45 protein-coding genes are annotated in these 52,432 nt (G+C 69.4%); 26 read left to right on the forward strand and 19 right to left on the reverse strand.

The features are described from left to right. From AC1DGE_RS16080 to AC1DGE_RS16100, 5 genes are all read right to left on the reverse strand, one after another. On the reverse strand, positions 1-270 hold a 270-nt coding region (locus AC1DGE_RS16080), incomplete at its 3' end, for a hypothetical protein (protein WP_476917791.1). A 145-nt stretch (positions 271-415) separates the two neighbouring features. Then, positions 416-1,774 carry an adenylate/guanylate cyclase domain-containing protein gene (locus tag AC1DGE_RS16085; RefSeq protein ID WP_441418400.1) on the reverse strand — a complete coding sequence of 453 codons (1,359 nt, stop codon included), beginning with the start codon at positions 1,772-1,774 and terminating at the stop codon, positions 416-418. Further along, complete coding sequence (locus AC1DGE_RS16090) at positions 1,764-2,360, reverse strand: PH domain-containing protein (protein WP_441418401.1); 597 nt, start codon at positions 2,358-2,360, stop codon at positions 1,764-1,766. Before AC1DGE_RS16090 ends, AC1DGE_RS16085 begins: the two co-directional genes overlap by 11 nt. Further along, on the reverse strand, positions 2,353-3,270 hold the full coding sequence (locus AC1DGE_RS16095) for a biotin--[acetyl-CoA-carboxylase] ligase (RefSeq protein ID WP_476893200.1): 918 nt from the start codon (positions 3,268-3,270) through the stop codon (positions 2,353-2,355). Before AC1DGE_RS16095 ends, AC1DGE_RS16090 begins: the two co-directional genes overlap by 8 nt. A gap of 184 nt (positions 3,271-3,454) precedes the next feature. After that, complete coding sequence (locus AC1DGE_RS16100) at positions 3,455-4,360, reverse strand: SDR family oxidoreductase (protein ID WP_476917792.1); 906 nt, start codon at positions 4,358-4,360, stop codon at positions 3,455-3,457. 346 nt (positions 4,361-4,706) lie between these two features. Between AC1DGE_RS16100 and AC1DGE_RS16105 the strand changes: the two genes are divergently transcribed. The 4 genes from AC1DGE_RS16105 to AC1DGE_RS16120 all read left to right on the forward strand — a co-directional run bounded on the left by AC1DGE_RS16105 (position 4,707) and on the right by AC1DGE_RS16120 (position 10,023). Beyond that, positions 4,707-6,290 carry an acyl-CoA carboxylase subunit beta gene (locus AC1DGE_RS16105; protein WP_476917793.1) on the forward strand — a complete coding sequence of 528 codons (1,584 nt, stop codon included), beginning with the start codon at positions 4,707-4,709 and terminating at the stop codon, positions 6,288-6,290. Then, positions 6,287-6,535 (forward strand): acyl-CoA carboxylase subunit epsilon, encoded by a 249-nt coding sequence (locus AC1DGE_RS16110; RefSeq protein WP_441418405.1) that lies wholly within the window; start codon positions 6,287-6,289, stop codon positions 6,533-6,535. The genes AC1DGE_RS16105 and AC1DGE_RS16110 overlap by 4 nt, the downstream gene beginning before the upstream one ends. A gap of 53 nt (positions 6,536-6,588) precedes the next feature. Beyond that, complete coding sequence (locus tag AC1DGE_RS16115; RefSeq protein WP_476917794.1) at positions 6,589-8,298, forward strand: DUF885 domain-containing protein; 1,710 nt, start codon at positions 6,589-6,591, stop codon at positions 8,296-8,298. 273 nt (positions 8,299-8,571) lie between these two features. Beyond that, positions 8,572-10,023, forward strand: coding sequence for a dicarboxylate/amino acid:cation symporter (locus tag AC1DGE_RS16120; protein WP_441418407.1), 1,452 nt, complete (start codon positions 8,572-8,574; stop codon positions 10,021-10,023). A 78-nt stretch (positions 10,024-10,101) separates the two neighbouring features. Here AC1DGE_RS16120 and AC1DGE_RS16125 read toward each other — a convergent pair whose 3' ends face one another. Further along, a complete protein-coding gene (locus AC1DGE_RS16125; RefSeq protein WP_476917795.1) occupies positions 10,102-10,680 on the reverse strand; it encodes a hypothetical protein in 579 nt (192 codons plus the stop codon). Positions 10,681-10,874: 194 nt separating this feature from the next. On the opposite strand from AC1DGE_RS16125, the gene AC1DGE_RS16130 reads away from it, so the two are divergent. The 6 genes from AC1DGE_RS16130 to AC1DGE_RS16155 all read left to right on the forward strand — a co-directional run bounded on the left by AC1DGE_RS16130 (position 10,875) and on the right by AC1DGE_RS16155 (position 18,053). Continuing rightward, positions 10,875-11,243 carry a YbjQ family protein gene (locus tag AC1DGE_RS16130; RefSeq protein ID WP_441418409.1) on the forward strand — a complete coding sequence of 123 codons (369 nt, stop codon included), beginning with the start codon at positions 10,875-10,877 and terminating at the stop codon, positions 11,241-11,243. Positions 11,244-11,289: 46 nt separating this feature from the next. Then, positions 11,290-11,997, forward strand: coding sequence for a TetR/AcrR family transcriptional regulator (locus AC1DGE_RS16135; protein ID WP_441418410.1), 708 nt, complete (start codon positions 11,290-11,292; stop codon positions 11,995-11,997). A 1-nt stretch (position 11,998) separates the two neighbouring features. Continuing rightward, positions 11,999-14,554, forward strand: coding sequence for an MMPL family transporter (locus AC1DGE_RS16140; protein WP_476917796.1), 2,556 nt, complete (start codon positions 11,999-12,001; stop codon positions 14,552-14,554). Positions 14,555-14,597: 43 nt separating this feature from the next. Then, entirely contained in the window at positions 14,598-15,284 is a 687-nt protein-coding gene (locus AC1DGE_RS16145; RefSeq protein WP_476917814.1) for a Maf family protein, read from the forward strand. Positions 15,285-15,475: 191 nt separating this feature from the next. Continuing rightward, on the forward strand, positions 15,476-17,287 hold the full coding sequence (locus AC1DGE_RS16150) for an acetyl/propionyl/methylcrotonyl-CoA carboxylase subunit alpha (protein WP_476917815.1): 1,812 nt from the start codon (positions 15,476-15,478) through the stop codon (positions 17,285-17,287). A 34-nt stretch (positions 17,288-17,321) separates the two neighbouring features. Next, positions 17,322-18,053 carry a glutamine amidotransferase gene (locus AC1DGE_RS16155; protein WP_441418413.1) on the forward strand — a complete coding sequence of 244 codons (732 nt, stop codon included), beginning with the start codon at positions 17,322-17,324 and terminating at the stop codon, positions 18,051-18,053. A gap of 141 nt (positions 18,054-18,194) precedes the next feature. On the opposite strand, the gene AC1DGE_RS16160 is transcribed toward AC1DGE_RS16155, so the two are convergent. Beyond that, entirely contained in the window at positions 18,195-19,607 is a 1,413-nt protein-coding gene (locus AC1DGE_RS16160) for an MFS transporter (protein ID WP_441418414.1), read from the reverse strand. Between the two features lie 286 nt (positions 19,608-19,893). On the opposite strand from AC1DGE_RS16160, the gene AC1DGE_RS16165 reads away from it, so the two are divergent. From AC1DGE_RS16165 to AC1DGE_RS16175, 3 genes are read left to right on the forward strand one after another with little or no spacing between them, the layout of a single operon-like run. Then, positions 19,894-21,339 (forward strand): MFS transporter, encoded by a 1,446-nt coding sequence (locus AC1DGE_RS16165; RefSeq protein ID WP_476917797.1) that lies wholly within the window; start codon positions 19,894-19,896, stop codon positions 21,337-21,339. Then, entirely contained in the window at positions 21,340-23,550 is a 2,211-nt protein-coding gene (locus AC1DGE_RS16170; protein WP_476917798.1) for a molybdopterin oxidoreductase family protein, read from the forward strand. It abuts the gene before it with no gap. Further along, complete coding sequence (locus AC1DGE_RS16175) at positions 23,547-25,103, forward strand: FAD-dependent oxidoreductase (protein ID WP_476917799.1); 1,557 nt, start codon at positions 23,547-23,549, stop codon at positions 25,101-25,103. The genes AC1DGE_RS16170 and AC1DGE_RS16175 overlap by 4 nt, the downstream gene beginning before the upstream one ends. A gap of 9 nt (positions 25,104-25,112) precedes the next feature. Here AC1DGE_RS16175 and AC1DGE_RS16180 read toward each other — a convergent pair whose 3' ends face one another. Genes AC1DGE_RS16180 through AC1DGE_RS16190 form a run of 3 tightly spaced genes read right to left on the reverse strand, consistent with a single transcriptional unit; the run spans position 25,113 to position 27,450 of the window. Beyond that, positions 25,113-25,940 (reverse strand): amino acid ABC transporter ATP-binding protein, encoded by an 828-nt coding sequence (locus AC1DGE_RS16180; RefSeq protein ID WP_476917800.1) that lies wholly within the window; start codon positions 25,938-25,940, stop codon positions 25,113-25,115. Next, positions 25,927-26,592 (reverse strand): amino acid ABC transporter permease, encoded by a 666-nt coding sequence (locus tag AC1DGE_RS16185; protein ID WP_476917801.1) that lies wholly within the window; start codon positions 26,590-26,592, stop codon positions 25,927-25,929. Before AC1DGE_RS16185 ends, AC1DGE_RS16180 begins: the two co-directional genes overlap by 14 nt. Positions 26,593-26,628: 36 nt before the next feature. Then, positions 26,629-27,450 carry an amino acid ABC transporter substrate-binding protein gene (locus tag AC1DGE_RS16190; protein ID WP_441418419.1) on the reverse strand — a complete coding sequence of 274 codons (822 nt, stop codon included), beginning with the start codon at positions 27,448-27,450 and terminating at the stop codon, positions 26,629-26,631. 242 nt (positions 27,451-27,692) lie between these two features. Here AC1DGE_RS16190 and AC1DGE_RS16195 point away from each other — a divergent pair, with 242 nt between their 5' ends. Further along, complete coding sequence (locus AC1DGE_RS16195) at positions 27,693-28,331, forward strand: hypothetical protein (RefSeq protein WP_476917802.1); 639 nt, start codon at positions 27,693-27,695, stop codon at positions 28,329-28,331. Here AC1DGE_RS16195 and AC1DGE_RS16200 read toward each other — a convergent pair. Next, positions 28,328-28,867: a flavodoxin domain-containing protein gene (locus AC1DGE_RS16200; protein WP_476917803.1), complete on the reverse strand. Its 540-nt coding sequence runs from the start codon at positions 28,865-28,867 to the stop codon at positions 28,328-28,330. The two genes, AC1DGE_RS16195 and AC1DGE_RS16200, sit on opposite strands and share 4 nt — an antisense overlap. Positions 28,868-29,036: 169 nt before the next feature. On the opposite strand from AC1DGE_RS16200, the gene AC1DGE_RS16205 reads away from it, so the two are divergent. Next, on the forward strand, positions 29,037-30,494 hold the full coding sequence (locus tag AC1DGE_RS16205; protein ID WP_476917804.1) for a benzaldehyde dehydrogenase: 1,458 nt from the start codon (positions 29,037-29,039) through the stop codon (positions 30,492-30,494). 112 nt (positions 30,495-30,606) lie between these two features. Here AC1DGE_RS16205 and AC1DGE_RS16210 read toward each other — a convergent pair whose 3' ends face one another. The 4 genes from AC1DGE_RS16210 to AC1DGE_RS16225 form a co-directional block, all read right to left on the reverse strand. Continuing rightward, positions 30,607-31,092, reverse strand: a complete 486-nt coding sequence (locus tag AC1DGE_RS16210) for an SRPBCC domain-containing protein (RefSeq protein ID WP_476917805.1) — start codon at positions 31,090-31,092, stop codon at positions 30,607-30,609. Further along, positions 31,089-31,925, reverse strand: a complete 837-nt coding sequence (locus AC1DGE_RS16215) for an oxidoreductase (RefSeq protein WP_476917806.1) — start codon at positions 31,923-31,925, stop codon at positions 31,089-31,091. The genes AC1DGE_RS16210 and AC1DGE_RS16215 overlap by 4 nt, the downstream gene beginning before the upstream one ends. Further along, the gene (locus tag AC1DGE_RS16220; protein ID WP_476917807.1) at positions 31,922-32,494 is read right to left on the reverse strand and encodes a helix-turn-helix domain-containing protein; all 573 of its coding nucleotides are present in this window, start codon (positions 32,492-32,494) and stop codon (positions 31,922-31,924) included. The genes AC1DGE_RS16215 and AC1DGE_RS16220 overlap by 4 nt, the downstream gene beginning before the upstream one ends. Before the next feature lie 150 nt (positions 32,495-32,644). Continuing rightward, entirely contained in the window at positions 32,645-34,060 is a 1,416-nt protein-coding gene (locus AC1DGE_RS16225) for an NAD(P)H-quinone dehydrogenase (protein ID WP_441418426.1), read from the reverse strand. Positions 34,061-34,142: 82 nt separating this feature from the next. On the opposite strand from AC1DGE_RS16225, the gene AC1DGE_RS16230 reads away from it, so the two are divergent. Further along, positions 34,143-34,961, forward strand: coding sequence for a purine-nucleoside phosphorylase (locus AC1DGE_RS16230; RefSeq protein WP_476893217.1), 819 nt, complete (start codon positions 34,143-34,145; stop codon positions 34,959-34,961). Positions 34,962-35,014: 53 nt separating this feature from the next. Here AC1DGE_RS16230 and AC1DGE_RS16235 read toward each other — a convergent pair whose 3' ends face one another. After that, positions 35,015-35,500, reverse strand: coding sequence for an RrF2 family transcriptional regulator (locus AC1DGE_RS16235; protein ID WP_441418428.1), 486 nt, complete (start codon positions 35,498-35,500; stop codon positions 35,015-35,017). A gap of 243 nt (positions 35,501-35,743) precedes the next feature. Here AC1DGE_RS16235 and AC1DGE_RS16240 point away from each other — a divergent pair, with 243 nt between their 5' ends. Further along, entirely contained in the window at positions 35,744-37,507 is a 1,764-nt protein-coding gene (locus tag AC1DGE_RS16240; protein ID WP_476917808.1) for a phospho-sugar mutase, read from the forward strand. Here AC1DGE_RS16240 and nirD read toward each other — a convergent pair. Continuing rightward, a complete protein-coding gene (gene nirD, locus AC1DGE_RS16245) occupies positions 37,504-37,881 on the reverse strand; it encodes a nitrite reductase small subunit NirD (RefSeq protein ID WP_476917809.1) in 378 nt (125 codons plus the stop codon). The genes AC1DGE_RS16240 and nirD overlap by 4 nt on opposite strands. Before the next feature lie 296 nt (positions 37,882-38,177). Here nirD and nirB point away from each other — a divergent pair, with 296 nt between their 5' ends. From nirB to AC1DGE_RS16275, 6 genes are all read left to right on the forward strand, one after another. Continuing rightward, the gene (gene nirB / locus AC1DGE_RS16250; protein WP_476917810.1) at positions 38,178-40,901 is read left to right on the forward strand and encodes a nitrite reductase large subunit NirB; all 2,724 of its coding nucleotides are present in this window, start codon (positions 38,178-38,180) and stop codon (positions 40,899-40,901) included. A gap of 1 nt (position 40,902) precedes the next feature. Next, complete coding sequence (cobA, locus tag AC1DGE_RS16255) at positions 40,903-41,937, forward strand: uroporphyrinogen-III C-methyltransferase (protein ID WP_476917811.1); 1,035 nt, start codon at positions 40,903-40,905, stop codon at positions 41,935-41,937. Between the two features lie 110 nt (positions 41,938-42,047). Next, the gene (locus AC1DGE_RS16260) at positions 42,048-43,136 is read left to right on the forward strand and encodes a uroporphyrinogen-III synthase (RefSeq protein WP_441418562.1); all 1,089 of its coding nucleotides are present in this window, start codon (positions 42,048-42,050) and stop codon (positions 43,134-43,136) included. A gap of 148 nt (positions 43,137-43,284) precedes the next feature. Then, the gene (locus AC1DGE_RS16265; protein WP_441418433.1) at positions 43,285-44,160 is read left to right on the forward strand and encodes an FAD-dependent oxidoreductase; all 876 of its coding nucleotides are present in this window, start codon (positions 43,285-43,287) and stop codon (positions 44,158-44,160) included. Between the two features lie 115 nt (positions 44,161-44,275). Beyond that, complete coding sequence (deoC, locus tag AC1DGE_RS16270; RefSeq protein WP_441418434.1) at positions 44,276-45,004, forward strand: deoxyribose-phosphate aldolase; 729 nt, start codon at positions 44,276-44,278, stop codon at positions 45,002-45,004. 64 nt (positions 45,005-45,068) lie between these two features. After that, positions 45,069-45,293: a hypothetical protein gene (locus AC1DGE_RS16275; RefSeq protein WP_175322755.1), complete on the forward strand. Its 225-nt coding sequence runs from the start codon at positions 45,069-45,071 to the stop codon at positions 45,291-45,293. Positions 45,294-45,435: 142 nt separating this feature from the next. Here AC1DGE_RS16275 and AC1DGE_RS16280 read toward each other — a convergent pair whose 3' ends face one another. Both AC1DGE_RS16280 and mfd read right to left on the reverse strand, forming a co-directional pair. Beyond that, complete coding sequence (locus AC1DGE_RS16280; RefSeq protein WP_441418563.1) at positions 45,436-46,263, reverse strand: metal-dependent hydrolase; 828 nt, start codon at positions 46,261-46,263, stop codon at positions 45,436-45,438. Between the two features lie 6 nt (positions 46,264-46,269). Beyond that, the gene (gene mfd / locus AC1DGE_RS16285) at positions 46,270-49,908 is read right to left on the reverse strand and encodes a transcription-repair coupling factor (protein WP_476917812.1); all 3,639 of its coding nucleotides are present in this window, start codon (positions 49,906-49,908) and stop codon (positions 46,270-46,272) included. Positions 49,909-50,118: 210 nt separating this feature from the next. Here mfd and AC1DGE_RS16290 point away from each other — a divergent pair, with 210 nt between their 5' ends. The 3 genes from AC1DGE_RS16290 to AC1DGE_RS16300 are packed head-to-tail and all read left to right on the forward strand — an operon-like array spanning position 50,119 to position 52,413. After that, positions 50,119-51,642 carry an SDR family oxidoreductase gene (locus tag AC1DGE_RS16290; protein ID WP_476893222.1) on the forward strand — a complete coding sequence of 508 codons (1,524 nt, stop codon included), beginning with the start codon at positions 50,119-50,121 and terminating at the stop codon, positions 51,640-51,642. A 48-nt stretch (positions 51,643-51,690) separates the two neighbouring features. After that, the gene (locus AC1DGE_RS16295) at positions 51,691-52,188 is read left to right on the forward strand and encodes a DUF2505 domain-containing protein (RefSeq protein ID WP_476917813.1); all 498 of its coding nucleotides are present in this window, start codon (positions 51,691-51,693) and stop codon (positions 52,186-52,188) included. 3 nt (positions 52,189-52,191) lie between these two features. Further along, complete coding sequence (locus AC1DGE_RS16300) at positions 52,192-52,413, forward strand: SCO4848 family membrane protein (RefSeq protein WP_441418438.1); 222 nt, start codon at positions 52,192-52,194, stop codon at positions 52,411-52,413. The last annotated feature ends 19 nt before the right edge of the window (positions 52,414-52,432 follow it).

Consider the following 52,432-nt stretch of genomic DNA (forward strand, 5'->3'; position numbering starts at 1 on the left):
CAACACCCGCGACGGATAATTCAACCGCCCCACCGCATTCTTCGCCTTCGACACCACCCACACACCACCATCGTTCAACTCCACCTCAGCAGTCTTAAACCCCGGATAGATGATGGCCCCCGTCACCAACACCGCAGCAGCAGCCACAAGGCCGGTTGCGGTCAGGTAATTTTTGCGGTGTTTTGTCCGGGCTGCGGATGCGGTTTTGGTTCGGGCAGGGCGGACGCCGGGGCGTGTTTTTGCCCGCACGGTATCGAGGATGTTTTTCATTTCCTGCTGTCCCCCAGTGTCACGCCCGCTGGACGCAGTGAAGTGCCTTGGCGTGGTCGGATATCCACGACTATGACATATTGACCATCGAATAGAGAAACCTGCGCGCCGCTATTGCGGGCGTTCAGGGTCTTTGCCTGGCCGCCTAATCCAGGACCAGGCCCCTCCCGCTGCCCCGTTGCAGCTCCACGGGGTGGATTTCGCCGAAGCCGCGCACGTTCTCGGCGTCGCGGGGAAGCAGTACGAAGCGTTCGTCGTGTTCCAGCGCCGCCGCGGTCATGGAGTCCACCAGCACGGTGCCCGGATCGGCCAGCGCCGTGAGGCGGGCGGCCAGGTTCACGGTGGGCCCGTAGATGTCACCCAGCCGGGAGAGGATGCGGCCCCACACCATGGCCACGCGCGCCTGCGGCAGGATCTCGTCCTCGTTGAAGGCCTGCGAGAGGGCCAGCGAGATCTCGGCCCCGGCAGCAGGGGTTTCGGCAATGTAGAGGACTTCATCGCCGACCGTCTTCACGAGGCGTCCGCCGCCGACGGAAATGATTTCCGCGCACTTGTTCTCAAAGCGCTGCACCAGCTGGGCAAGGGTCTTTTCGTTCATCCGGCGGGACAGGCTGGTATAGGAGACCAGGTCCGCGAAGCCGACGGCCCGGGCGAGCGGCAGCGGGGCGTCGTCCTCGTCCCCTTCGCGGCCTTCCTCGCTTGAGGCCAGGCCGGCCTCGGCGCGCACGGCCAGGCGCTGCACCCCGGCGTTGAGCTGGCGGCGCCAGGAGTAGACCAGCATTTCCTCGAGTGCGTCCACGAGCGAGGGCAGTTCGCTGACCAACCGCTTGCGGGCCACGGCGTCGGTGACCCCCTGCTGGTGGACCATGTCCTCCACCAGGGCCTCGATCTGCCAGACCACCATGCGGTCCGTCATCTGGCCGATGGCGCGGGTGACGGAGATGGCCGCTTCCTCGGTGAGCTTGCCGGCGCGGACCAGGTCCACAATTGTGCTCAGCGCGGACTGGTCCCGTTCCGTGAACGCCACGTCGTCGTCGCCGAGGTTGGGGAACCCGAGGGCGCGCCAGAGTTTCCGGGCGGACAGCAGGGACAGCCCTGCACCGGCAGCCACCTCGCGGCGGCGCAGCTTGCGTTCGCCGCCCAGCAGCCGCTGCTCGAGGGCCTTGGTGGCGAGGCGTTCCGCGGACATGGTGCCGGTGGGAGGGGTGGCAGGCGGCTCTTCGGCGGCAGCCGGGCCGGCGGCGGCGGCGTCGTCGTCGGTATCAGCGTTGTCGTCGGTGGCGGGGTCAGCAGCACCGGTGGCGGGGTCAGCAGCACCGTCGGCGGGGTCAGTGGCGTCGGAGCCGGCGTCGGTGTCGAAGTCGGCCGGGTCATCGGCGTCGGAAGTTGCGAGGGAGTCCAGCACGGCGGCTTCGAGGGAGGACGCTTCGAGTACCGCTTCGGGCACGTCCGAGGGTTCGGCGGCCAGGAGTCCGGTGTCGGGGTGCACGTTCTCAGCGTTCATCTCTTCCACCTTCTCTCAAGTCCATGGGCCATTCGCCGGGATCGTGCATCGTGTCGTCGGCCTCAAGCAGTTCGTCCTCCGGAAGTTCGTCTAACGCGTCGAGAATGAAGTTCCGGAACGTCATGACTTCGGGGACGTCCGGAATCACCGTGCTGGAGGGGTACCCGGTATCCAAGGATATATTCCCCGAGCGCAGGGTCCGTTGGAGCAGCGTCTGTTCGATGAACACATTACGGACCGCGGCCAGCGGAACCTGCTGGTCGCGCCGCCGCAACATGCCGTATCGGGCAACCAGGCGCCGGCTGGTCAGGGTGTAGCGGCTGGCGTGCCAGGTCACCACCCTGGGGAGGCAGTAGCCCACCAGCACCCAGGCCGCCAGCGCCAGGCAGCCGCCGATCAGCCACGGCGTCCAGTCGGGAGTGACGAGCGGGACGAGTTTGGCCGGCCCGCCCTTCACAATCCAGGCGCAGGCATAGGCGGTGAGGGCGGAGACCAGGATGAACAGCAGGCCCGGGACGATCAGTGTCCGCGGCTGGGGGCGGGTAACGACAATCACTTGCTCGCCCGGGAGGAGCTCCTTACGCATAGCCGCTTTCGCCGCCGGCCTCGCCGGGAGGGGTCCAGGGACGCAGGTGCACGACGTCGCCGGCGGTCACCACGTGCTCGTGCCCGGCCGCATCGACCACCAGCAGGGATCCGTAGTCGTCCAGCCTGGTGGCGTGGCCGATGATCTCGTGGTCGCCGGGAAGCTGGGCCCGGACCTGCTTGCCGAGGGTGGTCAGCACGTGCTCCACCCGCTTGTGCAGCGAAGGACCGCCAGCCATTCCCGCGGCGGGGTCGCCGTCGGCGTTGCAGAAGCTGCGGTAGAGCGTGGCGAAGCGGGAGAGGTAGCTTTTCAGCAGTGCCGTCCGGTCCACCGTCGTCGGGTGTTCCAACAGCACCGAGGTGGCCGTGGGCACCGGAAGTTCGGCCTCGGTGAGAGTGACGTTCAGCCCGGTCCCGAGCACCACGGGGGGAACGGCGCCGTCGCCCATGGGGCCCAGCTGTGCGAGGATGCCGGCGATCTTCTGGCCGCGGACCAGGACGTCGTTGGGCCATTTGAGTTCGGCCGGGATGCCGGCGGTTTCCAGCAGGGCCTCCCGCAGCGCGAGCGCGGCAAGCAGCGAAAGCCAGGAGTAGCTCTGGGTGGGCAGCGGGCGGCCCTCGGCGTTGACCGGCCGGAGCACGATCGAGACCGAAACGGAACTGCGGGCCGGGGCTTCCCAGTGCCGGTCCAGGCGGCCGCGGGCGGCGCTCTGGTACTCAGCAGTGAGCACGGACAGGTCCGGCCAGGCACCGGGATCCACGCTCACGCCGCGCAGCAGGTCCGCGTTGGTGGAGCCGGTGGACTCCACTACGGTCAGTTGCGGGATGCCGTTGGCCGAGAGGAACGCGGCGTCGCTGAGGGCGCCCTGGTCCAGGGGTGGACGGTCCGGTGTCTCCTGCGCGGCTTGCATGCTTGAATCCTACCGAGTTACCGTTCCGCCGGCTGCGGCCCGGTCACCGCGGAACGTCCCCACGTTTGGACGCCGCCGCCGGCGCGTTGCACTGACACGCCGCGGCATTCCGGCGTCGAACCCGCAAAGGTGGGGAGTTTCGGCGGCCCGCACCGCCCCGGAACGGCGAAAAGCGGCCGGAAACTCAGAGGAAAATGTCAGGAACCAGCCGGTCTTCCGGCGCGCCCAGGCTGTACGGCGCGAAGTCCGTGACGCCGGCTGCGGCCAGCACCTCTTCGTCGGTGTAGAAATTTCCGCTCCAGCTGCCGGATGCCGGGATGGCATTGCTGGCGGTCAGCACGGCGTGGGCGGCGTCGGCCATGATCTGCGGGCCGCGCGCACCGCGGACGATCTGCTCGCCGCCGGGCATGTTGCGGATCGCGGCGGTGTCGATCAGGGTGCAGGGCCAGAGCGAGTTCACGCTGATGCCGTCCACCTTGAGTTCCTCGGCCAGGCCCAGCGTGGTCAGGCTCATGCCGTACTTGGCCATGGTGTAGGCAAGGTGCATGCCGGCCCACTTGGGGTCCAGGTTCAGCGGCGGCGAGAGCGTGAGGATCTGCCCGGCCGTGGATTCGCGGAGCGCCGGCAGGGCGAGCTTGCTGAGCAGGAAGGTGCCGCGGACGTTGATGTCCTGCATGAGGTCATAGCGCTTCATGTCCACGGCGTCGGTCTTGGAGAGGTCGATCGCCGAGGCATTGTTGACCACAATGTCGATCCCGCCGAAGCGTTCGACGGYGGCGGCAACCGCGCCGGCGACGTCGGCGTCGTTGCGCACATCGCCGACCAGCGGCAGCGCCTGTCCCCCGGCCTCCTCGATCTGCTCGGCGGCCGAGTAGACGGTGCCCTCGAGTTTGGCGTGCGGCTGGCCGGTCTTGGCCAGCAGCACGATATTGGCGCCGTCCCGGGCCGCACGGAGGGCGATCGCCAGGCCGATGCCGCGGCTGCCGCCGGACATCAGGATGGTGCGGCCCGCCAGGGTACCCGAGGCCTGGTACGGCTCCGGCTGGCGGGGTTCCGGGGAGACGGCCGAAGCGTCGTTGCTTGAAGTCATAGCCCCACCTTAGCCGATGTTACTCACCAGTAACATACCTTTTCGCGGGACGGTCATGACGTTCCCGCCCGGTTATTGCCCGCGCGGACGCGGAAATATGGCCCGCACCCGCGGAATTCCGGGGTCCAGCCCCGGTGCGGCCGGGGGCAACTGGGCTGGAGCGCAGCAGCCGGCGGTGAAGCTTGGGGTGAAAATTGTAGGTTTTCTACAGCGGCGCGGACGAATACCGTCACTAGACTTGCCAGCACGGCCATGTTTTTGTGTGGAATCCACTTAAGCGCCACCGCACAGGCCTGCGACAGCCGTAACGATGAACAGCAGCGAACAACAGAGCCGGAGACACTTGATGAGCCACGATCTGACCACGACCGCGGGAAAGATTGCCGATTTCCGCGACCGCCAGGCCCGTGCCGAGCAGCCCTCCGGCCCGGAAGCGATCGAGAAACAGCACGCGCGCGGCAAGAACACCGCCCGCGAGCGCATCGACCTGCTGCTCGACGCCGGGTCCTTCGTCGAGTTCGACGCCCTCGCCGTGCACCGCTCCACGGCGTTCGGCATGGAGAAGAAGAAGCCGCTGGGCGACGGCCTGGTCTCCGGTTACGGCACCGTGGACGGCCGGCCCGTGGCCGTCTACAGCCAGGACTTCTCCGTCTACGGCGGTTCACTGAGCCAGGTCAACGGCGAGAAGATCGTCAAGGTCCAGGAGTTCGCGCTGCGCAACGGCTGCCCCGTGGTCGGCATCCTCGACGGCGGCGGCGCCCGCATCCAGGAAGGCGTCGCCTCGCTGGCCATGTTCGCGGACATCTTCCGCAACAACGTCCACGCCTCCGGCGTCGTGCCGCAGATTTCGCTCATCATGGGCCCCTCCGCCGGCGGCGCGGCCTACTCCCCCGCCCTGACCGACTACGTCGTCATGGTGGACAAGATCTCGCACATGTTCATCACCGGCCCGGACGTGATCAAGACCGTCACCGGCGAAGACGTCGACATGGAGACCCTCGGCGGGGCGCGGCAGCACAACGCCAACACCGGCACCTCCACCTACCTCGCCGCCGACGAGGCGGACGCCGTCGAGTTCGTCCGCGAACTGCTGGACTTCCTGCCCTCAAACAACCTCGCCGAAGCCCCGGTGCTGGAGCACAGCCAGCAGCCGGAGCTCGACGACGACGACCTGGCCCTCGATGTGCTCATCCCGGACTCGGCCAACCAGCCGTACGACATGCGCAAGGTGATCGAACAGATCGTCGACGACGCGCATTTCCTGGAGATGCAGTCGCTCTACGCGCCGAACGTGATCATCGGCTACGGCCGGGTCGAGGGCCACACTGTGGGCATCGTGGCCAACCAGCCGATGCAGTTCGCCGGCACCCTGGACATCGCAGCCTCGGAGAAGGCCGCCCGCTTTGTCCGGCACTGCGACGCCTTCAACATCCCCATCATCACGCTGGTGGACGTGCCGGGCTTCCTGCCGGGCAAGGACCAGGAGTTCCAGGGCATCATCCGCCGCGGCGCGAAACTGCTCTACGCCTACGCCGAGGCCACCGTGCCGAAGCTGACCGTGATCACCCGCAAGGCCTACGGCGGCGCGTACATCGTGATGGGCTCCAAGAAGCTCGGCGCCGACCTCAACCTGGCCTGGCCCACCGCGCAGATCGGCGTGATGGGCGCCCAGGGCGCGGTCAACATCCTGTACCGCCGCGAGCTCGCCGCGGTTGCGGAGGCCGGCGGCGACGTCGAGGCCAAGCGCGCCGAGGTCATCCGGCAGTACGAGGAGGAGCTGCTCAACCCGTACCAGGCCGCCCAGCTGGGCTACGTGGACGCGGTGATCGCCCCGTCCGAGACGCGGCTGCAGATCATCAAGGGCCTGCGCGCGCTGCGGGACAAGCGTGCCAGCCTGCCCGCCAAGAAGCACGGGAACATCCCGCTGTGACGCCCTCGATCGAACCGGGCACCGAGCCGGAAGCCACCACGCCGGCGGCGCAGCCGGCGCTCGCCGTCGTGAAGGGCGAGCCGACGGCCGAAGAACTCGCGGCGCTGACCGCAGTCGTCCTTTCCCTGGGCAGCGGCGAGACGGCCGCTGCGGAGAAGCCGGGCGTGCGGCACTGGATCCGGCGGCAGCAGCTGCAACTGGCGCCGAAGCCGGGCCCGGGCTCGTGGAAGCGCAGCCGCGGCTAAGAAAAGTTCAGTAACCCTTTCATAACTGGCGCGGCCCGGCTAGTCTCGTTCGGGTGACTACCCAAACAACTCAGAACACCACGCCCGACAATCCGGTTCCGGCACGCCCGCAGACCGCGATCGACGCCGTCGCTGACGCCTTCACGGACACCCTGATCCGGCTCAACCCGAGCTTCGCCACCGAGCTGGGCCTGCCCGGCCACGAAACCGAGTACCCGGACTTCTCCCCCGCCGGCCATGAGGAGTTCGCTGCCGCGGCCCGCGAGGCCCTCGCCGCGCTGGACGGGCTGGAGCCCGCTGACGACGTCGACGCCGTCACCCTGGACGCGATGCGCGAGCGCCTCGGCCTGCAGCTGGAGATCCACGACTCCGGCTGGGACCTGGCCGAGCTGAACAACATCGCCTCCCCGGCCCAGGAGATCCGCGCGATCTTCGACCTGATGCCGATGGACACCGCCGCGCAGTGGGAGCACATCGCCGGCCGCGCGCACAATGTCCCCGCTGCCCTGGACGGTTACATCGTGTCGCTGCGCACGGCCCGGGACGCCGGCCGGGTCTCCGCCGCCCGCCAGGTCCGGATCGTGATCGAACAGACCACCAAGCACGCCGCGGACGACGGCTTCTTCGCCAAGCTGGCCGCCGAGGCAAAGACCGCCGAGGGTCCGCTGCCCGAAGACGTGCAGTCCAAGCTCGACGCCGGAGCTGCCGCCGCCCGCGCGGCCTATGCCCGGCTGGCCGGCTTCCTGGAATCCGAACTGCTGCCGGCCGCCCCGGAAAAGGACGCCGTGGGCCGCGAACGCTATGCCCTGGCCTCCCGCTCCTTCCTCGGCGCCACGGTGGACCTTGAGGAGACCTACGCCTGGGGTGTCCAGGAACTCGACCGCCTGATCGCCGAACAGGAGCGCGTGGCCAACGAGATCCGGCCCGGCGCCACGGTCGAAGAGGCCAAGGAAATCCTGAGCAACGATCCGGCCCGCCAGCTCAAGGGCACCGACGCCCTCCGGGCCTGGATGCAGGAGCTCTCCGACAAGGCTGTGGCCGACCTCGCCGGCGTGCACTTCGACATCCCGGACGCCATGAAGACGCTCGAGTGCAAGATTGCCCCCACCCAGGAAGGCGGCATCTACTACACCGGCCCCTCGGACGACTTCAGCCGGCCGGGCCGGATGTGGTGGTCCGTGCCGCCGGGCGAGGACACCTTCACCACCTGGGCCGAGACCACCACGGTCTACCACGAGGGCGTGCCGGGCCACCACCTGCAGGTCGCCACGGCCACTTACCGGCGGGAGCTGCTGAACAAGTGGCGGCGCAACGTCTGCTGGACCTCCGGGCACGGGGAAGGCTGGGCACTGTACGCCGAGAAGCTGATGCAGGAGCTCGGCTATTTGAAGGATCCGGGCGACCACATGGGCATGCTGGACATGCAGCGCATGCGGGCGGCCCGGGTGGTGTTCGACATCGGCGTGCACCTGGAGTTGGAGGTGCCCGAGCGTTGGGGGTCGGGCACCTGGACTCCGGACACGGGGTACGAGTTCCTGAAGCAGAACCTTGCGATCAGCGAGGGCCAGCTGAAGTTCGAGTTCACCCGTTACCTCGGCTGGCCGGGGCAGGCGCCGTCGTACAAGGTGGGCCAGCGGCTCTGGGAGCAGATCCGCGCCGAGCTCGAATCCCGGCCGGGCTTCGACCTCAAGGCCTTCCACACCAAGGCGCTCAACATGGGCTCCGTGGGGTTGGACACGCTGAAGCGGGCGCTGCTGGGGTAGGCCGGGCCTGTTGCAGGCACCCTGCCTGGTGTCCCGGGGGAGCAGCCATCCTCTGCGTGCTCGCTCGTTCCTCGCTTAGACGCACGCTGCCGGATGCCTGCTCCCCCGGGCCTATGGAGAGACAATCGCCACACCTGGGGCCGGAATAACTTCACAAACGGGCAGTCTTCCGGCGTCTTTGCGGGGTTCTTGCGCGCGCCGTTCAATTCGGGGCGCGTAACATTTCTCAACGTTTGTTCGCCGTGTTATGCAGCCCGGTCCTAGCGTATTCAGGTGACCACTCAGACAAGCACCCCCGCAACCGCAGGCAAGCCCGGTTTCAAGCTGCCCAAATGGGCCGGCTCATTCGGCTTCCAAATCATCGCCGCCCTGATCGTGGGCCTGGGCCTTGGCCTGCTCGCGAAATACACAGGCAGCACCAAGGCCAACCCCAACGCCCTCGGCGCCACCCTGCAGACCATCGGCTCGAGCTACGTCTCGCTGCTGCAGACCGCCGTCGTGCCGCTCATCTTTACCGCGGTCGTCAGCTCCATCTCCAACCTGCGCGCCGTCTCCAACGCGGCCCGGCTGGCCTGGAACACGCTGCTCTGGTTCGCGATCACCTCGCTGATCGCGGTGCTGATCGGCATCGGCCTGGGCGTGCTGCTGCAGCCCGGCGCTGGCACCGGCATCACCAAGCAGGCCGAGTACGCCGGCAAGTCCGGTGACTGGTGGGCGTTCCTGACCGGGCTGTTCCCGAAGAACTTCCTGGGCCTCGGCGCGAGCACCACCGTCACGGACGGCGTCGCGACCACCGCCGTGAGCTTCAATGTCCTCCAGATCCTCGTGATCGCGATCGCCGTCGGCATCGCGGCCCTGAAGGTGGGCAAGGCCGCCGAGCCGTTCCTGAACCTCAACGCCTCCGCACTCGCCGTGATCCAGAAGGTCCTCTGGTGGATCATCCGGATCGCCCCGCTCGGCACCGTCGGCCTGATCGGCAACGCCGTGGCAGTCTACGGCTGGGACACCATCGGCTCGCTCGGCAAGTTCACCTTTGCCATCTACGTTGGCCTCGCCCTCGTGCTGTTCGTGGTGTACCCGGTCCTGGTCCGCAGCCACGGCCTGTCCATCAAGCAGTACTTCTCCGGCGTCTGGCCCGCGGTGCAGCTGGCCTTCGTTTCCCGCTCCTCCGTAGGGACCCTGCCGCTGACCCAGCGCGTGACCGAACGCTCCCTGGGCGTGCCCCGCGCCTACGCCTCCTTCGCCGTGCCGCTGGGCGCCACCACCAAGATGGACGGCTGCGCCGCGATCTACCCGGCTGTATCCGCGATCTTCGTGGCCCAGTTCTTCGGCATCCAGCTGGACTTCACCCAGTACCTGCTGATCGCCCTCGTCTCCGTGCTGGGCTCCGCCGCGACCGCCGGCACCACCGGCGCCGTCGTCATGCTGACCCTGACACTCTCCACGCTGGGACTGCCGCTGGCCGGCGTCGGCCTCCTGCTGGCGATCGACCCGATCCTGGACATGGGCCGCACCGCGGTCAACGTGGCAGGCCAGGCCCTGGTCCCCACCATCGTGGCCAAGCGCCAGGGCATCCTGGACGAGTCGCTCTACAACGCCCCGCGCAACGGTGACCCGTTCAGCGACGACGTCGTGGACGCCGATGTTGTGGACGCCTCCCGTGTGGACGCCGACGGCGGTGTCCCGGCTGCCGAGGGACGCGAACTGGCCGGCGCCAAGGCCTAAGCCCAGCGCCCAACGAAAGCAGTCCCCGGGGTTCTCCTCCCGGGGACTACTTTTTTATGGTCCTGGTGCTGCTGCGCCCTAGTGGCCGCCTCCGCCGATAACGCCCTTCTCGATGGCCTTGGTGACCGCGTCGGCCTCGGCCTGGGTCAGGGTGCCGTCGCTGACAGCCTTGTCCAGCCTGGTCTTTAGCGCCGCGGCGCGTTCCGCCTGTTCGGCGGTGCGGAGCTCCGTCAGGGCCGCCGTCACCTTGGCCTCGTCAATGCCCAACGAGGACGCGAGGGACTTGGCCAGCTCCGCCTCCATGGCCGCCCTGTCCGGCCGGGTACCTTCAGCCGCTCGGGCGGTCGGTTTGTGGGCGTCGCGGAAAGCTTTCAGCGCGTCGGTGACCTTGGCTTCGTCCACGCCGAGCTTGGCCGCGAGTTCGGATGCCCGCGCACCGCCGAAGCCTCCGCGTTCGCCGCGTTCACCGCCAGGGCCGTGCCCGCCGCGCATTCCCATGCCGTCACCCTTTGTGCTGCTTCCGTCCGGGGAAGCGGTGGAGCTGGGGGTGGGGGTCGGCGTCGTGGTGGCGGAGGCCATCCCAGCGACTCCGACGCCGGCGCCCAGCGCCAGGGCGGCGGCCGAAATGCCGAGCGTGATTCTCTTGGTACGTGACATGTGCGCTCTCCTGGATATGCCGTACAGCGACGGCTCTGCGGTCAGTGGTCTTTCGCAAGACGTGACTCCAGTGTGTGCCGCGGGCTTCGGCGGGAGCTGTCCAGAACCTTTCATCTTCCTGTGAATGCTTCCAGGCCGTGCCGTTCCCCAAAACCTTCCCTTGTCCCGGGGCGCAAAGTGGCTAGGCTCAGGTCATGCTGATCGTCACCTCAAACGACATCCCCGGCCACCGGATTGACGCCGTCTTCGGCGAAGTCATGGGACTGACCGTGCGGTCGCGGGACGTCGGCGCCCAGGTCGTGGCGGGATTACGTGCGCTGGCCGGCGGCGAGCTGCGCGAACTGACCCAGGTGCTTTACGAGAGCCGGCAGGAGGTCATGGCGCGGATGGTCGCGGAGGCCGCGCAGCGCGGTGCCAACGCGATCGTGGCGATGCGGTTCGACACGGCCCACATGGCCAACAACTGGACGGAGATCTGCGCCTACGGCACGGCGGTGTTTGCCATCCCGCTGGGCGCCGGCGAGCCCGGCGCAACGGGCCAGTCCGTCCAGCTGACGAGCTGAGCCCAGAAACTTGCCCTGAGTGCAAACATGCACATAGTGTAAGTGCATGCCCACTCCGCCCCTTTCCGACCCCGACGGCGGGGCGGCGCCGCCGTCGCGGCGCGAGCTGAACAAGGCCGCCACCCGGCAGGCCATTACGGATGCCGCGCTCGGCCTGCTCCGTTCCAGGGGCCCGGGCAACTTCACGGTGGAGGACATCGCCGAAACCGCCGGCATCTCCCGCCGGACCTTCTTCAACTACTTCAGCAGCACCGAAGTGGTCATCGCCTCGGTAACCCACGGGTTCCTGGACACCGCGCTCCAGCAGTTCCGGCTGCGCCCGGCCGACGAACCGATCCTGGAATCAGCGCAGGCGGCCCTGGTTGAACTCGCCGACCCGATGACCATTGCTCCGCTGGCTGAGCTCTACAGCCTGGGCCAGTCCAACCCGCAGCTCAACCGGTCCGAGCTGGAGGCCTGGGACCACTGCACCGCCGAGATCATCGATGCCGCCCGCGAACGCTTCGCCCGGGGCTCCGGCGTCGAAATCGACGAGCTGTACCTGCGCGCCCTCGCCGGCTCGGTCATCTACTGCGGCAAAGCCGCCATGGATGTTTGGTTCGCACGCTGCGGCGGCTCACTCACCCCCGATTCGCTCTCCACCCTGCGCCAACTCCTGATCGACTCCATGGGCCTGCTGGGCTCCGGATTTGCCTCCCCCGCAGCCGTCCCGGCCGCCACCCCACCCGCCGCCCCTTCCCCAGATCGGTCCTGACATGGCTCTTTTGCTCTATCGACTCGGCAAGTTCTCCTACCGCCACCGCTGGCTCGTCATCTCCCTCTGGCTTGCCGTCATGGTTGCCGTCGGCGGTGCCGCGGCGGCGCTTCACGGCACGCTGTCCAACAACTTCCAGATCCCGGGTACCGAAACCCAGCAGATGGCGGACAAGCTCAAAGAGGAACTCCCGTCCTCCTCGGGCGGCTCCGCGAGCATCGTTTTTGAAGCCAACGACGCGCAGTTCAGCCAGGCCGGCAAGGACGCGGTCTCCGCCGCGCTGACCAAGCTGAAGACCCTCCCCGACGTCCAGGGGACCGTGGATCCGTTCGCCACCCAGGCCCAGCTGGACAAGGCCGTCACGGACCTTGCCGCCGGAGAGCAGAAGGCCGCGGCGGGCAAGGCCCAGCTGGACAAGGCCGCTGCGGAGCTCGCCGCCGGCAAGGCCCAGCTGGCCGACGCCGAGCAGCAGATGGCCGCCGCCGGGCTGCCGCCCGCGGCCGTCGAGGCCCAGCTCGGCCAGCAGAAGGCCGCCCTCACCGCCGGGCAGGCCAAGCTCGACGCCGGCACCAAGGAACTCGAGGCCGGCAACGCCAAGCTGGCGCTCGGCAAGCGCCAGCTTGAGGCCTCCAACGGCCTGCGCTTTGTCTCCGAGGACGGCAAGGCCGCCATCGCCCAGGTGCAGTTCAAGACCTCGATCAACGGCCTCAAGCCGGAGGTGCGGCAGGAAGTCCAGGACATCGTCAAGGAGGTCTCCGCCGCCAACGTGACCGCCCTGCCCAGCAAGGAAATCAGCGAGGACATCTCCGAGATCTTCGGCACCGCGGAGATCATCGGCATCGCCGTCGCCGCCTTGGTGCTCATCATCATGCTCGGCACCCTCGTCGCCGCCGGCCTCCCGCTGCTGATGGCAATCGTCGGCGTGGCCGTCGGCGTCGGCGGTACCTTCGCGCTCAGCGGCGCCGTCGACATGAGCTCCATTTCCCCGATGCTGGCGCTCATGCTCGGCCTGGCCGTCGGCATCGACTACTCCCTGTTCATCGTCAACCGGCACCGCGGCCAGCTGCTCAAGGGCATGGATCCCGAAGAGTCCGTGGCCCTGGCCACCGGTACCTCCGGCAACGCGGTGCTCTTCGCCGGCCTCACGGTGATCATTGCCCTCGCTGCCCTCGTGGTGCCGGGGCTGCCGTTCCTCGCCGTCATGGGTCTCTCCGCCGCCGCCACGGTGGCCGTCGCCGTCGTCGTCGCCCTGACTTTGACGCCGGCCGTCCTGTCCCTGGTGGGCCGCAAACTGATTTCCAAGCGGGCCTGGGCCAAGGCGGAGCGGCACAACGCCGCCCCGGGCCACGAGACCGAGGACCGTGCCAGGGACGAATACCGCAGCAGCCACGGCTGGGGCGGCGTCGTCACCCGGCACCCCTGGCTGGCCCTGGTGGCCGGCGTGCTCCTGCTGGGCGTGGTGGCCCTGCCCGCCAGCCAGCTCCGGCTCGCCCTGCCGGATGCCAGTTCGGAGCCGGTCGCCTCGCAGGCGTTCAAGGCCTATGACGTCACCAAGCGGAGCTTTGGCGAGGGCATGACCGGGCCGATCATCGTCGTCGGCGACTTCCCCGCGGGCCTCAGTGCCGCCGAGGCGCAGGCCAAGCAGTTCGACGTCGCGGACATCCTGCGGAAGACGGACAACGTTGCCGCCGCGGTGCCGCTGGCGCTGAGCGAGGACCGCCGCACCGCCGTCTTCCAGATCCTGCCGAAGGAGGGTCCGGCCAGCGCCAGCACGGTCGAGGTGGTCTCGGATCTGCGCGCCGAAAAGGGCCGGATCCAGGACGCCACCGGCGTCGGCATCGGCCTCACCGGCCAGACCGCCGGCAACGTCGACGTCTCCAGCAAGCTCGGCGCCGCGCTGCCGCCCTACCTGGCGATCGTCGTCGGGCTCTCGCTGATCCTGTTGCTGCTGGTGTTCCGTTCCACCGTGGTGCCGCTGCTGGCCACCGGCGGATTCCTGCTCTCGCTCGCGGCCGCGTTCGGCGGCGTCGTCGCGGTGTACCAGTGGGGCTGGCTGGGAACCGTGTTCGGCGTCGAGAACCCCGGCGCGGTGCTGAGCTTCCTGCCCATCATCCTGATCGGCGTGCTGTTCGGCCTGGCCATGGACTACCAGGTGTTCATCGCCTCCGGCATGCGCGAGTCCTACATGCACGGCGAAACGGCCAAGCACGCGGTCCGTTCCGGCTTCAGCCACGCGGCCGCCGTGGTTACCGCGGCCGCGATCATCATGGTCAGCGTGTTCTCCGGCTTCATCTTCTCGCACCTGAACATGGTGCGGCCGCTGGGCTTCGCGATGGCCTTCGGCGTGCTGGTGGACGCGTTCGTGGTGCGCATGACGATCGTCCCGGCCGTGATGTACCTGCTCGGCCGCAAGGCCTGGTGGCTCCCCCGCTGGCTGGACCGCATCCTGCCGGACGTCGACGTCGAGGGCGCCAAGCTGCACAAGCCGACGTCCGACGCCGATGCCGACACCGACACTGCCGGCGCCGGCGAGCCCGAGGAAGTCGCCGCGCGCTAGCCCGCAACGACCAAAGCAACGCGGGGTCACTTCGCGCCCATAAATCCCCTTCGGATGTCTTGCCTCCCAGTCCCCCGCCCGCACCAAGCTGCTCAGCAACGCCGGCATCGCCCACGACGTCCTCGTCTCGGACGTCGACGAGGACGCCGTGCAGGCCCGCTACGGTGTGACCGACCCGCACGACACCGCCCTGCTGCTGGCGCGCGCCAAGGCCGAGGCCGTCGCCTCGCTGCCCGAGGCCGACGGCGCCCTGGTGATCGGCTGCGACTCGGTCTTCGAGTTCGAGGGCGAGGCCCACGGCAAGCCGTACACCGCCGACGTCGCCAGGGAACGGATGCTCCGGATGAGCGGCAGCATGGGCGTGCTGCACACCGGCCACTGGCTGGTCGACTGCCGCGACACGGACACGAAATCCTCGGACGACGACGACGCCGGCACCGGCACCGGCGCGACGCTGGGCGCTGTCTCCTCCGCGGAGGTGCACTTCATGGAGATGAGCGAGGACGAGATCGACACTTACATCGCCACCGGCGAGCCGCTGCAGTGCGCCGGCTCCTTCACGATCGACGGCTACGGCGGGGCCTTTATCCGCAAGGTCGACGGCGACCCGCACACCGTCGTCGGGCTCTCCATCTCCACCCTGCGCAGCCTGCTGGGCCAGGCCAAAGTGAATGTCACCGAACTCTGGACCGGCGGGGCCGCCGACCCCGCCGACATCCGCGCCGAGTGAACTCCGGGGCACCTCCGCGGTCCGTGCCGAGTGAGCCATTTCGCACCACCTTGTAGGAACCCCACAAAGGATCGGCCGTTTACGCGCGGGATCCGCAAGTAATATCGGCGGAACCCACAAAACCGCGCTAGGCTCCCTGAAGGAAAGAAGGAGACGCCTTGTCAGCAAATTCGGAGCAGTCCGCAACGTCAGTGCCCGCAGCCACCACGCCGGGCACCCACCGCCTGAGCAAGGTGCTGATCGCCAACCGGGGCGAAATCGCCGTGCGCATCATCCGCGCCGCACGCGATGAAGGCATCGCCTCCGTGGCCGTCTACGCGGATCCGGACCGCGATGCCCTGCACGTCAAGCTCGCCGACGAGGCTTACGCCCTGGGCGGCAACACCGCCGCCGAGTCCTACCTGGTGATGGACAAGCTGATCGAGGTGGCCCAGCGCTCCGGCGCCGACGCCATCCACCCCGGCTACGGCTTCCTCGCCGAGAACGCCGAGTTTGCCTCGAAGGTGATCGCCGCCGGCATCACCTGGATCGGGCCCTCCCCCGAGGCCATCTCCGCCCTCGGCGACAAGGTCCAAGCCCGCCACATCGCCGAGAAGGTCGGCGCCCCGCAGGTCCCCGGCACCGCCGATCCGGTGAATTCCGCCGAGGAAATCCTCGAATTCGTCGACAAGTTCGGCCTGCCGGTCGCCATCAAGGCAGCCTTCGGCGGCGGCGGACGCGGCATCAAGGTCGCCCGCACCCGCGAGGAGATCCCCGAGCTTTTCGAATCCGCCGTCCGCGAAGCCACCGCAGCGTTCGGACGCGGCGAGTGCTTCATCGAGCGCTTCCTGGACGCCCCGCGCCACGTCGAGACCCAGTGCCTCGCCGACGCCCACGGCAACGTCGTCGTCGTGTCCACCCGCGACTGCTCTCTGCAGCGCCGCAACCAGAAACTGGTGGAAGAGGCACCCGCCCCGTTCCTCACCGAGGAGCAGAACCAGCGGCTCTACGACTCCTCCAAGGCCATCCTCAAGGAAGCCGGCTACCTCGGCGCCGGCACCTGCGAGTTCCTCGTCGGCCAGGACGGCACCATCTCCTTCCTCGAGGTCAACACCCGCCTCCAGGTGGAGCACTGCGTCTCCGAGGAAGTCACCGGGATCGACCTGGTCCGCGAGCAGTTCCGGCTGGCCCGCGGCGAGGAGCTCGGCTACGGCGACCCCGAGGTCCGCGGCCACTCGATCGAATTCCGCATCACCGGCGAGGACCCGGGCCGGAACTTCATGCCCGCCCCCGGCACCATCACCAAACTGTTGAACCCCACCGGGCCCGGCGTTCGGATCGACTCCGGCGTGGAGCAGGGCGACGTCATCAGCGGCAACTTCGACTCGATGCTCTCCAAACTGATCGTCACCGGTGCCACCCGTGCCCAGGCCCTGCAGCGCTCCCGCCGCGCCCTCGAGGAAATGGTGGTCGAGGGCATCCCCACCGTCATCCCGTTCGACCTCGCCGTCGTCAGCAACCCCGACTTCGCCCCCGCCGAAGGCCCGTTCAAGGTCCACACCCGCTGGATCGAGACCGCCTTCGTCAACGACATCCCCGCCTGGGCTCCCACCGGCACCGCAGCTGAAGCAGCCGACGCCGGCGAACGCCAGCGCGTCGTCGTCGAGGTCGGCGGCAAGCGCCTCGAAGTGGTGCTCCCGGCGTCCCTCGGCTCCATCTCCGGCGGCGGTGGCGGCAAGCCGGCGAAAGCCAAGAAGCGCTCCCGGAGCGCCGGCACGGCGGCGCCGGCCGGCGGCAACGCCCTGACCTCCCCGATGCAGGGCACCATCGTGAAGGTGGCCGTCGCCGAGGGCGAGCGGGTTTCCGAAGGCGACCTCGTCGTCGTGCTCGAAGCCATGAAGATGGAACAGCCGCTTACCGCACACCGCGCCGGCATCGTGATCGGGCTCTCCGCATCGGCCGGCGAGACCGTCTCCGCGGGCGCCGTGATCGCCATGATCGAGGACGGCGAGCCGGCCGAATAGCGGCATCGCCGGCGGCGGGGGCAGACTTAGTTACGTGAAGCCATTTCTGCTCCTCGCCTCCCGCGCCGAGGACGCCGCCGCCGACGACGAATACCTCGCCTACCTGCGCTACACCGGGCTCGCCGAGACCGAGCTGCACCGGGTCCGCATGGAGGCAGCCCCGCTGCCCCGGCTGGAGCTCAGCGAGTACTCCGGCGTGATTGTGGGCGGCAGCCCGTTTACCTCCAGCGACCCCGCGGAGCATAAGAGCGACGTCCAGCACCGGGTGGAGCGCGAGCTGTTCGCCTTGCTGGACCGGATCGTGGCCGAGGACTTCCCGTTCCTGGGCGCCTGCTACGGCGTCGGCACCCTGGGACTGCACCAGGGCGCCGTGATCGACCGGACCTACGGCGAGGGCCTGGGCGGCGTCACCGTCAGCATCACTTCCGCCGGGCAGCAGGACCCGCTTCTGCGCGGCCTGCCGGAGCGGTTCACGGCGTTCGTGGGCCACAAGGAGGCCTGCACTGTGCTGCCCGGCGGGGCCGTGCTGCTGGCCAGTTCCGAGACCTGCCCGGTGCAGATGTTCCGGATCCGCTCTAACCTTTACGCCACCCAGTTCCACCCCGAGCTCGACGCCGACGGCCTCACCACGCGGATCGACATCTACCGCCACGCCGGCTACTTCCCACCCGACTCCGCCGAGGAGCTGATGGCCCAGGCCCGGCACCACAACGTCACCGAGCCGATGGCCATCCTGCGCAACTTCGTCGAGCGCTACGCCCGGTAGGGGCCCCGCCGCAGGCCCGTCGCGGGACCCCGTCGTCGCGCTCCTGCCCAGTTATTCAGCCGCCACCGCCCCGGGACACGGAAATGCCCGGCGTGTCCACAGAACACACCGGGCATTTCGGCTAAGAACCGGGCTGGAGCGTCAGGCTACGTTGTTCTCGTAATCCAGGTCGCGGGTTTCCTTGCTCACAAACAGGGCGATCAGCGTCAGCACGGCCATGGCGGTAAGGTACACGCCCACCAGCACGGGGCTGCCCTTCGCCAGTTCCCAGAGCCAGACGGCGATGAACGGTGCCACAGCCGCGCCCAGGATGCTGGAGACGTTGTAGCTGATGGCCGAGCCGGTGTACCGGACGTTGGTCGGGAACAGCTCCGGCAGCAGCGCGCCCATCGGCCCGAACGTGAGGCCCATCAGGGAGAAGCCGATGATCAGCAGGGCCATGGTGCCGACGAAGCCGCCGCTGAAGAGCGGAACGAACAGCAGGCCGAAGACGAAGATGCCCGCGGTCACGGCAATCAGCATCTTGCGGCGGCCGTACTTTTCGGCCAGCGGACCGGAGACCAGGGTGAAGATGCCGAAGAACACGACGCCGGCAATGAGCATCCAGAGGAAGTCGTTGCGGGTGAAGCCCAGGCCCGGGACAAAGGCAGCGGCTGCTGCCTCGGTCATCGGCTTGCCGGCCTTCTCGGCGGCGGCCTTGGCGGCGTCCAGGCTGGATGCGCGGGTGCCGTAGGTCAGGGTGAACGTGGTCATCAGGTAGAAGAGCACGTAGGTGGCGAGCATGATGAACGTGCCCAGGATCAGCTGGCGCCAGCTGCTCTTGAAGACCCGGCCTAGCGGCAGCTTGGCGACCTCGTTGGATTCGATGACCTTGGTGAAGGCCGGGGTTTCGATCAGCTTGAGCCGGACGTACAGGCCGATGATGACCATGACGGCGCTGAGCAGGAACGGCACGCGCCAGCCCCACGCTTCGAAGGCCGCCGGGCTCAGGGTGTAGCTGAAGACCAGGAAGATCACGTTGGCGATGATGAAGCCGATCGGCGCGCCCAGCTGCGGGAACGTGCCGTAGATGGCGCGTTTGTTGGCCGGGGCGTTCTCGGTGGCCAGCAGGGCCGCGCCGCTCCATTCGCCGCCGAGGGCGAGGCCCTGGGCGAAGCGCATCACGACGAGCAGGGCCGGGGCCCAGAAGGTCCAGCCGGGAACGGTGGCCGTCGGAAGGCAGCCGATCAGGAACGTCGCGATGCCCATGGTGAGCAGCGAGGCGACCAGGGTGCCCTTGCGGCCGAACTTGTCACCGAAGTGGCCGAAGACGATCGAGCCGAGCGGGCGGGCGATAAAGGCAACGCCGAAGACGGCGAAAGAGCTCAGCAGCTGGGTGGTCTCGTTCTGGCCCGGGAAGAAGAGCTTCGGGAAGACCAGGACGGCGGCCGTGGCGTAGACGTAGAAGTCGTAGAACTCAACGGTGGTGCCGATCAAGCTGGCGACGATCACGCGGCCGCGCGAGTTCACCTGCTTGGCGGACCCATGCTCCGTCGAAGTGGCAGTGGATGACATGTAGTGACGCTTTCATGAAGACCGGATCGCCCTGCGGAGAGGCGTCCGGCTAAGGAATGGATATATGTCTGATATTAGTTCCTCGTGTCCACGCAATGGACAAATGTTCCACTATTTGGACAATTCGTGTCGTCCCACCTGTTGGTCGCCCCCGCTGCGGCGCCCACGCCGCCTCACGCCGTCACAAAGGAGCCGATAGGCAAACGTCACAGCACGTTAACAAAGCGCGAGCGTCCCGGAAATGCGGCGTCCCTAGTTTTGAGGGACAACCCCGAAGGAGGTCCCCGTGACTGCTGAACGCATTGCCGACGCCGCAACCGGCGTTTCCCCGAACCACGACGCCGATGCCGCCCACGCTGCCGAGCGCACCGCCGTCGGCGGCCCCGCGCTCGAGTACCGCCCGGGCCGCTGGATCGCCAACTGGGACGCCGAGAACAAGACCCAGTGGGAGTCCCTGGGCCGCGGCATCGCCCGGCGGAACCTGAACTGGTCCGTCTTCGCCGAGTTCCTGGGCTTTGTGGTCTGGCAGCTCTGGTCGATAGTGGTGGTCCAGCTCCCCGCGGCCGGCTTCCGCTTCTCCACCAACGAAATCTTCTGGCTGATCTCGATGCCCAGCCTGGTGGGTGCGACGCTCCGGATCCCCTACACCTTCATGGTTCCCCGCTTCGGCGGCCGGAACTGGACCATCGTCTCGGCCATGCTGCTGCTGATCCCCTCGACCGGGCTGGCCCTGTGCGTCGGAAACCCCGGCACCCCGTTCGGCGTCATGCTGCTCGTGGCCGCCCTGGCCGGATTCGGCGGCGGCAACTTCGCCAGCTCGATGGCCAACATCACCTTCTTCTACCCGGCCCGCGAAAAGGGCTGGGCGCTGGGGCTGAACGCCGCCGGCGGGAACCTGGGCGCCGCCGTCGCCCAGCTCGCCGTGCCGGTCGCCATTACCGTGCTGGCCGCCGGGACCGTGAACCTGCCGGTGGCCGGGCTGATGTGGATCCCGTTGATCCTGCTCGCCGCCTTCGGCGCCTGGAAGTACATGGACAACCTGACCAGCGCCAAGGGCGACGTCGCCGGCTCGCTCGCCGCGGTCAAGGAACCGCACCTGTGGATCATGGCGCTGCTCTACATTGGCACCTTCGGCTCCTTCATCGGCTTCGCCGGCGTGTTCCCCAAACTCATCAAGGACTACTTCCCGGCCTTCTCCTCGATCGCCGTCGGGACCGTGGCCTTGTCCCTGGCGTTCCTCGGGCCGCTGGTCGGCTCGCTGGCCCGGCCCTACGGCGGCAGGATGGCGGACAGGCTGGGCGGCGCGCGGATGACCGTGACCGCGTTCGCCGCGATGGCCGTCATCACCCTGACCATGGTCTGGACCCTGCCGCTGGGCAACTTCTGGCTCTTCCTGGCCCTGTTCCTGGCGCTGTTCACCGCCAGCGGCTTCGGCAACGGGGCCACCTACCGGATGATCCCGGTGATCTTCGCCCTGCACAGCCGGGCAGCCCTGTCCGGGGCCAGCACCGTGGCCACCCAGCGGCTGGCGTCCTCCGCGCTGGGCCTGATCTCCGCGATCGGCGCCTACGGCGGCTTCGTCATCCCGCAGGTCCTGAACGCCTCCAACACCGCCAGCGGCTCCTACACCCCGGCCTTTTACGGCTTCGTCGCGGCCTACCTGGTGATGCTGGCCGTCTGCTGGACCTGCTACCTGCGCCCCGCCACCCGCCACGGAAAAGGACACGTCTAAATGAGCGACGGTGCCGCCACGCACTGCCCGTACTGTGCGCTCCAGTGCGCCATGACACTGACCGTTCCGGAGGTGCAACCGGCGTCGGCAGTTCCGGCGGCTGCAGCTCCGGCACGGCCCGAGACTCCGCTGGAGGTGGCCGGCCGGGACTTCCCCACCAACCGCGGCGGCCTGTGCCGCAAGGGCTGGACCTCGGCGTCGCTGCTTGAGCACCCGGGGCGCGTCACCGAGCCGCTGCTCCGGGGCCCCGACGGCGTGCACCGACCGGCCAGCTGGGACACGGCCCTGGAGCTCACCGCCGCCGCGGTCAAGAACACCCGCGCCGCGTACGGGCCGGACGCCGTCGGGGTGTTCGGCGGTGGCGGCCTGACCAACGAGAAGGCCTACCAGCTGGGCAAATTCGCCCGGCTGGCCCTGGGCACCTCGCGGATCGACTATAACGGCAGGTTCTGCATGTCCTCGGCCGCCGCGGCCGGGATGCGGGCCTTCGGCCTGGACCGGGGCCTGCCGTTCCCGCTGGCGGACCTGGGTTCCGCCAGCACCGTCCTGCTGCTGGGCTCCAATGTCGCCGAGACCATGCCGCCGTTCGTCCAGCACCTGCAAGGGGCCCGCGACGCCGGCGGGCTGATCGTCGTCGACCCCCGGCGCTCCGCCACCGCGGCATTCACTGCCGACGGCGGCGGCCTGCACCTGCAGCCCCTGCCGGGCACCGACCTGGCCCTGCTGCTGGGCCTGGCCCACGTGGTCATCCACGAGGACCTGACGGACGGCGCCTACATCGCGGAGCGGACCACCGGCTACCCGGCCCTGCTCCGCAGCGTCGGCCCCTACTGGCCGGAGCGCGTGCAGTCCCTCACCGGGGTCCCGGCCGGACTGGTCCGCGACACCGCCCGGCGGCTGGCCGAAGGTGCGCGGCAGGGCGGCAGTTACATCCTCACCGGCCGCGGCGTGGAGCAGCACGTGGACGGCACGGACACGGCCACCGCCGCCATCAACCTCGCCCTGCTGCTGGGCCTGCCGGGCTCGGCGCGCAGCGGCTACGGCACCCTCACCGGCCAGGGCAACGGCCAGGGCGGCCGCGAGCACGGCCAGAAGGCGGACCAGCTTCCCGGCTACCGCAAGATCACCGACCCCGCCGCCCGCGCCCACGTCGCCGGCGTATGGGGTGTCCCGGAATCCTCGATCCCCGGTCCCGGCGTCCCCGCCGTCGAACTGCTCCAGTCGCTGGGGCGGCCCGACGGCGTCCGCTGCCTCTTCGTTCACGGCGCCAACGTGGCGGTCTCCGCCCCGGATGCGAACGCCGTGATCGCCGGGCTGCGCAGCCTGGACTTCCTGGTGGTCTGCGACTTCTTTATGTCCGAGACCGCGGCCGAGGCGGACCTGGTCCTGCCGGTGACCCAGTGGGCGGAGGAGGAAGGCACCCTGACCAACCTCGAGGGCCGGGTGCTGCGCCGCCGGCGGGCCATCACTCCCCCGCCCGGGGTGCGCAGCGAACTCTGGATCATGACCCGGCTGGCCGCGCTGTTGGACGCGCCCTCGACCTTCAGCGAGGATCCGGAGACCGTGTTCGAGGAGCTCCGGCTCGCCTCCGCGGGCGGCCTGGCCGACTACTCCGGGATCGACTACGCCTTGCTGGACCGCGGCGAGGAAGCCTACTGGCCCTACCCGGCCGGGAGCTCCGGGACGCCGCGGCTGTTCCTGGACTCCTTCGCCCATCCGGACGGCCGGGCGGTGTTCACTCCGGTGGCGCCGCGCCGTCGAACGCTTCCGGTCGCGGCGGGCGGCGCCGACCCGGCGGGCACCCCGATGACCCTGATCACCGGGCGTCTGCTGGAGCACTACCAGTCCGGCGTCCAGACCCGCCGGGTGGCCGCCCTCGCCGCCGCACAGCCCGAGGCGCGGCTGCAGATCCACCCGGCCGCCGCCGCGGCGCAGGGCATCGCCGAGGGCGACGTCGTAGCTGTCGCCAACGGGCGCGGCGAGGTCCTCTGCCGGGCGGAGCTGAGCGCGGGGATCCGGCCGGAGACCGTGTTCCTGCCGTTCCACTTCCCAGGATGGGAGAGCGCGAACCGGCTCACCGAGGCCGCCACGGACCCGGTCTCCGGGATGCCGGAATTCAAGACCAGCAAGGTGTGGCTGCGGCCTGCTGCGGCAGGCTCCCGGGTCGAAGGAGTGCAGGCCGAAGTCCTCCAGATGGAAGGTGCATCATGACGGAACGGATTGTGGTGGTGGGCTTCGGCCCGGTGGCGGCGCGGCTGATCGACGAGTTGCTGCCCGCGGTGCGGGGAGGCCTGGTGGAACTGACGGTGGTCGGCGAGGAGGCGGAGGCGGCCTACAACCGGGTGCTGGTGGCCGACCTCGGCGTCGGCCGGACCACGGCAGGCGCCATGGCGCTGGCCGATGCTGCGGCGCTGGTCTCCGACGGCGTGGATGTCCGGCTGGGCACCCGGGTCCGCCGGGTCGACCGCGCCCGGCAGCAGGTCCTCCTCAGCGACGGCAGCTCCCCCGGCTACGACCGGCTTGTCTTCGCCACCGGTTCCCGTCCGGTAATCCCCAACCTCACCGGGCTGAACCCGGATCCGGCCGCCCCGGTGCTGCCCGCCGGCGTGACGGCGCTGCGGGACCTGGCGGATGCCTCGGCGCTGCAGGCGGCGGTAGCCGGYGGAAAGCGCGTGGTGGTCCTCGGCGGCGGCGTTCTGGGACTCGAGACGGCGCTGGCCGCAGCCGAGGAGGGCGCCGCCGTGACCGTCGTGCACAACGGCCCGCACCCGCTGGGGCGCAACATGGACCGCGGCGGCGGCGCCGTGCTGGCAGCTTCGCTGCGGAACTGCGGCGTGAAGGTGGCCGGCAACGCGCGCTCGGTCGCCGTTGAACACAACGCGCCCGACGGCGGCTTCTCCGCGCTGCTGCTGGAGGACGGTGCCGCGATCGACGGCGAGCTGCTGGTCCTCTCCTGCGGCGTCCGGCCGCGGACCGAACTCGCCGAGGGCTGCGGACTGTCGACGGCGGCCGGCATCCTGGTGGACCACCGGCTGCGGGCGCACCACGAACCCCACATCTTCGCGATCGGCGACTGCGCCGAGGTCCGCTGCCCCGACCCGGACTGCCTGGACTGCCGGAGCGCCCGGGGCCCGTCCGGGCTGGTGGGACCGGGCTGGCGGCAGGCCGAATGGCTCGCCGAATACCTGACACTGCTGGCCTCCGGCTCCCCGGCCGGGGCGGAAACCCTGCCGCCGCTGCCGGCGGAACAGCCGGGCGTGCTGGTGCTCAAGGCCCGCGGGCTGACCATGGCCGTGGCCGGGGACGTCTCCGCGGAGCCCTGGGACGAGGAAGCCCTGACCGCGGGCGCCGTTGGCGGCCGGGCCCGGCTACAGGTGGCCCAGTGGGCCGACCCCGAGCACGGGCGCTACGTCAAGATGACCACGCGCGCAGGTGTGCTTGAGGGCCTCGTGGCCGTGGGCATGCCGCGCACGGGGGCGGAGCTGGTGCAGCTCTTCGAGCGCGGCGCGGAGCTCCCCGCGGACCGGTCGCTGCTGCTGCGCCTGGACGGCCCGGACCAAGCTGCTCCTCCTGCTACTGATCCGGACCGCACGGTGTGCCGGTGCGCCGGGGTGAGCGGGACTTCCATTGCCGCCGCGGTTTCCTCCGGTTGCGGGACGGTGGCCGAGGTCTCAGCCTCCACCCGCGCCGGCACCGGCTGCGGCGGCTGCCACGAGGACATCAAGGGGCTCATCGAGAAGCACTTCCAGGGGGCGGTGGCCTAGGGACCTGCCTTAGAACGGATTCAGCAGCCGGTCCACGAACTGCCGGGTGCGCTCCTCGCGCGGGGCGCGCAGCACCGTGTCCGGGTGCCCACGTTCCACGACCACCCCGCCGTCCATGAAGATGACTTCGTCGGCAACCTCGCGGGCGAAGGCGAGCTCGTGGGTGACCACGACCATGGTCCAGCCCTCGTCCGCCAACTCCTTGATGACGGTCAGGACGTCACCCACCAGCTCGGGGTCAAGCGCCGACGTCGGCTCGTCAAAAAGCAGCAGCTGCGGCCGCAGGGCCAGGGCGCGCACGATGCCGACCCGCTGCTGCTGGCCGCCGGAGAGCTCGAAGGGATAGCTGTTTTCCTTGTCGGCAAGCCCGACCCGGGCGAGCAGTTCCCGGGCCTCCTTGACGGCCTCGGCCTTGGGCCGCTTCTGCACCTGGACCGGGCCCTCGATGACGTTTTCCAGGGTGGTCTTGTGCGGGAACAGGTTGTAGTGCTGGAACACCATCGCGCTGCGGTCCCGCATGGCCGCCAGCTGCTTCTTGGACACCTGCGCCGAAAAGTCGACCGTGAGGTCGCCGTCGAACTCCACGACGCCGGCGTCGGGAACTTCGAGGCCGTTGAGGCACCGCAGGACCGTCGTTTTGCCGGACCCGGAGGGCCCGATCAGGGTGACCACTTCCCCCCGCCGGACGTCCACGTCAATGGATTTGAGCACTTCGTGCTGCCCAAACGCCTTACGGAGTCCGCGGACGGACAGGAGCGGGGTGGCGTCCGGTGCTGCGTCCGGGAGGCCGGCGTCCGGGAGATCGGCGTCCGGGAGATCGGATTCAGTGGGCGACATAGCGGTCCAATCTCTTCTCGAGGACTGACTGGCCGCCGGCGAGGACCAGGCAGATGATCCAGTAGATGACGGCTGCTTCCAGGTACAGCAGCATGAATTCCTGGCTGAAGGCCGCCACCTGCTGCGCCTGGCGGAACAGCTCGGTCACCAGGATCAGCGAGGCCAGCGAGGTGTCCTTGACCAGGCTGATGAAGGTGTTGGACAACGGCGGGACCGAGACCCGCGCGGCCTGCGGCAGGATGATCCGCACCAGTGACTGGCGCCGCGACATGCCGATGGTGTGGCCGGCCTCCCACTGGCCCTTGGGAACGGACAGGATGGCCGCCCGAATGACTTCGGCGGCGTAGCCGCCCACGTTCAGCGAGAAGGCGATGATCGCGCTGGGCCACGGACTGATGGTGATGCCGATGGACGGCAGCCCGTAGAAGATGACAAACAGCTGAACCAACAGCGGCGTGCCTCGGATTACGGAGATATAGATCCGTGCGATCGCCGACAGGACGGGATTGCGGCTGAGCCGCATCAGGGCAACCAGCAGGGCAAGCAGCAGCCCCAGGGCAAACGAGGCCAGCGCCACGGGAATGGTGCCGGTGATCGCCCCCATCAGGATCGGTCCCAGCGACCCCCAGACGAGATCCCAGTTGATCGTCATGATCGGGAGCCGCGTTCTTCGACGGTTTCCATCCGGCTACTTGGTGACGTCGGCGTTGAAGTACTTCTGCGAAATCTTCTTGAGGGTACCGTCGGCCTGCAGTTCGGTGAGGGCCTTGTCGACGGCGGCGGTCAGGCTGGTCGAGCCCTTGCGGAACGCGAAGGCGCTGAGTGACTTGTCCGTGGTCTCGGCGGCAATCTTGATGCTGTCATCGCGGGCCGTCTTCTGCTGGTCAAGGTACGTGAGCTTGTCGTTGATGGTGGCATCGACGCGGCCCTGCTTGAGCAGCGTGATGGCCTGTGCCCAGCCCTCAACCGCCTGCACGTTGGCTCCGCTCTGCTGTGCCAGCTTGTACCAGTTGCTCGTCAGCGACTGCGCCGTGGTCTTGCCCTTCAGGCTGTCGAAGGAGGTGATGTCCCCGTTGTCGGACTTGGTGACAATGACGCCGGTGCTGACGGTGTACGGGGTGGAGAAGTCGTATTTCGCCTTGCGTTCGTCCGTGATCGAGACCTGGTTGGCGACGACGTCGAACCGCTTGGCTTCGAGTCCGGCAAAGATGGCGTCGAACTGCGTCTCCTGGAAGGCCGGCTTGACGCCGAGCTTGCCGGCGACGGCGGTGATGATCTCCACGTCGTAGCCGGTCAGTTCGCCGCTGCCGTTGGCGTGGAAGGAGAAAGGCTTGTAGGTGCCCTCGGTGCCGACCCTGAGCACCCCGGCGCTCTTGACGTCGCTCAACGAGGTGTCCGGGCCGCCTGCCGGTGCGGAGCTGGCAGGCGTTGTGGACGCCGACCCGCATCCGGCCAGGGCTAGTCCTGCGGCTGCGATGAGGCCGATAACGGAAAGTCGTGTGCGCTTCATGGTGGTCCTTCGTCGAGGAGCCGGCAAGGGCTCGCCAGCTTGGCCGCGTGGCGGCATTCTTACTTGCGACGATAGCAAGACCGCTCCTCGATGGAAGACCCCAAATGACGGCGTATGACGGCCCGGCATGAGACAGGTTTGACGATTGCACTCGTTCGCCCCATCAGGCCTTTCTCCCCTTGGCCGCGCTCCCCCGCTGGGCTTCAATGGGCACAGGATCCCACCGCCCCTGGGAGGCACCCATGTCGGTCCCCATCATCTTGGCCGTGGCCGCCGTCGTCGTGGTCGCCGTGGTGCTCGGAGTTGTGCTCAACCGGCAGAAGGATCCGCAGCGGCGCGCGACCGCGCTGACCCGGACGGGCGCGGTGCTGATGACGGTCTTCACCGTGTTCGGCGCGGCATTCATCGGCGGCTACGCCCTGGAGGAGCCGGGCGGGTCGTCCGGTCTGACGGTGCTCCTGGCCTGGGCGGTGCCGGTGCTGGTCCTAGCGGCCCTCGCCTGGTTCTGGCCGGCGGGGGCCGGTCCCCTGCTGGTGGCACTGACGGCGGTCTTCGTCGCGCTGTGCGTGTGGTTTGCCGTCGATTCGACGATGGCGCGCAGCTTCCAGGAAGTGAACGGACCGGTGCTGGCCGTCGGCGTCGTCGCCCTGGCGTTCCCGGCCGCCATCCTCGGGTTGAAGCGGACCGCCCTGGCGGGTTGGCTGCTGTTGGCCCTGGGTGCGCTGCCGCTGTTGATCACGGTGCTCGGCCGGTCGGGCCCGATCGCCTCGCTCGCGGCGGCAAGCGCGGTCCCGCTGATCACCGGTGCCGTCTACCTGCTGGCGGCCCGGATGGCCAGGGGCAGTTCGGCGTCGGGAAGCGTTCGGGCCGCGGTCGTCTAGGCGCTGGCGGCGGGCAAGCCGGCCAGGAAGTCCTCCGCAAAGCGCCGGACGCCGTCCCACTCGGTATAGACGTAGTCGCGGGACATGTCCGTGTCCGGGGAACCCTGTCCGCTGACGATCCTCTTCATCATGTGCCGCTTGAGGAAGCCGTACTCGCTGTACAGCAGGGCCCCGCCGAACAAGCCGACGTGCGCCGGCCGCCACCCCGTTTCCTCCTCGAACTTCTCCACATAGCTTTCCGCCCGTCCCTCGTCCGCGACCACGGCGAGGCTGACCGAGAACAACGCCGAAGGCAAACGTTCCAGCGCGGCCTTGTTCGCGCGGACGAAGTCTGTGACGACCCCCTCGTGCTTGCCCATGTGGACCGAGGCGCCGACGATGACGGCGTCGTACTCATCCGGGAGGGCGTCGCCGGCGGTCTGCAGGTCGGCGGTCCTTGCCTCGTGGCCGTGCTCACGGATGACGTAGGCGATGTACTCGGCGATCCGGGCCGTCTGGCCCTCGACGGTCCCGAACGGAAGGTAAATGTTGGCCATGGTCCACTGTGCGAGCACCGTTTAGCGCCGGGCTAGGGCCGAATGTCACCGAGGGTCTTGACGGCGGCGCCGGCACAGCATGTGATGGACGGGATCGGCCCGTACGCTTTCGGCCCGGCGGACGGCCGCACCAGACTGCCTCAGGCAGCCCCACGATGAAAGGACAGACATGTCCCTGCTCGACTCAGCCCTCTGGGAGGGCAAGATCTACCTCAACGGCTGGCGCACCGGCGGCGGTGGGACCGCCGCCGCCGTCGAACCAGCCACCGGCGACACCCTGGGCAGCTACGGCGTCGCCTCCGTTGCGGATGTCCGGGAGGCCGCCACGGCCGCTGCCAAGGCACAGAAGGAATGGGCCGCCCGCAATCCCGAGGACCGCGCGGCCGTACTGCGCCGTGCCGGGCAGCTCTGGGAGGAGCACGGCGCGGAAATCCAGGACTGGATCGTGCGCGAATCCGGCGGCATCCCGCCCAAAGCCGGACTGGAAACGCACATCGCCGCCAACGAATGCTATGACGCCTCTGCACTGCCCTCACTCCCGGCCGGCGACGTGCTCACCTCCAACGAAAACCGTTGGTCCTTCGCCCGACGCCGGCCGGTGGGCGTGGTCTCGGTGATCGCACCGTTCAACTTCCCGCTGATCCTCTCGATCCGCGCCGTCGCCCCAGCCCTCGCCCTCGGCAACGCGGTGCTGCTCAAGCCGGACCCCCGCACCGCGGTCTGCGGCGGGGTGACGCTGATGCGGATCTTCGAGGAGGCTGGACTCCCGCAGGGACTGCTCTCGCTGCTGCCCGGCGGCGCGGACATCGGCGCCGCCGTCGTCGAAGCCCCCGAAGTCCGGGTGATCGCCTTTACCGGCTCGACGGCGGCCGGCCGCAAGATCGGCGAAACCGCCGGCCGGCTGCTCAAGCGTGCCCACCTCGAGCTGGGCGGCAACAACGCGCTGATCGTGTTGCCCGGCGCCGACCTGGCCAAGGCAGCCTCAGCGGCCGCCTTCGGATCATTCATGCACCAGGGCCAGATCTGCATGGCGGCCGGCCGGCACATTGTGCACGAGGACATTTACGAGGACTACGTCGCCGCCCTCGCCGAGAAGGCCGGCCACCTGCCGGTGGGAGATCCGAAGAGCGGCACCGTGGCACTGGGCCCGGTGATCGACGAACGCCAGCTGCACCGGGTGGACGGAATTGTCCAGGACGCGGTGCAGGCCGGCGCCCGGCTGGCTGCCGGCGGCACCCACGACGGCCGGTTCTACCAGCCCACCGTGCTGGTGGACCTGAAGGAGGACAGCCCGGCGTGGAAGGACGAGATCTTCGGCCCGGTGGCGCCGGTGATGAAGTTCTCCACCCTTGACGAGGCCGTGGCGCTGGCCAACGACAACGAATACGGCCTGTCGATCGGCATCCTGGGCGACGTCGGCATGGCCATGACCATCGCGGACCGGCTCGACTCCGGCAAGGTCCATATCAATGAGCAGACGGTCTCCGACGAGGCGAACTCCCCGTTCGGCGGAACGAAGAACTCCGGCAACGGTTCCCGGATCGGCGGCCACCACGCCAACATGGAGTCCTTCACGGAGATCCAGTGGCTCACGATGCGCCCGGACATCGCGCCGTACCCGTTCTAAGCGGCCGCCTGAGCGGAACAAAAAGGGAGGGACCGGCGGAAACTTCCGCCGGTCCCTCCCTTTTCCGCCGGTGCGAGTCGGTAAGGTGCACCGTCCCTGGGGTCGACGTGGCCTACGGCCTGACCGTCGCGGCTTCCGCTGTCTCGACCAGGGCCTCGAGCCAGTGTTGGTGCTGCCGTTCGATGCTCCGCTTCACTACCGGTCCGAGAAGCCGCGCGATGATTCCGCTTTGGACCTCTTCGGTCACAATGAGTGTGCCGCCGTCGGGGGTGGGCTGCAGATCCCAGCGGTGGTATCCGGAGGACCCGCGCCCGGCGCCCTCCCAGGCCAGCCGGCTGGACGGGGCGAACTCCCGGACTGTGCTGGCCACGCGGAGGCCGAAGGTGGTCCAGGTGAAGGTCGATGCGCTGGTCAGCTGTTGCCCTCCGCCATCAATGCTTACGTCGCGGGCATTGCGGTACCACCGGGGCCACGCGGCCGCTTCGATGAGCACCTGCCAAAGCAGTTCGGCAGGCAGGTGGGTGCGGATCTCGTTGTAGGCGTAAACCCGCGCCGTCGAGGGGCCGAAGGGTGCGGGCCAACTGTCGGTGGGCTTCATTTCTTACTCTTGAACTGCAGGCGGAGGTAGGCATCGAAAAGTCCCGAGCCCAGGAACCGCCGGGACTGGACGATGGCTTTGGCGGCCGGGGTGACGGTATAGCGGGGCCGGGGCCGGCGGGACGTCACTGCGTGCTCAACCGCGCTGGCGACGGCGTCGGGTTCGGCAGCGAGGACCGGCGAGGCGTAGGAGGTAGCCATTTGCTCGTCCGCGGCAGCCCGCAGGGCCGCGTACGGTCCTGCCGCTTTGCCGGAGGCGGCCAGGGTCCGGGAGGCGGTGGCACCAAAGCCGGTGCGGATCAGGCCCGGGGCGATCAAGGAGGTGTGGATGCCGAAGGGCGCGGTCTCGAAGCGGAGCGCGTCAGTGATGGCCTCCACGGCGTACTTAGTGGCGTGATAGTAGCCGCCGACGGGGAACGTGACCCGGCCTCCCATCGAACCGATGTTGACGATCCGCCCGGCCCCGGCGGCCCGCATCCCCGGCAGCACCAGCTGGATCATCCGGGAAAAGCCGAAAACGTTGGTCTCGAACTGCCGCCTGACCGCATCCAGCTCGGCTTCCTCGATCGTCCCGTACTCGCCGTAACCGGCATTGTTGATGAGGACTCCGACGCTGCCGTGCTGTTCCTCGACGGCGCGAACGGCCGCGGCCATCGATGCTTCGTCCGTGACGTCGAGCGCCAGGACTTTGGCTCCGGCACGCCCAAGATCGGCAATCGCCTCAGGCTGTCGCGCGGTGGCGTAGACGGTGAACCCGGGTTGGGCGAGCAGCCGTTCGGCTGTCGCGCGGCCAATGCCGGAGGAGGCTCCGGTGATCAGTACTGCTGTGGTCATGGTTGTTCCTTCGTAGGAGTGAGGCTGTTGAGACCGGTGACGAAGACTTCGACGCCCCGACGCAGGCGCTCGGGCAGGGCGGCTGGATTGGAAACGCCCGCCTCCAGGCCGCGGGTGAAGGCCAGCAGGATCTCCGCCGCTTCCGGGGCGTCCGCCGCCGGGTAAGAATCGTGAACTGTCCGCGTCAGCAGACCGAGCATTGCCTCGTCGTAGCGTCCAAGCACGTCCGAACTCAGGCGTGTGTCGACGCCAAGGAGTTCTGCCGCATGTGCCGGGCTGTCCCGCCAGATCTGCATCACCAGGCCGAGCTTGGCCGACAGGATCCCTGCCAGCCGCGCCTCGGGGAGCCCTTCCATTTCCGCCGCATGTTCGGAGGCGGCGAGGGCAGCGGCCAGCAGGCGCTCGACCAGCGCCCGGAACACGTCTTCCTTGTTGCGGAAGTACTGGTACAGGGCCGCCCGGGACATGCCGGCTTCCTCCGCCAGGTCGTGCATCGTGGTCCGGCGGGCACCGTGGCGGGTGAAGCACACGTAGGCCGCGTCGATGATGGCGTCTGGACGGCTATTCATTCTGACAATATATGCATGAAATGTCAGAATGTAAACCGGCACGGAAGACGGCCTCCCTGCTCAAAGCGACGCACCGGGCTTAAAGCCAAGCACCGACGCCCTGGGGGCGCCGGTGCTGACTTTTCGCGGCCGAAAGAAACTCTCGGCCAGCTACATGTGGACGTGCAACCGCCGTGCCGCTTCGGAGATGGAGCCGCTGAGCGACGGGTACACCGTGAAGGTGCTGGCGACGTCGTCGACGTGCAGTTTCTGCGTCACCGCGAGGGAGATCGCGAAGATCAGCTCGGAGGCGTTCGGCCCCACCACGACGCCGCCGATCACAGTGCCGGAGCCCTTGCGGGCGAAGATCTTGATGAAGCCGTCCTTGTGGTTGCGCATCTTGGCGCGCGCGTTGCTGCGCAGCGAGAGCTTGACGACGTCGCCCTGGTATTTGCCGGAGTCGATCTCCGCCTCGGAGACGCCGACGTTGGCGATCTCCGGGGAGGTGAAGATGTTCGAGGCCACTTGGTGCAGCTTGAGCGGGGTGACGCTGTCGCCGAGGAAGTGCGCGATCGCGATGCGTCCCTGCATGGCCGCGACCGAAGCGAGGGCCAGCACGCCGGTGCAGTCGCCCGCGGCGTAGATGTTCGGCGCGGTGGTGCGCGAGACGCCGTCGACCTTGATGTGGCCGCTCTCGGTCAGCGCGACGCCGGCCTCCTCCAGGCCGATCCCGGCGGTGTTCGGAATGGAGCCGACGGCCACCAGGCAGTGGCTGCCGGTGACCTTGGAACCGTCGCCGAGGGTGACCACGACGCCGCCCTCCGTGCGCTCCACGGTCTCTGCGCGGGCCCGGGACAACACCTTCACGCCGCGGCGTTCGAAGACGCCTTCCAGCACCTCGGCCGCGTCCGTGTCCGAGCCGGGCAGCACCCTGTCGCGGGAAGAAATCAGGGTGACCTTGGAGCCCAGGCCGTTGTACGCGGAGGCGAATTCGGCGCCGGTGACGCCCGAGCCCACCACGATCAGTTCCTCGGGCAGCTCGTCCATGTTGTAGATCTGTGCCCAGTTCAGGATGCGCTCGCCGTCCGGCCGGGCCGTGGGCAGTTCGCGCGGGTGGGCGCCTACGGCGAGCAGGATGGCGTCGGCCTCAATGGTCTCGGTGCCCTCGGAAGTGAGGACCTCGATCGTGTGGTTGTCCAGCATCTTGCCGGAGCCGAGCAGGATGCGGACGCCCTGGCCCTCCAGGCCCTTCTGGATGTCGGCGGACTGCTGCCGGGCGAGGCCCAGCAGGCGGTCGTTGATGTGCTTGAGGTCCGCACGCATCGTCGGGCTGCAGTCGCCGCCGTCGAGGTCGAACTTCACACCCAGCTCGCCGGCCTCCCCCACGCGGGTCATCAGGTCCGCCGTCGCGATCAAGGTCTTGGACGGCACGACGTCGGTCAGCACCGCCGATCCGCCGAGTCCGGCGCGCTCAATAATGGTGACCTGCGCTCCCAGCGATGCGGCGACCATGGCGGCTTCGTAGCCACCGGGCCCTCCGCCAAGAATTGCGATCCGGGGGGCACTGAAATCGGGATGCGTAGTCACAATCATCCATTGTCCATCATCCGGACCGGCGCCACCAATAAAGATGCTGTGCGGTGCGGCACGGGCACGGTAGCTTGTACCAGTGAGTAATACAGAATTCCTGAACACGGACCCCTTCGACGCCGCCCGCGCCGCCGCCGACTACATTGCCGAAGAGACCGGCGTCGACAGCCACGATGTCGCGCTGGTGCTTGGCTCGGGCTGGGGCGACGCTGCCGAACTGATCGGCGAGACCACAGCCACGCTCTCCGCGGACGAGGTCCCCGGCTTTTCCTCCCCCTCCGTGGTGGGCCACGTGGGCACCATCCGCTCGGTGCTGACCCGGGAAGGCAAGCGCGCCCTGGTCCTGGGCGCCCGAACGCACTACTACGAGGGCAAGGGCGTCCGCGCCGTCGTGCATGGCGTTCGCACCGCGGCCGCCGCCGGCTGCAAGACGCTGGTCCTCACCAACGGCTGCGGCGGCTTGAACGAGGACTGGGCGCCGGGCACCCCCGTGCTGATCAGTGACCACATCAACCTCACCGCCACGTCCCCCCTCGAGGGCGCTACCTTCGTGGACCTCACCGACCTGTACTCCTCGCGGATCCGCGGCCTGGCCCGTGAGGTAGATCCCAGCCTGGACGAAGGCGTCTACGCGCAGTTCACCGGCCCGCACTACGAGACCCCGGCCGAGGTGCAGTACGCCAAGCGGATCGGCGCGTCCCTGGTGGGCATGTCCACCGCGCTGGAGGCCATCGCCGGCCGCCATGCGGGCATGGAGGTCTTCGGCATCTCGCTGGTCACCAACCTTGCCGCCGGCATCAGCCCGGTGCCGCTGAGCCATGAGGAGGTCCTTGAGGCCGGCCAGGCCGCGGGTCCGCGCATCTCCAAGCTGCTCGCGGAGATCATCGCCAAGCTCTAAGCCGGCCCCTGCAGGCCGGGCGCGGGCCAGGGCCCCTAAAGCCCCCAGCGCCCCTAGCCCAGGCCTGCGGTGAGACGGCGGACGGCCTTGTCGCGGCCGCCGGGAAGCCGACGCTCCATCGAGTCGGCGATCCCGGCGATGGTCTGCCGTGCCAGCGCCTGCCGCCAGGCCAGCTCCGCCTGCCGCATGGTCTGGGAGATCAGGCAGGTCCGGACGAAGTTCTCCTGCCGGTCAGCCTCCGGCATGTCGCCGAGGATGGCTTCACAGCGGAAGGCCGGCTCCTGCCCTTCCAGGGCCAGGACCACATCCAGCACGGTGATGTTCTCCGGCCTGCGCGCGAGGTGGAAGCCGCCGCGCGGGCCCGAGACCGAGGTCAGGATCCCGGCGCGGACCAGGGCCTGGAGCTGCTTGTTCAGGTACGCCGCGGGGAGCTTGTACAAGGCCGCGAGCCTGGCGCTGTTCACGGCCTCCCCCGGCGGCGTCCAAGCCATGTTGACGCACGAGTGCACGGCCCATTCCACCCCACGCCCCATTTTCATATTCCAGACGTTACGTGTCCGGAAAAATGGGTGTCAATGACCCGCCACTGCCTTGGCCGCGGTCTTGAGCCGATCCTTCGGAAGACCTGCGCCGAGCCGACCCTTCGCGGCAGCACCGGCCGGAAACACTGCCGTGATGTGCCAGCCCGCGCGCCCCTGGCCGCCCGGGTGTGATGGAACTGTAAGCCCCGCCCGCGCTTGTCGGGGCGCGCCCGGCCCAGCTTTGACGCTAGTTTGGTACCCATGACGTCTTCCGATGCCGCACTGACCCGACTGTTGAGCGACGCCCGCACCTGGGCGGCCCAGGACCCGGATCCCGCGACCGCCGCCGCCCTGACCGAGCTGGTCCGCCTTACCGACGAGGGAGCAGCGGGAGCACGGCAGGAACTGGCGGACAGCTTCAGCGGCACGCTCCAGTTCGGCACCGCGGGCCTGCGGGCGGCCCTCGGCGCCGGGCCGAACCGGATGAACCGCGTCGTGGTGCGCCGCGCCGCCGCGGGCCTGGCGGCCTTCCTCGGCAGCGCTGCTGCGCAGGCAGCGCCGGGGACCCGGCCGCGCGCCGTCGTCGGCTACGACGCCCGCTACAACTCCGACATCTTCGCCGAAGAAACCGCCGCGATCTTCACCGCCGCCGGCATCGAAACGTTCCTGATGCCGGCCGCGCTGCCCACGCCCCTGCTCGCCTACGCGGTCCGCGCCCTGGACTGCGACGGCGGCGTGATGGTCACGGCAAGCCACAACCCTCCGCAGGACAACGGCTACAAGGTCTACCTTGGCCGCCACGCCGTCGAGGAGAGCGGACGCGGCGCCCAGATCGTGGCGCCCTACGATGCGCTGATCGCCGCGGAGATCGACGCCGTCGGCGCACTGGATTCGATTGCCCTGGCCGCCGGGGGCTGGACGGTGCTGGGTCCCTCCATCGCCACCGACTACGAGGCCGCCGTCGCCGCCCTCGCCGTGCCGGAGCGCTTCCCGGCCCGCGAGCTGAAGATCGTCCTGACCCCCATGCACGGTGTGGGCGGCGAGACTGCCGTGGCGGTACTCAAGGCCGCGGGATTCACCGACGTCACGCTGGTGGCCGAGCAGGCCGAACCGGACCCCGACTTCCCCACCGTGAACTTCCCCAACCCCGAGGAGCCCGGCGCGCTGGACCTCGCGCTGGAAACCGCGGCCCGGGTGGACGCCGACATTGTGATCGCCAACGACCCCGACGCCGACCGCGCCGCGGTTGCCGCGAAGGACCCGGACACCGGCGCCTGGCGGATGCTGCGCGGGGACGAGGTGGGCGCCCTGCTGGGGGCCCACGTCGTGGCCCGGCTGGCCGCCACCGACGGGGCCGCAGGGGGCGCCGCAGGGGGTGCCGCTGCCGGCGTCTTCGCCAATTCGATCGTGTCCTCCCGGCTGCTGGCCCGCATCGCCGCCGCGGCGGGCTACGCCCACGAGGAAACCCTCACCGGATTCAAGTGGATCGCCCGTGTGCCCGGCCTGCTCTACGGCTACGAGGAGGCGCTGGGCTACTGCGTCGCGCCGTCGCTGGTGCGTGACAAGGACGGCATTTCGGCCGCGGTGCTGATCGCCGAACTCGCCGCGGCCGCGAAGGCCGAGGGCAAGACGATCTTCGACACCCTGGACGAGCTGTACCTGGTGCACGGGCTGCACGCGAGCGACCAGCTCAGCATCCGGGTTGCGGACCTGGGCCTGCTGGACGCCATGATGAACCGGCTGCGGGTCAGCCCGCCGGACTCCTTCGGGGGCTCCGCCGTCGAGACCGCGGCGGACCTGGCCGAGGGCAGCGAACAGCTCCCGCCCACCGACGGACTGCTCTACCTGACGAAGGACGGCAGCCGCGTCATCATCCGCCCCAGCGGCACGGAACCGAAGCTCAAGTGCTACCTCGAGGTGATCCGCAGCGTCGGATCCGCCGCCGAATTGCCGCAGGCGCGCCTCGAGGCCCGTGCGGCCCTGGACGGCGTCCTGGCCGACGTGCGCGAGGCGCTCGGGCTCTAGAGCGCCACCTCGACGAAGCCGTCCGTCACCCGGACGGCGTACGTGCCCAGGCGCAGCTCGGGGGTGCCGAGGCACTCCCCTGTCCCGAGGTCGTAGACCTCCTTGTGCAGCGGCGAGGCCAGCGTGGGGCGCGCACCGCGGGAGCCGGTGATGCCGCGGGCCATGACATGGGCGCCGGTGGCAGGATCGGCGTGCTCGACGGCGAACACCTCACCGGCCGCGGTACGGATCAAGGCCACCTGGTGTCCGGCGATCAGCGCGGCCTCGCCCCAGCCGGGCTCCAGCTCTTCCACGGCGCACACCCGGTGCCAGCCGCTTTCGTCGGCGGTTCGCTCCACAAAGCTGCGGGCTGCGCTTTCCAGTACGGCAGTCATGTCGGCCCCTCTCAAAGTTTCCTGGCCACAGCTGCGGCCATGTCTCCACGCTAGGAGCGGGGTGTTTCAACGGCGTGCTGCCAATGTGTCCGGCCGGTAAAAGAGACCTCACGCAGCCCGAAACGCAGCCGTGATGCAGAAGTTAAGATCACGAAACAAAAGGGAAACTGAAGCGAAACTGCCGGTCCCTAGGCTGAACGGACCAGCCGATCGATGCCGCTGACAGCACGGGCCGATCGAAGCAGCTGGATCTAACCGTTGCAGAGCACCGCCTGCGGCCCAACGAAAGGCCACCCGTGACCGGACAGACCGCCAGCCCCGAAAACGAACGCTCCCGGACGGAATCCCGGCAGGTCCCCCGACGCGTCGTCGTCGCCGGCGGCGGACCCGCCGCGCACCGCTTCGCCGACGCCATGCACGCCCGCGGCCTCGACGGCTGGCAGGTCACCGTCCTCACCGAGGAAGCGCACCTCCCCTACGACCGCGTCGCGCTCAGCAAGGCGCTCACCGATGCGGACGTGGACCTCACCCTGGGCAGCGCCTCAATGTGGGACCACGACGCCCTCACGCTCAGGACCGGCGAGCGCGTCACCGGCATCGACACCGCCGCGAAAACCGTGGAAACCGCCGCGGGCACCGTCTACCCGTACGACGAACTGGTCGTCGCGACCGGCTCCGACGCCGCCCGCCTGCCCATCCCCGGCGCCGAACTCACCCACGTCTACCGCACCCTCGAGGACGTCCGGGCCATCAACCAGGCGATCGCGGAACTCACCGCCAAGCTGGGCCGGAAGGTCAACGCCGTCACGATCGGCGGCGGCCTGCTCGGCCTCGAGTCCGCGGCCGGCACCGAACAGCTCGGCGCCGTGCCGATCGTCATCAACGGCTCCCCCTGGCTGATGAACACCCAGCTGGACGAGGGCGCCGGGCAGGCGCTCGGCCGGCTGATCGAGGCCAAGGGCTTCACCGTCCACGGCGGCGTCTTCCCCGCCGAGGTCCTCTCCGACGACGACGGCCAGGTCACCGGCGTGCTGATGGCCGACGGCCGCACCGTGGAGGCCGACATTGTGATCGTCGCAATCGGCGTACGCCCCCGCGACGAACTGTTCCGGGCCGGCGAGGGCGCACAGCAGCAGTTCGAACTCGGCCCGCGCGGCGGCGTCGTGATCTCCGACGGCTGCCAGACCCAGGTGCCCGGCGTCTGGGCGATCGGCGAGGTCGCCAACTTCGGCGGCATGTGCCTGGGCCTGGTGGCCCCCGCCAACACCATGGCGGAGATCGTCGCAGACCGGCTGCACGGCGGCGGCGCGACCTTCCCGGGCTTCGACACCGCCACCAAGCTCAAGCTCTCCGGCGTCGACGTCGCCAGCTTCGGCGACGCCTTCGCCCGCACGGACCACGCCCTCGAAATCGTCTACGCGGACCCGGCCCGCGGCGTGTACCAGAAGATCGTCACCACCGACGACGCCAAGACCCTGCTGGGCGGCATCTTCGTCGGCGACGCGACCCCGTACACCTCGCTGCGCCCCATGCTCGGCCGCGAACTGGCCGCCGAACCCGGCGCCTACCTCACCGCGGCCGGCGGCGGCGAAGCCCTGGAGGCCAGCCTCCCGGACGACGCCATCCTGTGCTCCTGCAACAACGTGGCCGCCGGAGCCATCCGCGACGCCGTCAATGGCTGCGGCGCCTGCGAGGGCAACGCCCCGGTCCAGGACCTCGGCGACCTCAAGGGCTGCACCCGTGCCGGCACCCAGTGCGGCTCCTGCGTGCCGATGCTGAAGAAGCTGCTCGAAGGCGAACTGGCCAAGTCCGGCGTCGCCGTCTCCAAGGCCCTCTGCGAACACTTCGAACTCTCCCGGCAGGAACTCTTCGACGCCATCAAGGTCCTGGAACTGGCCTCCTTCGAGGACATCCTGGCCCGCTACGGCACCGGCACCGGCTGCGACATCTGCAAGCCCACCATCGCCAACATCCTCGCCAGCCAGCACAGCGCCTACGTGCTCGACGCCGGCCGCGGGACCCTGCAGGACACCAACGACCGCGCCCTGGCCAACATGCAAAAGGATGGCAGCTACTCGGTGGTTCCCCGGATCGCGGGCGGCGAGATCACCCCGAAGAAGCTCGGCGTGATCGCCGCCGTCGCCGAGAAGTACGGCCTCTACACCAAGATCACCGGCGGCCAGCGGATCGACATGTTCGGCGCCCGGCTGGAACAGCTCCCGGACATCTGGAAGGAACTCGTGGACGCGGGTTTCGAGTCCGGCCAGGCCTACGGCAAGTCGCTGCGCACCGTGAAGTCCTGCGTCGGGTCCACTTGGTGCCGCTTCGGCGTCCAGGACGCCGTCGCCCTCGCGATCACGCTGGAGCTGCGCTACCGCGGACTGCGCAGCCCGCACAAGCTGAAGATGGGCGTCTCCGGCTGCGCCCGCGAATGCGCCGAGGCCCGCGGCAAGGACGTCGGCGTGATCGCCACGGACAAGGGCTGGAACCTCTACGTGGGCGGCAACGGCGGCTTCCAGCCGGCGCACGCCCAGCTCCTCGCGCAGGACCTGGACGAGGAGACCCTGCTGAAGTACATCGACCGCTACCTGATGTACTACATCCGCACCGCGGACCGGCTGCAGCGCACCGCGCGCTGGCAGGAAGAGCTCGACGGCGGCCTGAAGCACGTCGAGGACGTGGTGGTGCGCGACTCGCTCGGCATCGCCGCGGACCTTGAGGCAGCCATGGCCAAGCACGTGGACACCTACCAGGACGAGTGGGCCGAGACGCTCAAGGACCCTGAACGGCTGCGCCGCTTCCGCTCCTTCGTCAACGCCCCGGACCAAAAGGACGACTCGATCTCCTTCGTCCCGGAGCGCGGCCAGATGCGCCCCGCCACCGCGGAGGAGAAGGCGCAGGCCGGGCAGCAGCCGGTGCTGATCGCCGCCAGCATCCCGGTCCGTCCCGCCGACGCCGACAGCGGCCCCGCAACTGCCGGCCCCGCCGTCTCGTCTGCCCCTACCGAAAGCCAGGCCTAACATGCAGCTCAGCATCGATCTCAGCGGCCGCGAAGTCCTCGTCACCGGCGCGGACACCGCCGCCCGCCAGGCCGTCCGGCGCTACCAGGCGGCCGGGGCCGTGGTGTCCCGGCTCAGCCGCCCGGACGGCGGAGCGCACGACGGCGCGCTGCCGGAGCGTCCCTTCCTGGTCGCCGCGGTCGACGACGGCCAGCCGGGCTGGGCGGCCCTGCTGGAGCGCTGCCACGAGACCGGCATCCCGGTCGCGGCAGAGCCCGCCGCCGGCCCCGCCGGCCATGTCACCCTGGTGGGCGGCGGACCCGGGACCACTGAATTGCTGACCGTGGCGGCCGTCCAGGCGCTGCGGGACGCCGACGTCGTGTTCTATGACCGGCTCGCCCCCTACCAGGAACTGCCCGCACTGACGACGGCGGAGCTCGTGGATGTGGGCAAGCGGCCCGGCCACCACCCCGTCAGCCAGTCCGGTATTGAGGAGCTCATGGTCGACGCAGCCCTGGCCGGGAAGAACGTGGTCCGGCTCAAGGGCGGGGACCCGTACGTCTTCGGCCGGGGCGGCGAGGAAGTGGCCGCCTGCGTGAAGGCGGGCGTGCCCGTGCGGGTGGTCTCCGGGGTCACCAGCGCCATCTCCGTCCCCGCCGCGGCCGGGATCCCGGTCACGCACCGCGAGGTCAGCCACATGTTCACCGTGGTTTCCGGCCACGCCCCGCTGACCGAGAAGGAACACACGCACTTGGCCGGGCTGGGCGGCACCATCGTGGTGCTGATGGGCATTGGCACCCTGCACCAGCTGGCCGCGGGACTGCGGCGCGCCGGGATGCGCGCGGACATGCCGATGGCCGTCGTCGAACGCGGCTACCGCCCGGGCCAGYGGACCACCATCGCCGAACTGGGCAGCATTACGACGGCGGCCGCGGACTGCAGCAACCCCGCCGTGCTGGTGATCGGCGAGGTGGTGAGGGTGGCCGAGGCCAACCGCGGCTGTGCCGAAGCCGAAGCCGAACTGGACCGCCTCGCCGCGTCCCTGATGGGAGCGTGAGCGCCGTGAGCGCGCTGGAGGCCATTGCCGCCGCCGGCCCGGGAGCGCAGGCCGCCGGAGCACCCTCGCCCGGGGCAACCGCCACAGAGGAAGCGCCGGAGAAGGCTGAGCTGCCGCTGGAGGGCTTCAGGATCGGGGTCACCTCGCACCGCCGTTCCCAGGACCTGATCGAGGCCCTGGAACGGCGCGGCGCGGAGGTGCTGCACGCCCCGGCGCTGAAGATCGCCCCGGTCCAGGAAGACCTGCGGCTGATCGAGGATACCCGCGCCATCATCGAGGCCCGGCCGGAGCTCTGCATCGCCACCACCGCCTACGGCATGCGCCGCTGGTGCGAGGCGGCGGACACCTTCGGCATCGGCGAACAGCTGCTGGAAACCCTCGGCGCCACCCGGATGTTCGTCCGCGGCCCCAAGGCCCGCGGCGCCGTCCGCGCGGCCGGCCTGGCCGACGTCGGGATCAGCAGCGACGAGACCACCTCCACCCTGGTGGACATGTTGCTGGCCGAGGGGGTGCGGGGCAAGACCGTCGCCGTGCAGCTGCACGGCTACACCGATGTCCGGCAGCTGGAGCGGCTGCGGATGTCCGGCGCCAACGTCATGACCGTCACTCCGTACCGCTGGGTCAAGCCCGACGGCGCGGACCGGCTGCCGAAACTGATCGAGGCGGCGTGCGGCGGCAACCTGGACGTGCTGACCTTCACAAGCGCCCCCGCCGTCGATGCGCTGTGGAGCACGGCGCACGAGATGGGCCTCTACAAACAGCTTGTGGAGAGCCTGAAGACCACGGTGGCCACCGCCGTCGTCGGACCCATCACCGCCCAGCCGCTGCTCGACGCCGGGGTGCAGCCGCTGATCCCGGAACGGTTTCGGATGGGCGCCCTGATCCGGCTGGTCGTGGAACACCTGGCCCTGAACCATGTACGGCGGCTGGATACCGCCTCGGGCGCGGTGGAGCTGCGCGGCAGGTCGCTGCGGATCGACGGCGAGGCCGTGGAGCTGGCCCCGGCGCCGCTCTTGTTGCTGCGGGCGCTGCTGGGTGCCGGTGGGGCCGTGCTGTCCCGCGACGCGCTCTCCGAACTGCTGGAGCTGCGCGGATCGGTCCACGCCCTGGACATGACCGTCAGCAGGCTCCGCTCCGCGCTGCCGGACGGCAGCCTGGTGGAGACGGTGGTCAAGCGCGGCTACCGGATCCGGGTGTGACCCACGGCATTACCAGCTGGTAACAACTGGCGAACGAAGCGCGAAAATACTGCAACACCGCGGAAACCTCCACGAAAAGCCGGCCCCCTACGCTGGGGAACATCAAGAACACGGGCCACATCCGGCCCACCAGCGAAAGGGCCAGCACATGTCCGTTACGGAAGCGTCCGCCATCTCCACCGTGTCCGCCACCGCCCAGACCCGGCCGCGGATCGTCGTCGCCGGGGCCGGCCCGGCCGCCCAGGCGCTGGTCCGCCAGCTCACGCGCACCCCTTTCGCCGGCGGCATCACCGTGCTCAGCAACCGCGACGATGCCCCGGAGGAGCTGCTGGAACTCGCCGCCCTGCCCCAGGTCTCGGTCCGCTTCGGGCAGCCTGCCAGCTTCATCGACGCGACGGAGCGGCGGGTCACCACCGCGGACGGCCTCGAGTTCAGCTACGACCAGCTGGTAATCGCCACCGGTTCGACGCCGGCCCTCGCGCCGATCGAGGGTGCGGGCCGCTGCCTCAGCTACTCCACGATTGATGACGCCACCCGCCTGGGCGACGCCGTCAAGGACGTCACCCGGGTCCTGGGCCGCAGGCCGCTGGGCATCCTGGTGGGCACCGGCACCGCCGCGGGCCAGGCCGAGGCGGTGCTCCGGGCGCGCGGCGTCCGGCCCGTCCGCACCACGCTGCGCCCGTCCGCCGTCGTCCCCACCCTCGCCGGCTCCGCGCTGCCCGCCGCCGGGATCGTGTTCGACGACGGCTCCAGCATGAGCGGGGACCTCGTAGTCCTCGCCGAAGAGCGCGTTTCCCGCGACAGCCTCGCCCGCACCGCCGGCCTGGCCACCGCGCCGCAGGGCGGCATCGTGGTGGGCACGGACTACCGCACCTCCGTGCCGGGGATCTGGGCCATCGGCGACGCGGCGGCGTACGACGGCGTACGGCTGGGCCTGCTGGTCGCCGCCGGTTCCGCCGCCGGCGTCTGCGCCGCGGCGCTGCTTCAGGCGTCCCTCTCAGAGCCCCTCGCGCAGGCGGCGTAGGCCCGACGCCGGCCGGGTGGCGTTATGGCAAGATGGTGCACTGAGAAGCCACGACACACGCCGTGTCAGCACGCCGGACCGGGCATGAACCAGGTCCGCCAGGAAAGGGACCATCATGAGCAACGAAGCCAACACGGCCACCGACGCCGCCGGCACCGACAACCAGGGCGCTGCGGGCAACATTGCCTCGTACATCGACCACACCCTGCTCAAGCCGGAGGCCAGTGAGGCCGAGGTCCTGAAGGTCTGCGCCGAGGCGGCCGAGTACCACTTCAAGTCCGTCTGCGTGAACCCCATCTGGGTCAAGACCGTCAAGACCGCGCTCAGGGGTTCCGGCGTGCTGAGCTGCTCCGTGATCGGCTTCCCGCTGGGCGCCACCCCCAGCGACGTCAAGGCCTTCGAAGCCCGCGGCGCGGTGCTCGACGGCGCCGACGAGATCGACATGGTGATCAACATCGCCGCGGCACGGGCAAACGACAAAGGCGCCCTGGTGGATGACATCCGCGCCGTCGCCGAGGCCGTCCACTCCGGCGGCGCCATCCTGAAGGTCATCATCGAGACCGCACTGCTCGACGACGCCCAGAAGGTCCTCGCCTGCGAGGCCGCCGTCGAGGCCGGCGCGGACTTCGTGAAGACCTCCACCGGATTCAACGGCGGCGGAGCCACGGCCGAGGACGTCGCCCTGATGCGCCGCACCGTGGGTCCGGGGCTCGGTGTCAAGGCCTCGGGCGGCGTGCGTTCGCTCGCCGACGCGCAGGCTATGATTGCTGCAGGTGCAACACGTATTGGCGCCAGCTCCGGCATCGCGATCGTCAAGGGCGAACAGGGTTCGTCCGCGTACTGACCGTGCACCGGTCACAGCCGCTGCCGCCACAGTTTTTGAGCCCCGCGGGGCCGAGGAGGAACGAATGTCCAGCAACACCACCAAGACCCAGCGCGGCGAAAACAGCCTGGCATCCAGCGTCGTGCTGTTTGTCCTGATGATGGCCCTGTTCTTCGGCGCCCTGTATTCGCTGTCCTTCCTCAGCCTGGGCAACCCCTGGCCGATGGCCGCCTGCCTCATCCTGTTCGCCCTGGCGTTCTGGATCCCGCAGACCATCACGGGCCGCTCCGACTCCGCAGGCGAGAGCTAACCACGTTTCGAACTGAAGCCCCGGTTTTCCGGGGCTTCAGTTGTTTAAGCGGCGGGTCCGGACAAGCGCGGCGGATGCGGGCTAAGGCACCCGGGATCCGGGCCGCGCACGTCCGGAACCGCAGCGGAAAAGCGCGGCGGCCCTAGCCGCCGACGACGGCCAGCAGGCGGCTGACCAGCGCGGTCCCCAGCGCGAGGGCGGCCGGGAAGTGCCCCTTGGCCAGGGCAAGCACGGCGGAGAACATCCCGACCATGGCGTACGCGCTGACCGGGATCAGCACGAACCATTCGCGCCGCGAGCCGGCCCGGCCCAGCAGCGGGATGGAAAATGCCCCGTTGGCCTTCCAGACGTCCTTGACCAGCGGCAGCCTGCGCAGGAACTTCGGCGGCTTGACCACCAGCGGCCAGAGCAGCGGCACTCCCCCGGTGGTGATCATGTCGCCCACGATGTGCACCAGGACGCCGGTGAGCATCGACACCGGCAGCCAGGACCACTGGTGCGGCGCGAACCAGGTCACCAGGCCCGCCATGGTCAGGGCGAAGATCCAGTTGCTGATCCAGCCGTACTTGGGAAACAGCTTCAGCGCCTTTGCGGCAATGTTGATCATGAACATGCACAGCAGCCCTGCGCCCACGGAGAGCAGCCCCCAGTCCGTCTGCAGCTGGGCCTGCCCGGCCATGGCCGCGAGCAGCACGAAGAACGCGGCGCCGAGGACCGAGTGGGTGCCCTGGCGGTGGCCGCCGGAGGCATTCTCGATCCCCACGGCGATCATGTTCGAGAGCGGCGGCAGGGCATGCGCCACCGTGCTGGAGCGGTGGTCCCAGTCGCAGACCAGCGCAGTCCCGGCCGTTGCCATCCCGCCGATCACGATGCCGGTTGCATCCAGCGGATACCAGCCCAGCGCGTAGGGCCCGGTCGAGGCAATAGCCACCCACGCCGCGGCCCCGGACGCGGCGTGGTGTCCTCCCATCACGGTTTAGCCCACCGAGAGCGGGACGTCGGAGAAGATCGCCTCGATCACGCCGTTGGCCCAGGCCAGGATCTCGGCATCCTGCAGGTCGCGGCCGCCGATCCGGGCCGTCTTGGGCTTGGGGATCAGCACCGCGTCCAAAGCCGGTTTCGCCTGCGAGCCGGGGTACATCCGGGCCAGCCGCATCAGCTTGGACTCCGGCAGCTGGGCGGGCGAGAACTTGATGAAGTTGCCCTGTAGGGCGACGTCAGTGAGGCCGGCCTCGCGCGCCCCGACCCGGAAACGGGCCACCGCGACGAGGTTCTTCGCCGGCAGCGGCAGCTCCCCGTAGCGGTCCACGAGCTCGGCCTCGACCTCCTCGATCGCCTCGTTGCTCAGTGCCGAGGCCAGCTTCCGGTAGGCCTCGAGGCGCAACCGCTCACCGGGTACGTAGTCGTGCGGCAGGTGCGCGTTGACCGGCAGCTCGATCTTCATCTCCGCGGCCTTCTCCTCGGCCTCGCCCCGGTAGTCCGCCACGGCCTCGCCGACCAGCCGGATGTAGAGGTCGAAGCCGACGCCCTGGATGTGGCCGGACTGTTCGCCGCCGAGCAGGTTGCCGGCGCCGCGGATCTCGAGGTCCTTCATGGCCAGCTGCATGCCGGCGCCGAGTTCGTTGTGCGTCGCTACGGCCTTGAGCCGTTCCAGCGCCACCTCGCCCAGCGGCTTTTCGGAGGGATAGAGGAAGTAGGCGTAGGCCCGTTCCCGGCCGCGGCCCACGCGCCCGCGCAGCTGGTGCAGCTGGGAGAGCCCGTACTTGTCCGCGCCGTCGACAATCAGGGTGTTGGCGTTGGAGATGTCCAGCCCGGTCTCGATGATGGTGGTGCAGACCAGGACGTCGAAGCGCTTCTCCCAGAAGTCCACGATGATCTGTTCCAGCCGGCTTTCGGACATCTTGCCGTGCGCCACCTCGACGCGGGCTTCCGGGACCAGTTCGCGGATCTTCGCGGCGGTGCGTTCGATCGTGGAAACCCGGTTATGCACGAAGAAGACCTGTCCTTCGCGCATCAGCTCGCGGCGGATCGCGGCCGACGTCTGCTTATCCGTGTACGGGCCGACGTAGGTGAGCACGGGGTGCCGCTCCTCCGGCGGGGTCGCCAGCGTAGACGTTTCGCGGATGCCGGTCAGCGACATCTCCAGGGTGCGCGGGATGGGGGTGGCGCTCATGGCCAGGACGTCCACGTTGGTGCGCATCTTCTTCAGCGCTTCCTTGTGTTCGACGCCGAAGCGCTGCTCCTCGTCCACGATCACGAGGCCAAGGTCCTTGAACGCGAAGTCCTTGGACAGCAGCCGGTGCGTGCCAATCACGACGTCCACCGAGCCGTTCTTCACTCCCTCGGCCGTTTCCTTGGCCTCCTTGGCGCCCTGGAAGCGGGACAGCGGCTTGACCCGCAGCGGGAAGCCGGAGAAGCGCTCGGTGAAGGTCTCGTAGTGCTGCTGCGCCAGCAGCGTGGTGGGCACCAGCACGGCCACCTGCTTGCCGTCCTGGACCGCCTTGAACGCCGCCCGGACGGCAATCTCGGTCTTGCCGTAGCCGACGTCGCCGGAGACCAGGCGGTCCATCGGGATCTCCCGTTCCATGTCCGCCTTGACCTCGTTGATGGTGGTCAGCTGATCCGGGGTCTCCACGTAGGGGAAGGCTTCCTCGAGTTCGCGCTGCCACGGGGTGTCGGGGCCGAAGGCGTGGCCGCGGGAGGCCATCCGGGCCGAGTACAGCCGGATCAGTTCGCCGGCGATCTCCTTGACGGCCTTGCGCGCCTTGGACTTGGTGCTGGCCCAGTCCGAGCCGCCCATCTTGCTCAGCACCGGGGTGTCGCCGCCGACGTAGCGGGTGACCTGGTCCAGCTGGTCGGTGGGGACGAAGAGCCGGTCACCCGGGGCACCGCGCTTGGAAGGCGCGTATTCGAGCACCAGGTATTCGCGCACGCCGTCTCCCCCGCCCGCGACCTTGCGCTGGATCAGCTCCACGAACCGGCCGATGCCGTGCTGTTCGTGCACCACGAAGTCGCCGGCCAGCAGTTGCAGCGGGTCCACGGCGTTGCGCCGCTTGGACGGCATCCGGCGCATGTCCTTGGTGGACCCGGCGGAGGTGCGGCCCAGCAGGTCGGCCTCGGTCAGCAGGGCCACCTTGAGCCGGTCAAGGACGAAGCCGCGGCCGACGGCGGCGGTGGTCACCTCGATCAGGCCGGGCTGCGGGTCGGCGTCGAGGGTTTCCACCCGGGCGCACGGGATGTCGTTGTCGTGGAACAGTTCGGCGAGGCGCTGCGCCGGGCCGGGGCCCTCGGTGGCGACGACGATCCGCCACTGGTCCCGCACGTGCGAACCGATGAAGTCCATCATCTCGGCCACGTCGCCCTGGTAGCCGCGGGGTTCGCGGGCGTGCAGGTTCAGCACGTCGATCTCCGGCAGCAGTTCCTCGTCGCTGGCGAGCGAGGTGATGGACCACCAGGAGACTCCGTGCGCGAGGGCTGTGCTGCGGGTCTCGCCCAGCGAGCGGAAGCTCGCCGAGTGCAGGGCCTCCGAGGCCGCGGAGCTCAAATCCAGCGGGGCGGTCCCGCCGTCGGAGGCCGTGGACCAGGCTGCCTCGAGGAACTCCTCGTTGGTGGCGGCGAGGTCGTGGGCGCGGGTGCGGACCTTTTCGGGTTCAATCACCACCGAGATGGAGCCCTCCGGGAACTGGTCCAGGAAGGGCACCATGGAATCGACCAGCACCGGGGCCAAGGATTCCATTCCCTCGACGGCGATGCCGCCGGCGATCTTTTCCAGCATGTCCGCCGCGGCCGGCAGCTGGGACTTCAGCGTCGCGGCCCGGGACATCACCGAGGGCGTGATCAGGATTTCGCGGCAGGGCGGGGCGTGCAGTTCGGTGGGGTGGTGCACGCCCGGCGCGGTTAGCGAGCGCTGGTCGGCGACGGCGAACCAGCGCATCTGCTCGACCTCGTCGCCGAAGAATTCCACCCGGATCGGGTGGTCCTCGGTGGGCGGGAAAACGTCCAGCATGCCGCCGCGGACCGCGAATTCGCCGCGCCGGGTGACCATGTCCACCCGGGCGTAGGCGGCGTCGGCGAGGTTCTTCACGACGTCGCCGAACGGGACCTCCTGGCCGAGCTTGAGGGTCACCGGGACCAGCTCGCCGAGCCCGGCCACGATCGGCTGCACCACGGCCCGGACCGGGGCGACGACGACGCGCAGGGCGCCCCCGGCCTCGGGGTGCGCGAGGCGGCGGAGCACGGAGAGCCGGCGGCCGACGGTGTCCGAGCGCGGCGAGAGCCGCTCGTGCGGCAGGGTCTCCCAGCTGGGGAATTCCGCGACCGTGCCGGCCGGCAGGAACGCGCCCAGCGCGGCGGCAAGGTCTTCGGCCTCGCGGCCGGTGGCGGTGACGGCCAGCACCACCGGGGCGGCGGCGCCGTCGGCAGCCCCGCCGTCGGACGCGAGGCCGTCGGCCATCTCCGCGAGCAGCGCAGCGCGCAGCCCGGCGGGGGCGCTGATCTGGTAGTCCTCGCTGCGGGCCGTGAACGGCCGGGACGCTTCGGCCTGCACCCGGGCAAAGGACGTGTCCTCGGCGAGGACACGCCGCAGACCGGTGAGAGAAGGGCCGTTGAGGCTCATGGCGGGAACTCCTGGAGTGATCACGGGCATGCAGGCAACACGAATACCCGAAATTCGCAAGAATCCCGGGTACTTCCAGCCTACCGCGACCCGGAGGCGGGCCGGCACCCGGGACTAAGCTGGCAGGACGGGGATCCGGCCGTCCAGGCTGCAGTCCAGCGCGGCCGGCGCTCCGAATGGCTTATATCCGCAATGATGAAGGAGCCACCCATGAACGGCACCCCCAACGCCACGAACCCGAAGACCGTGCTCGTGACCGGCGCCACCGGTTACATCGGCGGCCGGCTGGTCCCCCGGCTGCTTGAGGCCGGCCACCGGGTGAAGGTCCTGGTCCGCACCCCGGCCAAAATCGCCGGCGTCCCCTGGCTGGAGCAGGTCGAGGTGGTCCAGAGCAGCCTCGACGACGGCGCGGCGCTGCAGGAGGCGCTGGACGGCGTCGACGTGCTCTACTACCTGGTCCACTCGATGGCCGGCGGCGCCGGGTTCGAGGCCAAGGAAAAGGCGATGGCCGAGACGGCGGCGCAGGCGGCGGCGGGGGCCGGCGTGGACCGGATCGTCTACCTCGGCGGGCTGCACCCCTCCGGCGCCGAGCTCTCCACCCACATGCGCTCCCGCGAGGCCGTGGGCAAGGTCTTCCTCGACGGCCCGGTGGACGCGGTCGTGTTCCAGGCCGGCGTGGTGATCGGCTCCGGCTCGGCCTCCTTCGAAATGATCCGGCACCTGTCCGAGACCCTGCCGGTGATGCCCGCCCCCAGCTGGGTACGGAACAAGATCGAGGCCATCGCGGTGCGGGACGTGCTGTACTACCTTGTCGGTGCGGCGTCGCTGGAGGGCAAGATCAACCGCACCTTCGACATCGGCTCACGGCAGGTGCTCAGCTACGCCGGGATGATGCAGGAGTACGCGGCGGAGGCCGGACTCCCGCACCGGGTGGTGCTTGCCCTTCCCATCCCCGCGCCCAAGCTCGCGGGCATGTGGGTCGCGCTGACCACGCCGATCCCGCTGTCCATGTCGCTGCCCCTGGTGGAGTCGCTGCAGCACGACGCCGTCTCCAGGGAGCATGACATCGACTCCTACATCCCGCTGCCCGAGGGCGGCCTCACCCCCTACCGGCGGGCCGTCGCCCTGGCGCTGGGCAAGGAACGGGACGGCCAGGTGGAGACCACCTGGGCCAGCGCCGGAGCCGACGCCGATCCGCTGCCGAGCGATCCGGAGTGGGCCGGCCACCGCGTCTACCTCGACGAGCGCAGCTACTCCAGTGCGGTGGACCCGAAACACGTCTGGACCATCATCGAAGGCATCGGCGGCCGCAACGGCTGGTACTCGCTGCCGCTGGCCTGGAGCGTACGCGGATGGCTGGACAAGCTCACCGGCGGCGCGGGCCTGGCGCGCGGCCGGCGGCACCCGCACCTGCTGGCCGAAGGCGAGGTGGTGGACTGGTGGCGGGTCGAGCGGATCGACCGCGGCCGGCTGCTCCGGCTGCGGGCCGAGATGCGGGCACCCGGCCGGGCCTGGCTGGAACTTTCGGTCGAACCCGAGGGCACCGGCAGCCGCTACCGGCAACGGGCCATCTTCTTCCCGAAGGGCCTCAGCGGCAAGCTCTACTGGCTCGCGGTCCTGCCGTTCCACAGCCTCATTTTCCCCGCGATGTCGCGGAATATCGCGGCAGCGGCGCAGCGCCTCGCAGAGACGGAGCCAGCCGCCGAATCGGAACCGGCGGGGCCCACCGCGTAGGATGTTGGGAGCCCGAAACGTCCAGCCCCACCCCATGGAGGACCCCCAATGGCCCTGAGTGCATCCACCACCCTTCCGCACAGCGTTGAGAGCGTCACGGCAGTTTTCGTCAACGAGGACTTCCTGCGCCACACCAGCGAACTCGTCGGCGGAACCCTTGAATCGTTTACCGTCGACGGCGACCCCGCCGGCGCCTTCAACACCACGACGGTCCGCACCATCCCCACGACCCGGATGCCGGACCTGGCCCGTAAGTTCGTCGGTGAGAGCCTGAAGGTGACGCAGCTGGAGAGCTGGGGCGCCCCGGAGGCCGACGGTTCGCGGCAGAGCAACATCTCGCTGAAGGTCGCCGGCGCCCCGCTGGACGTCAACGCCGTGCAGCGCCTCGTGGCCGACGGCGGCAGCACCCGGATCGAGCTGGAGGGAACGGTCACCTCGTCCGTGCCGCTGCTGGGCGGGAAGATCGCCGACGCGGCCGAGCCGATGGTCGGCAAGGCCCTCAACATCCAGTCCACGCGGGCCCAGGCCTGGCTCGAAAGCCACTAGGCGATGGAGCTGCCCGGTGCCCTGGCCGCCGTCCTGATTGTGGCCGGCGTCTGGTCCCTGGCCGTCTGGCCCCAGTTCCTGCGCCGGGTCATGAAGGACCCGCGGGCGCGCGACGCCGGCGGCAAGGCCACCCGCTTCCTCACCGTCCACGTCGTGCTGGTCAGCATTTCGATGCTGCTCGGCGCGGCGACGGCGGCGATCGGGATCACGGGCCTGCTGAACTGACCGGCTCTCCCCCGGCCAA

This window comes from Arthrobacter sp. 05N425, from assembly GCF_056397125.1.

Coding starts and splice junctions, on each gene's coding strand:
- AC1DGE_RS16085 (WP_441418400.1), bottom strand. CDS start 1,774: ATGAACGCTGAGAACGTGCACCCCGACACCGGACTCCTGGCCGCCGAA.
- AC1DGE_RS16090 (WP_441418401.1), bottom strand. CDS start 2,360: ATGCGTAAGGAGCTCCTCCCGGGCGAGCAAGTGATTGTCGTTACCCGC.
- AC1DGE_RS16095 (WP_476893200.1), bottom strand. CDS start 3,270: ATGCAAGCCGCGCAGGAGACACCGGACCGTCCACCCCTGGACCAGGGC.
- AC1DGE_RS16105 (WP_476917793.1), top strand. CDS start 4,707: ATGAGCCACGATCTGACCACGACCGCGGGAAAGATTGCCGATTTCCGC.
- AC1DGE_RS16125 (WP_476917795.1), bottom strand. CDS start 10,680: ATGTCACGTACCAAGAGAATCACGCTCGGCATTTCGGCCGCCGCCCTG.
- AC1DGE_RS16130 (WP_441418409.1), top strand. CDS start 10,875: ATGCTGATCGTCACCTCAAACGACATCCCCGGCCACCGGATTGACGCC.
- AC1DGE_RS16135 (WP_441418410.1), top strand. CDS start 11,290: ATGCCCACTCCGCCCCTTTCCGACCCCGACGGCGGGGCGGCGCCGCCG.
- AC1DGE_RS16140 (WP_476917796.1), top strand. CDS start 11,999: ATGGCTCTTTTGCTCTATCGACTCGGCAAGTTCTCCTACCGCCACCGC.
- AC1DGE_RS16160 (WP_441418414.1), bottom strand. CDS start 19,607: ATGTCATCCACTGCCACTTCGACGGAGCATGGGTCCGCCAAGCAGGTG.
- AC1DGE_RS16170 (WP_476917798.1), top strand. CDS start 21,340: ATGAGCGACGGTGCCGCCACGCACTGCCCGTACTGTGCGCTCCAGTGC.
- AC1DGE_RS16180 (WP_476917800.1), bottom strand. CDS start 25,940: ATGTCGCCCACTGAATCCGATCTCCCGGACGCCGATCTCCCGGACGCC.
- AC1DGE_RS16185 (WP_476917801.1), bottom strand. CDS start 26,592: ATGACGATCAACTGGGATCTCGTCTGGGGGTCGCTGGGACCGATCCTG.
- AC1DGE_RS16190 (WP_441418419.1), bottom strand. CDS start 27,450: ATGAAGCGCACACGACTTTCCGTTATCGGCCTCATCGCAGCCGCAGGA.
- AC1DGE_RS16195 (WP_476917802.1), top strand. CDS start 27,693: ATGTCGGTCCCCATCATCTTGGCCGTGGCCGCCGTCGTCGTGGTCGCC.
- AC1DGE_RS16200 (WP_476917803.1), bottom strand. CDS start 28,867: ATGGCCAACATTTACCTTCCGTTCGGGACCGTCGAGGGCCAGACGGCC.
- AC1DGE_RS16205 (WP_476917804.1), top strand. CDS start 29,037: ATGTCCCTGCTCGACTCAGCCCTCTGGGAGGGCAAGATCTACCTCAAC.
- AC1DGE_RS16210 (WP_476917805.1), bottom strand. CDS start 31,092: ATGAAGCCCACCGACAGTTGGCCCGCACCCTTCGGCCCCTCGACGGCG.
- AC1DGE_RS16215 (WP_476917806.1), bottom strand. CDS start 31,925: ATGACCACAGCAGTACTGATCACCGGAGCCTCCTCCGGCATTGGCCGC.
- AC1DGE_RS16220 (WP_476917807.1), bottom strand. CDS start 32,494: ATGAATAGCCGTCCAGACGCCATCATCGACGCGGCCTACGTGTGCTTC.
- AC1DGE_RS16235 (WP_441418428.1), bottom strand. CDS start 35,500: ATGAAAATGGGGCGTGGGGTGGAATGGGCCGTGCACTCGTGCGTCAAC.
- AC1DGE_RS16240 (WP_476917808.1), top strand. CDS start 35,744: ATGACGTCTTCCGATGCCGCACTGACCCGACTGTTGAGCGACGCCCGC.
- nirD (WP_476917809.1), bottom strand. CDS start 37,881: ATGACTGCCGTACTGGAAAGCGCAGCCCGCAGCTTTGTGGAGCGAACC.
- AC1DGE_RS16265 (WP_441418433.1), top strand. CDS start 43,285: ATGTCCGTTACGGAAGCGTCCGCCATCTCCACCGTGTCCGCCACCGCC.
- deoC (WP_441418434.1), top strand. CDS start 44,276: ATGAGCAACGAAGCCAACACGGCCACCGACGCCGCCGGCACCGACAAC.
- AC1DGE_RS16275 (WP_175322755.1), top strand. CDS start 45,069: ATGTCCAGCAACACCACCAAGACCCAGCGCGGCGAAAACAGCCTGGCA.
- AC1DGE_RS16280 (WP_441418563.1), bottom strand. CDS start 46,263: ATGGGAGGACACCACGCCGCGTCCGGGGCCGCGGCGTGGGTGGCTATT.
- mfd (WP_476917812.1), bottom strand. CDS start 49,908: ATGAGCCTCAACGGCCCTTCTCTCACCGGTCTGCGGCGTGTCCTCGCC.
- AC1DGE_RS16290 (WP_476893222.1), top strand. CDS start 50,119: ATGAACGGCACCCCCAACGCCACGAACCCGAAGACCGTGCTCGTGACC.
- AC1DGE_RS16295 (WP_476917813.1), top strand. CDS start 51,691: ATGGCCCTGAGTGCATCCACCACCCTTCCGCACAGCGTTGAGAGCGTC.
- AC1DGE_RS16300 (WP_441418438.1), top strand. CDS start 52,192: ATGGAGCTGCCCGGTGCCCTGGCCGCCGTCCTGATTGTGGCCGGCGTC.